Source organism: Salinivibrio sp. AR647, assembly GCF_001995415.1.
GTDB lineage: Bacteria > Pseudomonadota > Gammaproteobacteria > Enterobacterales > Vibrionaceae > Salinivibrio > Salinivibrio costicola.
Map to the genome: position 1 here is coordinate 1 of NZ_MUFE01000016.1, position 57,671 is coordinate 57,671.

General features: G+C 50.7%; 52 protein-coding genes and 1 rRNA gene (1 of these 53 running past the window's edge). 24 read left to right on the forward strand and 29 right to left on the reverse strand.

What is annotated here, in order from left to right; genetic code table 11:
* The 9 genes from BZG76_RS14540 to rpoC form a co-directional block, all read left to right on the forward strand.
* Window positions 1-415, forward strand: a 415-nt coding sequence (locus BZG76_RS14540) for an EF-Tu/IF-2/RF-3 family GTPase (RefSeq protein WP_338013086.1), incomplete at its 5' end; no start/stop codon positions are given.
* A gap of 222 nt (window positions 416-637) precedes the next feature.
* Window positions 638-1,009: a preprotein translocase subunit SecE gene (gene secE, locus BZG76_RS14545; protein WP_025744448.1), complete on the forward strand. Its 372-nt coding sequence runs from the start codon at window positions 638-640 to the stop codon at window positions 1,007-1,009.
* A gap of 11 nt (window positions 1,010-1,020) precedes the next feature.
* Window positions 1,021-1,566 (forward strand): transcription termination/antitermination protein NusG, encoded by a 546-nt coding sequence (gene nusG / locus BZG76_RS14550; RefSeq protein WP_025744447.1) that lies wholly within the window; start codon window positions 1,021-1,023, stop codon window positions 1,564-1,566.
* Window positions 1,567-1,688: 122 nt separating this feature from the next.
* Window positions 1,689-2,117, forward strand: a complete 429-nt coding sequence (gene rplK, locus BZG76_RS14555) for a 50S ribosomal protein L11 (protein WP_025674743.1) — start codon at window positions 1,689-1,691, stop codon at window positions 2,115-2,117.
* Between the two features lie 4 nt (window positions 2,118-2,121).
* Window positions 2,122-2,826: a 50S ribosomal protein L1 gene (gene rplA / locus BZG76_RS14560; protein WP_025744446.1), complete on the forward strand. Its 705-nt coding sequence runs from the start codon at window positions 2,122-2,124 to the stop codon at window positions 2,824-2,826.
* A gap of 227 nt (window positions 2,827-3,053) precedes the next feature.
* A complete protein-coding gene (rplJ, locus tag BZG76_RS14565) occupies window positions 3,054-3,542 on the forward strand; it encodes a 50S ribosomal protein L10 (protein ID WP_025744445.1) in 489 nt (162 codons plus the stop codon).
* Window positions 3,543-3,599: 57 nt separating this feature from the next.
* Window positions 3,600-3,968 (forward strand): 50S ribosomal protein L7/L12, encoded by a 369-nt coding sequence (gene rplL / locus BZG76_RS14570; protein WP_025744444.1) that lies wholly within the window; start codon window positions 3,600-3,602, stop codon window positions 3,966-3,968.
* A 231-nt stretch (window positions 3,969-4,199) separates the two neighbouring features.
* Window positions 4,200-8,225, forward strand: a complete 4,026-nt coding sequence (gene rpoB / locus BZG76_RS14575; RefSeq protein WP_025744443.1) for a DNA-directed RNA polymerase subunit beta — start codon at window positions 4,200-4,202, stop codon at window positions 8,223-8,225.
* A gap of 83 nt (window positions 8,226-8,308) precedes the next feature.
* The gene (rpoC, locus tag BZG76_RS14580) at window positions 8,309-12,523 is read left to right on the forward strand and encodes a DNA-directed RNA polymerase subunit beta' (protein ID WP_077461881.1); all 4,215 of its coding nucleotides are present in this window, start codon (window positions 8,309-8,311) and stop codon (window positions 12,521-12,523) included.
* 143 nt (window positions 12,524-12,666) lie between these two features.
* On the opposite strand, the gene BZG76_RS14585 is transcribed toward rpoC, so the two are convergent.
* The gene (locus BZG76_RS14585) at window positions 12,667-13,152 is read right to left on the reverse strand and encodes an Rsd/AlgQ family anti-sigma factor (RefSeq protein ID WP_025744442.1); all 486 of its coding nucleotides are present in this window, start codon (window positions 13,150-13,152) and stop codon (window positions 12,667-12,669) included.
* Between the two features lie 144 nt (window positions 13,153-13,296).
* On the opposite strand from BZG76_RS14585, the gene nudC reads away from it, so the two are divergent.
* Both nudC and hemE read left to right on the forward strand, forming a co-directional pair.
* Window positions 13,297-14,067, forward strand: a complete 771-nt coding sequence (gene nudC / locus BZG76_RS14590; protein ID WP_077461882.1) for an NAD(+) diphosphatase — start codon at window positions 13,297-13,299, stop codon at window positions 14,065-14,067.
* A 253-nt stretch (window positions 14,068-14,320) separates the two neighbouring features.
* Window positions 14,321-15,385 (forward strand): uroporphyrinogen decarboxylase, encoded by a 1,065-nt coding sequence (hemE, locus tag BZG76_RS14595; protein ID WP_025744440.1) that lies wholly within the window; start codon window positions 14,321-14,323, stop codon window positions 15,383-15,385.
* 31 nt (window positions 15,386-15,416) lie between these two features.
* Here hemE and BZG76_RS14600 read toward each other — a convergent pair whose 3' ends face one another.
* Window positions 15,417-16,322, reverse strand: coding sequence for a D-2-hydroxyacid dehydrogenase (locus BZG76_RS14600; RefSeq protein ID WP_077461883.1), 906 nt, complete (start codon window positions 16,320-16,322; stop codon window positions 15,417-15,419).
* A gap of 91 nt (window positions 16,323-16,413) precedes the next feature.
* On the opposite strand from BZG76_RS14600, the gene BZG76_RS14605 reads away from it, so the two are divergent.
* Window positions 16,414-17,004, forward strand: coding sequence for a YjaG family protein (locus BZG76_RS14605; RefSeq protein ID WP_077461884.1), 591 nt, complete (start codon window positions 16,414-16,416; stop codon window positions 17,002-17,004).
* A gap of 58 nt (window positions 17,005-17,062) precedes the next feature.
* Here BZG76_RS14605 and BZG76_RS14610 read toward each other — a convergent pair whose 3' ends face one another.
* Window positions 17,063-18,151, reverse strand: a complete 1,089-nt coding sequence (locus BZG76_RS14610; RefSeq protein WP_077461885.1) for a CNNM domain-containing protein — start codon at window positions 18,149-18,151, stop codon at window positions 17,063-17,065.
* Window positions 18,152-18,374: 223 nt separating this feature from the next.
* On the opposite strand from BZG76_RS14610, the gene hupA reads away from it, so the two are divergent.
* Window positions 18,375-18,647, forward strand: a complete 273-nt coding sequence (hupA, locus tag BZG76_RS14615) for a nucleoid-associated protein HU-alpha (protein WP_021024119.1) — start codon at window positions 18,375-18,377, stop codon at window positions 18,645-18,647.
* 60 nt (window positions 18,648-18,707) lie between these two features.
* Window positions 18,708-19,382, forward strand: a complete 675-nt coding sequence (locus BZG76_RS14620; protein WP_077461886.1) for a DUF1481 domain-containing protein — start codon at window positions 18,708-18,710, stop codon at window positions 19,380-19,382.
* Between the two features lie 147 nt (window positions 19,383-19,529).
* On the opposite strand, the gene purD is transcribed toward BZG76_RS14620, so the two are convergent.
* The gene (gene purD / locus BZG76_RS14625; protein ID WP_077461887.1) at window positions 19,530-20,825 is read right to left on the reverse strand and encodes a phosphoribosylamine--glycine ligase; all 1,296 of its coding nucleotides are present in this window, start codon (window positions 20,823-20,825) and stop codon (window positions 19,530-19,532) included.
* Between the two features lie 21 nt (window positions 20,826-20,846).
* Window positions 20,847-22,436 carry a bifunctional phosphoribosylaminoimidazolecarboxamide formyltransferase/IMP cyclohydrolase gene (purH, locus tag BZG76_RS14630; RefSeq protein ID WP_077461888.1) on the reverse strand — a complete coding sequence of 530 codons (1,590 nt, stop codon included), beginning with the start codon at window positions 22,434-22,436 and terminating at the stop codon, window positions 20,847-20,849.
* A 270-nt stretch (window positions 22,437-22,706) separates the two neighbouring features.
* Here purH and zntR point away from each other — a divergent pair, with 270 nt between their 5' ends.
* Window positions 22,707-23,132 (forward strand): Zn(2+)-responsive transcriptional regulator, encoded by a 426-nt coding sequence (zntR, locus tag BZG76_RS14635; RefSeq protein ID WP_394329759.1) that lies wholly within the window; start codon window positions 22,707-22,709, stop codon window positions 23,130-23,132.
* Window positions 23,133-23,221: 89 nt separating this feature from the next.
* Here the strand turns inward: zntR and fis are convergent, their stop codons facing one another.
* The 9 genes from fis to BZG76_RS14680 all read right to left on the reverse strand — a co-directional run bounded on the left by fis (window position 23,222) and on the right by BZG76_RS14680 (window position 32,925).
* Window positions 23,222-23,518 carry a DNA-binding transcriptional regulator Fis gene (gene fis, locus BZG76_RS14640; RefSeq protein ID WP_021024113.1) on the reverse strand — a complete coding sequence of 99 codons (297 nt, stop codon included), beginning with the start codon at window positions 23,516-23,518 and terminating at the stop codon, window positions 23,222-23,224.
* A 22-nt stretch (window positions 23,519-23,540) separates the two neighbouring features.
* Window positions 23,541-24,506 carry a tRNA dihydrouridine synthase DusB gene (dusB, locus tag BZG76_RS14645; protein WP_021024112.1) on the reverse strand — a complete coding sequence of 322 codons (966 nt, stop codon included), beginning with the start codon at window positions 24,504-24,506 and terminating at the stop codon, window positions 23,541-23,543.
* 229 nt (window positions 24,507-24,735) lie between these two features.
* Window positions 24,736-25,623, reverse strand: a complete 888-nt coding sequence (prmA, locus tag BZG76_RS14650; RefSeq protein WP_077461889.1) for a 50S ribosomal protein L11 methyltransferase — start codon at window positions 25,621-25,623, stop codon at window positions 24,736-24,738.
* Between the two features lie 127 nt (window positions 25,624-25,750).
* Complete coding sequence (accC, locus tag BZG76_RS14655) at window positions 25,751-27,094, reverse strand: acetyl-CoA carboxylase biotin carboxylase subunit (protein WP_077461890.1); 1,344 nt, start codon at window positions 27,092-27,094, stop codon at window positions 25,751-25,753.
* 10 nt (window positions 27,095-27,104) lie between these two features.
* A complete protein-coding gene (gene accB / locus BZG76_RS14660; protein WP_077461891.1) occupies window positions 27,105-27,572 on the reverse strand; it encodes an acetyl-CoA carboxylase biotin carboxyl carrier protein in 468 nt (155 codons plus the stop codon).
* A gap of 25 nt (window positions 27,573-27,597) precedes the next feature.
* Window positions 27,598-28,053 (reverse strand): type II 3-dehydroquinate dehydratase, encoded by a 456-nt coding sequence (gene aroQ, locus BZG76_RS14665; RefSeq protein ID WP_077461892.1) that lies wholly within the window; start codon window positions 28,051-28,053, stop codon window positions 27,598-27,600.
* A 271-nt stretch (window positions 28,054-28,324) separates the two neighbouring features.
* Window positions 28,325-30,274 (reverse strand): acetate--CoA ligase, encoded by a 1,950-nt coding sequence (gene acs / locus BZG76_RS14670; RefSeq protein WP_077461893.1) that lies wholly within the window; start codon window positions 30,272-30,274, stop codon window positions 28,325-28,327.
* A 229-nt stretch (window positions 30,275-30,503) separates the two neighbouring features.
* Window positions 30,504-31,127, reverse strand: a complete 624-nt coding sequence (locus tag BZG76_RS14675; protein ID WP_077461894.1) for a 3'-5' exonuclease — start codon at window positions 31,125-31,127, stop codon at window positions 30,504-30,506.
* Window position 31,128: 1 nt separating this feature from the next.
* Entirely contained in the window at window positions 31,129-32,925 is a 1,797-nt protein-coding gene (locus BZG76_RS14680; RefSeq protein ID WP_077461895.1) for a DUF294 nucleotidyltransferase-like domain-containing protein, read from the reverse strand.
* Between the two features lie 197 nt (window positions 32,926-33,122).
* Between BZG76_RS14680 and BZG76_RS14685 the strand changes: the two genes are divergently transcribed.
* The 3 genes from BZG76_RS14685 (at window position 33,123) to BZG76_RS14695 (ending at window position 38,102) form a co-directional block, all read left to right on the forward strand.
* Entirely contained in the window at window positions 33,123-34,298 is a 1,176-nt protein-coding gene (locus tag BZG76_RS14685; protein ID WP_021024103.1) for a 3-phenylpropionate MFS transporter, read from the forward strand.
* Window positions 34,299-34,428: 130 nt separating this feature from the next.
* A complete protein-coding gene (locus BZG76_RS14690; protein ID WP_077461896.1) occupies window positions 34,429-37,878 on the forward strand; it encodes a PAS domain-containing hybrid sensor histidine kinase/response regulator in 3,450 nt (1,149 codons plus the stop codon).
* Complete coding sequence (locus tag BZG76_RS14695; protein ID WP_077461897.1) at window positions 37,878-38,102, forward strand: hypothetical protein; 225 nt, start codon at window positions 37,878-37,880, stop codon at window positions 38,100-38,102. Before BZG76_RS14690 ends, BZG76_RS14695 begins: the two co-directional genes overlap by 1 nt.
* Before the next feature lie 58 nt (window positions 38,103-38,160).
* On the opposite strand, the gene BZG76_RS14700 is transcribed toward BZG76_RS14695, so the two are convergent.
* The 8 genes from BZG76_RS14700 to BZG76_RS14735 form a co-directional block, all read right to left on the reverse strand.
* A complete protein-coding gene (locus BZG76_RS14700) occupies window positions 38,161-38,673 on the reverse strand; it encodes a hypothetical protein (RefSeq protein ID WP_241824103.1) in 513 nt (170 codons plus the stop codon).
* Between the two features lie 70 nt (window positions 38,674-38,743).
* Entirely contained in the window at window positions 38,744-40,471 is a 1,728-nt protein-coding gene (locus tag BZG76_RS14705) for a sodium:solute symporter family protein (RefSeq protein ID WP_077461899.1), read from the reverse strand.
* A gap of 12 nt (window positions 40,472-40,483) precedes the next feature.
* A complete protein-coding gene (locus BZG76_RS14710; protein ID WP_021024098.1) occupies window positions 40,484-40,750 on the reverse strand; it encodes a DUF4212 domain-containing protein in 267 nt (88 codons plus the stop codon).
* Between the two features lie 180 nt (window positions 40,751-40,930).
* Complete coding sequence (locus BZG76_RS14715) at window positions 40,931-41,563, reverse strand: MarC family protein (protein ID WP_077461900.1); 633 nt, start codon at window positions 41,561-41,563, stop codon at window positions 40,931-40,933.
* A gap of 35 nt (window positions 41,564-41,598) precedes the next feature.
* Window positions 41,599-42,231 (reverse strand): response regulator, encoded by a 633-nt coding sequence (locus BZG76_RS14720; protein ID WP_077461901.1) that lies wholly within the window; start codon window positions 42,229-42,231, stop codon window positions 41,599-41,601.
* 88 nt (window positions 42,232-42,319) lie between these two features.
* Complete coding sequence (locus BZG76_RS14725) at window positions 42,320-42,835, reverse strand: thioredoxin fold domain-containing protein (RefSeq protein WP_077461902.1); 516 nt, start codon at window positions 42,833-42,835, stop codon at window positions 42,320-42,322.
* Window positions 42,836-42,968: 133 nt separating this feature from the next.
* Entirely contained in the window at window positions 42,969-43,112 is a 144-nt protein-coding gene (gene ykgO / locus BZG76_RS14730) for a type B 50S ribosomal protein L36 (protein ID WP_077461903.1), read from the reverse strand.
* Complete coding sequence (locus BZG76_RS14735; RefSeq protein ID WP_077461904.1) at window positions 43,109-43,378, reverse strand: type B 50S ribosomal protein L31; 270 nt, start codon at window positions 43,376-43,378, stop codon at window positions 43,109-43,111. The genes ykgO and BZG76_RS14735 overlap by 4 nt, the downstream gene beginning before the upstream one ends.
* Window positions 43,379-43,632: 254 nt before the next feature.
* On the opposite strand from BZG76_RS14735, the gene BZG76_RS14740 reads away from it, so the two are divergent.
* Window positions 43,633-44,943, forward strand: a complete 1,311-nt coding sequence (locus tag BZG76_RS14740) for an anaerobic C4-dicarboxylate transporter family protein (protein WP_077461905.1) — start codon at window positions 43,633-43,635, stop codon at window positions 44,941-44,943.
* Between the two features lie 75 nt (window positions 44,944-45,018).
* Here BZG76_RS14740 and aspA read toward each other — a convergent pair whose 3' ends face one another.
* Complete coding sequence (aspA, locus tag BZG76_RS14745) at window positions 45,019-46,470, reverse strand: aspartate ammonia-lyase (RefSeq protein WP_394329758.1); 1,452 nt, start codon at window positions 46,468-46,470, stop codon at window positions 45,019-45,021.
* Window positions 46,471-46,776: 306 nt separating this feature from the next.
* On the opposite strand from aspA, the gene BZG76_RS14750 reads away from it, so the two are divergent.
* Complete coding sequence (locus tag BZG76_RS14750) at window positions 46,777-47,298, forward strand: FxsA family protein (protein ID WP_021024090.1); 522 nt, start codon at window positions 46,777-46,779, stop codon at window positions 47,296-47,298.
* A 131-nt stretch (window positions 47,299-47,429) separates the two neighbouring features.
* On the opposite strand, the gene BZG76_RS14755 is transcribed toward BZG76_RS14750, so the two are convergent.
* The 4 genes from BZG76_RS14755 to BZG76_RS14770 are packed head-to-tail and all read right to left on the reverse strand — an operon-like array spanning window position 47,430 to window position 52,219.
* Complete coding sequence (locus BZG76_RS14755) at window positions 47,430-49,388, reverse strand: acetoacetate--CoA ligase (RefSeq protein ID WP_077461906.1); 1,959 nt, start codon at window positions 49,386-49,388, stop codon at window positions 47,430-47,432.
* Window positions 49,389-49,397: 9 nt separating this feature from the next.
* Window positions 49,398-50,018 carry a maleylacetoacetate isomerase gene (gene maiA, locus BZG76_RS14760; protein ID WP_077461907.1) on the reverse strand — a complete coding sequence of 207 codons (621 nt, stop codon included), beginning with the start codon at window positions 50,016-50,018 and terminating at the stop codon, window positions 49,398-49,400.
* A gap of 60 nt (window positions 50,019-50,078) precedes the next feature.
* Entirely contained in the window at window positions 50,079-51,065 is a 987-nt protein-coding gene (locus BZG76_RS14765) for a fumarylacetoacetate hydrolase family protein (protein ID WP_077461908.1), read from the reverse strand.
* A gap of 14 nt (window positions 51,066-51,079) precedes the next feature.
* Window positions 51,080-52,219, reverse strand: a complete 1,140-nt coding sequence (locus BZG76_RS14770; protein WP_074214047.1) for a homogentisate 1,2-dioxygenase — start codon at window positions 52,217-52,219, stop codon at window positions 51,080-51,082.
* Window positions 52,220-52,466: 247 nt separating this feature from the next.
* Between BZG76_RS14770 and BZG76_RS14775 the strand changes: the two genes are divergently transcribed.
* Window positions 52,467-52,940 (forward strand): MarR family winged helix-turn-helix transcriptional regulator, encoded by a 474-nt coding sequence (locus tag BZG76_RS14775; RefSeq protein WP_077461909.1) that lies wholly within the window; start codon window positions 52,467-52,469, stop codon window positions 52,938-52,940.
* Here the strand turns inward: BZG76_RS14775 and BZG76_RS14780 are convergent.
* Complete coding sequence (locus tag BZG76_RS14780; protein WP_077461910.1) at window positions 52,910-54,259, reverse strand: MATE family efflux transporter; 1,350 nt, start codon at window positions 54,257-54,259, stop codon at window positions 52,910-52,912. The genes BZG76_RS14775 and BZG76_RS14780 overlap by 31 nt on opposite strands.
* 219 nt (window positions 54,260-54,478) lie before the next feature.
* On the opposite strand from BZG76_RS14780, the gene BZG76_RS14785 reads away from it, so the two are divergent.
* Window positions 54,479-54,769, forward strand: a complete 291-nt coding sequence (locus BZG76_RS14785) for a co-chaperone GroES (RefSeq protein ID WP_021024083.1) — start codon at window positions 54,479-54,481, stop codon at window positions 54,767-54,769.
* A gap of 43 nt (window positions 54,770-54,812) precedes the next feature.
* Complete coding sequence (gene groL, locus BZG76_RS14790) at window positions 54,813-56,459, forward strand: chaperonin GroEL (RefSeq protein WP_021024082.1); 1,647 nt, start codon at window positions 54,813-54,815, stop codon at window positions 56,457-56,459.
* Between the two features lie 77 nt (window positions 56,460-56,536).
* On the opposite strand, the gene BZG76_RS14795 is transcribed toward groL, so the two are convergent.
* Complete coding sequence (locus tag BZG76_RS14795; RefSeq protein ID WP_077461911.1) at window positions 56,537-56,869, reverse strand: SMR family transporter; 333 nt, start codon at window positions 56,867-56,869, stop codon at window positions 56,537-56,539.
* Window positions 56,870-57,406: 537 nt separating this feature from the next.
* Here BZG76_RS14795 and BZG76_RS14800 point away from each other — a divergent pair.
* Window positions 57,407-57,671, forward strand: a 16S ribosomal RNA gene (locus BZG76_RS14800); its annotated part runs 26 nt beyond the window's last position; the annotation flags it as partial.

Here is a 57,671-nt window from a genome sequence, read left to right on the forward strand (position 1 = left end):
TGGTGTTGAAATGTTCCGTAAGCTTCTAGACGAAGGCCGTGCGGGTGAGAACGTTGGTGTTCTTCTGCGTGGTACTAAGCGTGACGAAGTTGAGCGTGGTCAAGTACTGGCGAAGCCTGGTTCAATCACTCCGCACACCAAGTTCGAATCAGAAGTATACGTACTAGGTAAAGACGAAGGCGGCCGTCATACGCCGTTTTTCAAAGGTTATCGTCCACAGTTCTACTTCCGTACAACTGACGTGACCGGTACTATCGAACTGCCAGAAGGCGTTGAGATGGTTATGCCTGGTGACAACATTAAGATGGTTGTAACGCTTATCGCCCCAATCGCGATGGACGAAGGCCTACGTTTCGCTATCCGTGAAGGTGGCCGTACTGTAGGCGCTGGTGTTGTTGCCAACATCGTTGAATAATGATTTGACGAAACACTAGTAAAAAGGGCATCATTTGATGCCCTTTTTCTGCGTTTGACACTCCTATTGGCGTGATTTTCGCCACTAGTGGTCGGTCAGCGCGGACTTTAGTGATCGTATCACCCTCTAACGAGAGATAAGATCACCACGTGCCTTGCAGAATACTGACCGTATGCTGTTATAGGCACTGCCGTCTATGTAGACTTGTTACAGGTAGAATGTATGAAAGCGAACGCTGAGACCCAATCCGGTTCGATGGACATCCTCAAGTGGGGTGTTGTTTTTGTCCTATTGGCCGCAGCCGTGGTAGGGAATAGCCTGTACAGTGATGTGTCTGTAGTAGTGCGAGCTGCTGCTGTAGTGGTGTTGGTTGCCGCTGCTGGCGGTGTGGCTGCACTCACGATGAAAGGAAAAGCTGCGATCACGTTTGCACGCGAATCGCGTATGGAAGTGCGTAAAGTCATTTGGCCTACGCGCCAAGAGACTTTGCAAACCTCTCTCATCGTTCTGGCTGTTACTGTCGTTATGGCGCTCATCTTGTGGGGCGTTGACGGAATCATGGTCCGTCTAGTCCGCCTAATCACTGGCGTGTGAGGTAAAAGTACATGAGCGAAGCTCCCAAAAAACGTTGGTATGTGGTTCAGGCTTTCTCTGGTTTTGAAAGCCGTGTGGCGCAATCATTGCGCGAACATATCAAGATGCACGAAATGGAAGACTATTTCGGGGAAGTATTGGTGCCAACCGAAGAAGTGGTTGAAATGCGCCAAGGTCAACGTCGTAAAAGCGAACGTAAATTCTTCCCAGGTTATGTGCTCGTCCAAATGGTGATGAACGATGAGTCGTGGCACCTAGTACGTGGTGTGCCACGTGTGATGGGCTTTATCGGCGGCACCTCTGATCGCCCAGCTCCAATTTCTGATAAAGAAGCGGACTCTATCCTCAATCGCCTTGAAAAAGCGAGCGAGTCTCCGGTGCATAAAACTGTATTTGAAGCAGGTGAAGTGGTACGCGTTACTGAAGGCCCATTTGCAGACTTTAACGGCGTGGTTGAACAAGTCGACTACGATAAAAACCGCCTTAAAGTTTCAGTGTCTATCTTCGGCCGTGCAACACCGGTAGAGCTTGAATTTGGCCAGGTAGAAAAAACCTGATCAAAAAAGCACCGCTAACGGTTGGCAAGGGCGCGAAATTTGACTATAATTTCGCGCCCTTTTGTTAAACGGGAAGTCTGTCGCAAGATAGACGTTAGTACCCAAAATTAGGTAATTGAATAATGGCTAAGAAAGTACAAGCTTACATCAAGCTGCAGGTTGCAGCGGGTGCAGCTAACCCATCGCCACCGGTTGGTCCTGCTCTAGGTCAACACGGTGTGAACATCATGGAGTTCTGTAAAGCGTTTAACGCGAAGACTGAATCTATCGAGAAAGGTCTACCAACTCCTGTTGTTATCACTGTATATAGTGACCGTTCTTTCACCTTCGTAACCAAGACCCCACCAGCGGCGATTCTGCTTAAGAAAGCAGCCGGTGTTAAGTCTGGTTCAGGTCGTCCGAACACTGAAAAAGTGGGTACCGTTACTGACGCTCAGATCCAAGAGATCGCAGAAACCAAAGCGGCAGACATGACGGGTGCGGACGTCGAAGCGATGAAACGCTCCATTGCGGGTACTGCCCGTTCAATGGGCCTGAACGTAGAGGGTTAAGACAATGGCTAAAATGACTAAGCGCATGCGCGTAATCCGCGAAAAAGTTGATGTGACCAAAGAGTACGACATCAACGAAGCCGTTGCTCTACTTAAGGAACTGGCGACTGCAAAATTTGTTGAAAGTGTTGATGTTTCTGTCAACCTTGGCATCGATGCACGTAAATCAGACCAAAACGTTCGTGGTGCAACTGTACTGCCGAACGGTACTGGCCGTGATATCCGTGTTGCAGTATTCACCCAAGGTGCGAATGCAGACGCTGCGAAAGAAGCGGGTGCAGATATCGTGGGTATGGAAGATCTTGCTGAGCAAGTGAAGAAAGGCGAAATGAACTTTGACGTTGTCGTCGCTTCACCAGACGCAATGCGCGTTGTTGGCCAGCTAGGTACTATCCTAGGTCCACGCGGCCTGATGCCAAACCCGAAAGTAGGTACTGTAACGCCTAACGTTGCTGAAGCGGTTAAGAACGCGAAAGCAGGTCAGGTTCGTTATCGTAACGATAAGAACGGTATCGTTCATACTACTATCGGTAAAGTAGACTTTGACGCTGACAGCCTAAAAGAGAACCTTGAAGCGCTGTTGGTTGCACTGAAGAAGGCGAAGCCAACTTCAGCAAAAGGTACTTTCATTAAGAAAGTTAGCCTGTCGACCACTATGGGTGCTGGTGTTTCATTAGACCAGAACTCTTTGGACGCAAGCGTTAACTAATTGCGACAAGCGAGCGAGTAGTTTATACTCTCTCGCTTGGCAATTTTATGGCTGAGTTTGCTGCGGCAAACTTCGTCCAAGACCGTAGGTGTTCATAGCGAACTTAATCTCTCCTACGTAGACGGTGCCAGAACATGATAGATTTTCGTCTTTCTTGGATCTGCACCGTAAAAGCTCTCTCTACGCTATGTGGGGAGTGGTGTTAAACAATCCAGGAGCAAATCCAAATGGCTTTAAACCTTCAAGACAAAAAAGCAATTGTTGCTGAAGTCAACGAAGCTGCCAGTGGTGCCCTGTCTGCAGTAGTTGCTGATTCTCGCGGTGTAACCGTGGATGCGATGACTTCTCTACGTAAACAAGCGCGTGAAGCGGGCGTTTTCATGAAAGTTGTTCGTAATACACTGGCTCGCCGTGCAGTTGAAGGCACAGACTACGAGTGTCTGAAAGACACTTTTGTTGGCCCAACTCTGATTGCGTTTTCTAACGAGCACCCAGGTGCTGCTGCGCGTCTTTTTAAAGACTTCGCTAAAGAAAACAACGAGTTTGAGGTTAAATCTGCTGCATTCGAAGGCGTGATCACTGACCCAGAGGTATTGGCGACACTGCCAACGTACGACGAAGCAATTGCACGCCTAATGATGGGCTTGAAAGAAGCTTCTGCCGGCAAGCTGGTTCGTACTATCGCCGCTGTTCGCGACCAAAAAGACGCGGCCTAATTGCCCGCTTAATCTGGTTGCTTAATCCTTTTATTGTTGACTTTAAAGAGAATTGTTATGTCTATCACTAACGAGCAAATCCTAGACGCAATTGCAGATATGTCTGTAATGCAAGTTGTTGAGCTTATCGAAGCTATGGAAGAAAAATTCGGCGTATCAGCTGCAGCAGCAGTTGTTGCTGGTGGTGCTGGCGAAGGCGCTGCTGTTGAAGAGCAAACCGAATTTGACGTTATCCTAACTGAAGCTGGTGCGAACAAAGTATCAGTAATCAAAGCGGTACGTGGCGCAACTGGTCTAGGCCTGAAAGAAGCGAAAGCGCTTGTTGACGGCGCGCCAGCACCTCTGAAAGAAGGTGTTGAGAAAGAAGAAGCTGAAGCGCTTAAAGCTCAGCTAGAAGAAGCTGGTGCTTCTGTTGAAGTTAAGTAATTTATACTTAATTTCCTAGCCTGAAAGGGCATTGGCTGGTGGCTAGAAAGCCACCGGCCTTTTTGCGCTGTAGGGCAGTAGTGAAATTTCCACCCCGTTTTATCACTGCTGACCATGCAAAAAAGATCAAAGCACGCGCTTTGATTTTCCTACACTAAACGGTGGTTGTTTAGTCACTGTCCTTGTTTTATCGGACAGTTTGGGTCACTTATCAGCGAGCTGAGGAACCCTATGGTTTACTCTTATACCGAGAAAAAGCGTATCCGTAAGGATTTTGGTAAGCGTCCTCAAGTTCTGGACGTGCCATACTTGCTGTCGATCCAGCTTGAATCTTTTAAGAACTTTATCGAGCAGGATCCAGAAGGGCAATACGGTCTTGAAGCTGCCTTTCGCTCTGTTTTTCCAATTCAGAGCTACAACGGCAATTCCGAGCTGCAATACGTTAGCTATCGTCTCGGTGAGCCAGTTTTCGATGTCAAAGAATGCCAAATTCGTGGCGTAACCTATTCGGCCCCACTGCGCGTGAAACTGCGCTTGGTGATGTTTGATAAGGAAGCCCCGGCTGGTACCGTAAAAGACATCAAAGAACAAGAAGTCTATATGGGCGAAATTCCGCTCATGACTGAAAATGGTACCTTTGTCATCAATGGTACTGAGAGGGTTATCGTATCCCAGCTGCACCGTAGTCCGGGCGTCTTTTTCGACAGCGATAAGGGTAAAACCCACTCCTCAGGAAAAGTGCTATATAACGCACGCGTGATCCCATACCGTGGTTCATGGTTGGATTTCGAATTTGATCCTAAGGATATCGTATACGTTCGTATCGATCGTCGTCGTAAGCTGCCGGCTTCTATTATTCTGCGTGCGCTGGAATACACAACTGAAGAGATCTTGGATCTATTCTTCGAAAAAGTCGTTTTCGAAGTGAAGGGCAAATCTCTGGTGATGGAGTTGGTGCCTGATCGTCTACGTGGCGAAACGGCAAATTTCGACATTGAAGCCGACGGTAAAGTTTACGTTGAGCAAGGCCGTCGAATTACCGCGCGTCATATCCGTCAGTTGACGAAAGATAACGTTGATCACATCGAAGTGCCGGTGGAGTATATTGCGGGCAAGATTTCTGCACGTGAATATATCAACCAGGAAACTGGCGAAGTGATTGTCTCGGCTAACCAAGAGTTAAGTCTGGAGACACTGGCGCAGTTGTCGCAAGCAGGTCACAAACGTATCGAAACCCTGTTCACTAATGACCTGGATCACGGCCCGTACATGTCAGATACCCTGCGTATCGACAATACAACGGATCGCTTGACGGCGTTAGTTGAAATTTACCGCATGATGCGTCCTGGTGAGCCACCAACGCGTGAAGCGGCAGAGCAACTGTTCGAAAGTCTGTTCTTCTCAGACGATCGCTACGACCTATCATCTGTGGGTCGTATGAAGTTTAACAGCTCTCTGGGTCGTGATGATCTGACTGGCCCAGGCGTTCTGAGCAAAGAAGACATTATCGAGGTGATGCGTAAACTCATCCATATCCGAAATGGTATTGGTGAAGTTGATGACATTGATCACCTGGGTAACCGCCGTATTCGCTCTGTGGGCGAAATGGCAGAAAACCAGTTCCGTGTAGGTCTAGTACGTGTAGAGCGTGCAGTAAAAGAGCGTTTGAGCTTGGGCGATCTCGACAGTGTGATGCCACAAGACTTAATTAACGCTAAGCCTATCTCTGCGGCAGTTAAAGAGTTCTTTGGCTCTTCACAGCTGTCACAGTTTATGGACCAAAATAACCCGTTGTCAGAAGTGACGCACAAACGTCGTATTTCTGCATTGGGTCCAGGCGGTCTGACGCGTGAGCGTGCAGGTTTCGAAGTGCGTGACGTTCATGCCACCCACTACGGTCGTCTGTGTCCGATTGAAACACCGGAAGGACCGAACATCGGTCTGATTAACTCACTGTCTGCCTTTGCACGTTGTAATGGCTACGGCTTCCTAGAAACACCTTACCGTAAAGTCGTTGACGGTAAAGTGACCGATCAAATTGATTATTTGTCAGCGATCGAAGAAGGTCACTACGTGATTGCGCAGGCGAACGCTGCGTTGAACGAAGATGGCTCCTTCACTGATGAACTGATCACCGCGCGTGAAACCGGTGAGTCAGGCTTGCACCCACGTGATCATGTCCAGTACATGGACGTTGCGACCAACCAGGTCGTATCGGTGGCAGCCTCACTGATCCCGTTCCTTGAGCATGATGATGCTAACCGTGCCTTGATGGGCGCGAACATGCAACGTCAGGCGGTGCCGACACTGCGCGCGCAAAAGCCGCTCGTGGGAACAGGTATCGAGCGTAATGTGGCGGTTGACTCGGGTGTGACAGCGGTAGCGAAACGCGGTGGTACCATTCAGTCGGTCGACGCATCACGTATCGTGGTGAAAGTGAATGAAGATGAGTTGGTATCAGGCGAAGCGGGTATCGATATCTACAGCTTGGTGAAATACACACGTTCAAACCAGAACACCTGTATTAATCAGCGTCCAACTGTGATGCCAGGCCATGAAGTCGCCAAAGGTGACGTCTTGGCTGATGGACCATCAACCGATTTGGGTGAACTGGCACTCGGCCAGAACATGCGCATCGCGTTTATGCCGTGGAATGGTTATAACTTTGAGGATTCCATCCTTATTTCTGAGCGTGTGGCTCAGGAAGATCGTTTAACCACTATTCACATTCAAGAGCTTTCTTGTGTGGCGCGTGATACCAAGCTGGGCAGTGAAGAAATTACCGCGGATATTCCAAACGTGGGTGAAGCGGCACTGTCTAAGCTGGATGAATCTGGGGTTGTGTATATCGGGGCCGAAGTCAAAGGCGGCGATATCATGGTCGGTAAAGTGACGCCAAAAGGCGAAACACAACTGACGCCAGAGGAGAAGCTACTACGAGCAATCTTTGGCGAAAAAGCCTCTGACGTAAAAGATTCATCATTGCGTGTTCCTAATGGTGTATCTGGTACGGTTATCGATGTGCAAGTCTTTACTCGCGATGGCGTTGAAAAAGACAAACGTGCACTCGAAATCGAAGAAATGCAGCTGAAAGAAGCCAAAAAAGACCTAACCGAGGAGTTCTCTATCCTTGAAGGTGGTCTGATGGCACGTGTTCGCACACTGCTTTCTCAAGCCGGTTACACTGATAGTCAATTAGCCAGCATGGATCGTCAGACCATGTTGACGCAGACACTAGACGACGAAGCACAGCAAACGCAGCTAGAGCAGCTTGCCGAGCAGTACGACGAAATCAAAGCTGACTTTGACAAGAAATTTGACACCAAACGTCGCAAGATCACCCAAGGTGATGACCTTGCGCCAGGCGTGTTGAAGATCGTTAAAGTGTACCTTGCGGTTAAACGTCGCATCCAGCCAGGTGATAAAATGGCTGGTCGTCACGGTAACAAAGGTGTTATCTCGAAGATCAACCCGATCGAAGATATGCCTTACGACGAATCTGGTGAACCCGTCGACTTAGTGCTGAACCCGTTGGGTGTACCTTCGCGTATGAACATCGGTCAGATCCTAGAAACACACTTGGGTCTGGCAGCGAAAGGGATTGGTGACAAGATCAACCGCATGCTCAAAGAGCAGCAAGAACTAGCGAAATTCCGTGAGTTCTTGCAGAAGGTTTACGATCTCGGTGATACCCGTCAGAAAGTGGACATTAGCCAACTGACTGACGAAGAAGTACGCACCTTAATCGGAAACCTGCGTGATGGTCTGCCGACAGCGTCTCCTGTCTTTGACGGTGCGCCTGAACCAATTGTTAAAGAACTACTGAAATTGGGCGATCTGCCTGAGTCTGGTCAGCTTGACTTGTACGATGGCCGCACTGGTGAGAAGTTTGAGCGTCCGGTAACCGTGGGTTACATGTACATGCTGAAACTGAACCACTTGGTTGACGACAAGATGCACGCCCGTTCAACCGGTTCTTACAGCTTGGTGACGCAGCAACCGTTGGGTGGTAAGGCACAGTTCGGTGGTCAGCGCTTCGGTGAGATGGAAGTTTGGGCTCTGGAAGCATACGGTGCTGCCTATACCCTACAAGAAATGCTCACCGTGAAGTCGGATGACGTTAATGGCCGTACTAAGATGTATAAAAACATCGTAGATGGCGACCATCGTATGGAGCCGGGCATGCCGGAATCTTTCAACGTATTGCTGAAAGAAATCCGCTCGTTGGGTATCAACATCGAGCTGGAAGACGAGTAAGCCTCGAGCTACTCTCTCCGGTAAGAATATGAAGGCGCTGCCTGTCAGCGCCTTTATGGGTCAACTCCTCACAGGAGCCGATTGTGAAAGACTTACTTAAGTTTCTGAAAGCACAACATAAGACCGAAGAATTTGACTCGATCAAAATCGGTCTTGCCTCACCGGACATGATTCGTTCATGGTCGTTTGGTGAAGTGAAAAAGCCAGAAACCATCAACTACCGTACCTTTAAGCCTGAACGTGACGGTTTGTTCTGTGCACGTATCTTTGGCCCGGTCAAAGACTATGAGTGTCTTTGTGGTAAGTATAAGCGCCTCAAGCACCGCGGCGTCATTTGTGAAAAATGTGGCGTTGAAGTCACTCAGACCAAAGTGCGCCGTGAGCGCATGGGTCACATTGAGCTTGCTTCTCCTGTTGCCCACATTTGGTTCCTGAAGTCGCTGCCATCGCGCATCGGCTTGTTGATGGACATGCCACTGCGTGACATCGAACGTGTGCTTTACTTTGAGTCGTATATTGTTATTGAACCAGGCATGACCAGCCTAGAGCGCGGTCAGATGATGTCTGAAGAACAATATTTAGACGCACTCGAAGAGTGGGGCGACGAATTTGACGCGCGCATGGGCGCAGAAGCAGTCAAAGCACTGCTCGCGAACATGGATCTGTCGGTTGAGACAGAGCAAATGCGTGAACAGCTCGAAGAGACGAACTCTGAGACCAAGCGTAAGAAGATCACCAAGCGTTTGAAGCTGGTTGAGTCCTTCTTACAATCAGGTAACAACCCTGAGTGGATGATTTTGACCGTGCTGCCTGTGTTGCCGCCCGATCTGCGTCCATTGGTCCCGTTGGATGGTGGTCGTTTTGCGACCTCGGATCTCAACGACCTGTACCGCCGTGTGATTAACCGTAACAACCGCTTGAAGCGTCTACTTGATCTTGCTGCGCCAGATATCATCGTGCGTAACGAAAAGCGTATGCTGCAAGAGTCTGTCGATGCCATGCTGGATAACGGCCGTCGTGGTCGTGCCATTACCGGCTCGAACAAGCGTCCGCTGAAATCACTGGCCGACATGATCAAAGGTAAGCAGGGGCGTTTCCGTCAGAACCTGCTGGGTAAACGTGTTGATTACTCTGGCCGTTCGGTGATTACCGTGGGTCCATACTTGCGTCTGCATCAGTGTGGCCTGCCAAAGAAAATGGCACTAGAGCTGTTTAAACCGTTTATCTACGGCAAGCTTGAGACTCGTGGTCTAGCGACTACTATCAAAGCCGCTAAGAAGATGGTTGAGCGCGAAGAAGCGGTCGTATGGGATATCTTGGATGATGTCATCCGTGAACACCCAGTGATGCTTAACCGTGCACCAACACTTCACCGTTTGGGTATCCAAGCGTTTGAACCTGTGCTTATCGAAGGTAAAGCGATCCAGCTGCACCCGTTGGTGTGTGCGGCGTATAACGCTGACTTCGATGGTGACCAAATGGCTGTTCACGTGCCGCTAACGCTGGAAGCTCAGCTGGAAGCGCGTGCGTTGATGATGTCAACCAACAACATTCTGTCGCCAGCGTCTGGTGACCCTATCATCGTTCCGTCGCAGGACGTGGTATTGGGTCTCTATTATATGACCCGTGAAAAGGTCAACGGCAAAGGCGAAGGCATGTACCTGGCTGGTCCAGGTGAAGCAGAAAAAGTATACCGTACCGGTCATGCTGAACTGCACAGCCGTGTAAAAGTACGTATCAAGCAAATCGACATCGATGAGATGGGTACACGCACGGAAAAAGTGTCCTTGGTGGATACCACCGTGGGCCGTGCCATGCTGTGGACCATTGTTCCTAACGGCTTGCCGTATGACTTGGTGAACCAGCCATTAGGTAAAAAGCAAATTTCTAACTTGCTAAACACCTGCTACCGCAAGCTGGGTCTGAAAGATACCGTTATCTTCGCTGACCAAATTATGTACACAGGTTTTGCGTATTCAGCGCTGTCGGGCACGTCTGTCGGTATCGACGACATGGTGATCCCACAAGCGAAGTACGACTTGATCGAAGCTGCTGAAGCTGAAGTCGCGGAAATTCAAGAGCAGTTCCAGTCAGGCCTAGTGACGGCCGGCGAGCGCTATAACAAAGTGATCGATATCTGGGCGGCCGCGAACGAACAAGTTGCCAAAGCGATGATGGATAACCTGTCTACCGAGACAGTGATTAACCGTGATGGCGAAGAAGAAACGCAAACATCGTTTAACAGCGTCTACATGATGGCTGACTCAGGTGCACGTGGTTCTGCCGCGCAGATCCGTCAGCTAGCGGGTATGCGTGGTCTGATGGCGAAGCCGGATGGCTCCATCATCGAAACGCCAATCACGGCGAACTTCCGTGAAGGTCTGAACGTACTTCAGTACTTTATTTCAACGCACGGTGCCCGTAAGGGTCTGGCGGATACGGCACTGAAGACCGCGAACTCAGGTTATCTGACGCGTCGCCTGGTCGATGTCGCGCAAGACGTGGTTGTGACCGAAACCGATTGTGGTACCCAAGGCGGTATCCACATGATGGCGGTTATCGAAGGTGGTGACGTTAAAGAAGCCCTGCGTGAGCGTGTTCTAGGCCGTGTTGTGGCAGAAGATGTGCTCAAGCCTGGCTCGGAAGAAGTCCTGGCACCACGCAACACGCTGTTGGACGAAAAATGGTGTGACATTCTTGAGCATCATTCCGTCGATAAAGTGAAAGTGCGTTCTGTTGTAACCTGTGAAACCGACTTTGGTTGTTGTGCCAACTGTTATGGTCGTGACCTGGCACGTGGTCACCTGGTTAATCACGGTGAGTCTGTCGGTGTTATCGCAGCACAGTCTATCGGTGAGCCTGGTACACAGCTGACCATGCGTACGTTCCACATCGGTGGTGCAGCATCGCGTGCAGCGGCAGAAAACAACATCCAGGTGAAGAACAAAGGTTCTATGCACCTGCACAATGCTAAATCTGTTACCAACAGCGACGGTAAGCTCGTGATTACCTCGCGTGCGACAGAAATGACCATTGTTGATGAGTTTGGCCGTACCAAAGAAAGCTACAAAGTGCCTTATGGTGCAATCCTTGGCAAGCAAGACGGCGAAGCCGTGGTAGCCGGTGACGTAGTCGCTAACTGGGACCCACACACCATGCCAATCATCACTGAGGTAGAAGGTAGCCTTCGCTTCGTTGATATGATTGATGGCGCGACCATGCAACGTCAAACTGACGAGCTAACGGGTCTGTCTTCTATCGTGGTCATGGATGCCTCGGAGCGTCCAACATCCGGTAAAGACAAGCGTCCTGCGGTGAAGCTGGTGGATGCGCAAGGTAATGATGTGATGGTACCGGGTACTGATATGCCGGTTCAATACTTCTTGCCAGGTAAAGCCATCGTGCAACTGGATGACGGTGCGAGTGTTGGCATTGGTGACACCCTAGCGCGTATCCCGCAAGAAAGCGGCGGTACCAAGGATATCACCGGTGGTTTGCCTCGCGTTGCTGACCTGTTTGAAGCGCGTAAGCCGAAAGAGCCAGCGATTCTGGCAGAGATCACCGGTACGGTGTCCTTTGGTAAAGAAACCAAAGGCAAGCGTCGTCTGGTTATCACACCAGAAGAAGGTAAAGCGTACGAAGAGATGATTCCAAAGTGGCGTCAGCTCAACGTCTTCGAAGGTGAAAAAGTCGAGAAAGGTGATGTGATCGCAGATGGTCCAGAATCACCACACGACATCCTACGTCTGCGTGGTATCCATGCGGTGGCGGAATACATCACCAACGAAGTACAAGACGTTTACCGTCTGCAAGGCGTTAAGATCAACGATAAGCACATTGAGACGATTGTTCGTCAGATGCTGCGTAAGGTGACGATTAAGTCTGCAGGTGATACTGAGTTCTTGGAAGGCGAGCAGGTTGAATACTCTCGTGTCATGATTGCTAACCGTGATCTTGAAATCGACGGTAAGCAGCCGGCTACATTTGGCCGTGATCTCTTGGGTATTACCAAAGCATCGTTGGCGACTGAGTCCTTTATCTCAGCGGCTTCGTTCCAAGAAACCACGCGTGTGCTGACAGAAGCCGCGGTGGCAGGTAAGCGTGATGACTTGCGCGGTCTGAAAGAAAACGTGATCGTGGGTCGTCTGATCCCAGCCGGTACTGGCTTCGCGTATCACAAAGACCGTCAAGCTAAGCGTGCAGAGCCAGAACAGCCAGTCGCTCCTCAGGTCGATGCAGAGCAAGCATCACAAGACCTAGCGGCGTTGCTTAATGCGGGCTTGAACGACGACAGCTAAGCGAGTGAAATAATTAGCGCGATAAGCTAAGTCGAATAAAAAGGCATCTCTTCGGAGATGCCTTTTGTTTTTGTGTTCATTCAGCGCACAAAAAACGCCGCATCTCAAGAGGCGGCGTTTCTATTGATATTAGGTGATGCGTTTTAGGCGCCCGGCGGGTGAGCCAGACTGTCAGCAATCAATCGAATTAAAGTATCTTCCAACTCAAAACGTTGCTCAAGCCACTCACCAATCGCAGACATATCTTGGTCAAAATCGGTGGCGTCATAATCTTCGTCGTCCAAGTCTACCGCACTGAATTTATCATTAAAGTCTAACAGAGGGTCTGTCGTATCAACGATGCGATAATAAAGGTTATCGGTCTCTTTCGTCGCCGCGAACCCTGTTGACTGCCAACGCTCCATGACCATGTTGTAGATCTTGAAGTGGCCGGTCGAGATATAGTCGACAAGATGATCACAGAAATTATCGAGTTCTGCTTTTGTTGGCAGCGATTGTTTTTTTTTGGCGGCCACGCCAGCCACATTGTAATACTCCACCAATAATTGGCGGCGTAACTCAAGCCAGTAATCAATAACCTCGTCGTAACCGCTCCATTGGGCTTTGGTACGTTCAAGTTTTCTCAGCATGATCGGTGTCCTCGTGATCGATCAGCGAATGAATGGCACTATATAAGGCCGGCTGAAAATTAACGGGCTGCTCAATCCTTTGCATCACGTTATGAAACTAGATTGCCAGTATTCAAGTGTAGCTGCAAGGCTAAGGAAGTGACCATGTCTCAGAATCAAAAAGCCGTCTATGTATGTGTAGTTAGCAAGAGCAAACTTTGGCTGCCAGGTGGTCAATTGCCATGTATGCCCTTGTCGCAGCTGCCGTTTGCTGGTGGTGATACAGTGACTGTCGGTGACTATCAGCAGACACCGGTGGTGGGGGTATTTAATTGTAACGCCATGCTTCCCGATGACGAGATGGCAGGCTTTCGGGACTTACTCCCCTATCTGTCAGCGGACTTATTTGCGTTAGTCGGGCGGGTCATCCAGCTCGATCATATGCGCCATCAGCAAGCATTTTGTGGTTGCTGTGGTCAGCGTACGGAATTTAACGCGCAGGCGGTAGCGATGTGGTGCTCAAGCTGCCAGCGTCATGATTATCCACGCGTATCGCCGTGTGTGATTGTTGCCGTGCGCGATGGTAAACGTTTGTTGCTTGCTCAGCACCCTCGTCATAAAACGGGCATGTATACCGTGATTGCGGGGTTTGTTGAGCCTGGCGAAACGCTCGAGCAATGTGTGGCGCGTGAGGTGAAAGAAGAAACGGGCCTATCGATAACCAATATTCGTTACATGGAAAGCCAGCCCTGGGCGTTTCCTTCTAATGTGATGATGGGGTTTCTCGCCGATTATGCCGGAGGGGATCTAAACCCCGACTATGAGGAGCTCACCGATGCACAATGGTTTGATATGGACCAGTTACCGTTAGTCGCACCAACAGGAACGATTGCTCGACGCTTGATTGAGGCCAGCTGCACCTTGACGCAGGCATAAAAAAACCCGGCCGTAGGGGAGCCGGGGTAAGATGCGAACATGTTGTCTTTTGTAGACCTATGTCTTTTGTAGATCTATTGTCTTTTGTAGATCTATTGTCGTTATAGGATGGTTTTACCATGCGGTTAAATCACCAGCAATCGTTCGTGGTCCTTGGGTGGCCGTTTTATGATCCTGTTAACAAAGCTTCGCTTTTGTTGCCATTTTACAGTGATACAATGACGGCCACTTTTCGCACACAGGTTTAAACACAATGACCGAATTGAAAAACGATCGTTATTTACGCGCCCTTTATAAGCAACCGGTAGATTGCACGCCCGTGTGGATGATGCGCCAAGCGGGTCGCTACCTTCCTGAATATCGAGAATTACGTGCGCAGGCGGGTGACTTTTTGTCGTTGTGTAAAAATGCGGAATTGGCCTGTGAAGTGACCATGCAGCCGTTGCGTCGCTTTGATTTGGATGCCGCTATCTTATTTTCAGATATTCTCACTATTCCTGATGCAATGGGATTAGGGCTGTACTTTGAAACGGGAGAAGGCCCCAAGTTTTCTCGTCCCATCACCTGTAAAGCGGATGTCGATAAAATCGGTATGCCCGATCCCGAAGGGGAATTGCAATACGTGATGAATGCGGTGCGCACTATCCGCAAAGAATTGGCGGGTGAAGTTCCCTTGATTGGCTTCTCTGGCAGTCCATGGACACTGGCAACTTACATGGTAGAAGGTGGCACCTCTAAAGCCTTTACCAAGATCAAAAAGATGATGTATGCCGAGCCGCAGACGTTACACGCCTTACTCGACAAGCTCGCCGACAGTGTGATTAGTTATCTAAACGCGCAGATTAAGGCGGGTGCGCAGTCTGTCATGGTCTTTGATACCTGGGGTGGCGTGCTAACGCCGCGCGATTACAATGACTTCTCTTTGCAGTATATGCAGAAAATTGTCGACGGTCTGATCCGAGAGCATGACGGGCGCCGCGTGCCAGTGACCTTGTTTACTAAAAATGCGGGTATGTGGTTGGAACGCATTGCCGCGACCGGGTGTGATGGTGTTGGGCTTGATTGGACCATTAACATGGCTGATGCCAAAGCACGGATTGGCGACAATGTTGCTCTACAAGGTAATATGGATCCGTCGATGTTATATGCCAGCCCTGAGCGCATTCGCCAAGAAGTCTCGACGATTTTGGAAGGTTTCGGTGAAGGGACTGGCCATGTGTTTAACCTCGGCCATGGCATTCACTTGGATGTCCCACCTGAGAATGCAGGCGTCTTTATTGATGCGGTACATGAATTATCTAAGCCTTATCACCGCTAACGATCACGCTCGCCAATCGGCGAGCGTTTGTTTAATACCCTTTGTTAAAATCGACCTGATGAGCCAGCGGCTTACCGGCATGCCAACGGCGATAATTATCTGCAAAAAGCTCAAAAACTTGTTCGGGAAAACTAACGGCAGCAATATGTGGGGTAATGTGAACACGAGGATGCGCCCAAAAAGGATGCGCTTGAGGTAACGGCTCTTGCTGCATCACGTCCAATACGGCTAAGCGCAGTTTTTTCTCGTCCAGGGCCTTAATGAGCGCAGATTCATCGACCGTTGCGCCGCGACCGACATTAATAAACAAGAGGTCTTGTGCGTATTGCCAAAAATCAGCATTCACGTATTGGGCCGTTTCCGCTGTTGCGGGCAGTGTACTGACTAACACATCGACCTCGCCTAGCCGCTGACGCAGCACAGTCAGCGTCATGGTGTGCTCAAACCCCTCGACAGCACGCCCATCTTGGTTGGTGCCCAGCACGTGCATCCCAAACGCATGAGCCACGGTGGCAATATGCTGACCAATGGCGCCCGTCCCCAGAATAGCCAGTGTTTTTCCACGTAACGACGTGTAGTCGTGCGGTTGCCAAAGACGTTGCGCTTGCTGGTCTGCATATTGAGTAATATGTCGTGTTTCGTTGAGCAAATAGCCGAAGACGTATTCGGCCATTAAGTCACCAAAAATGCCTCTCACATTGGTTAATTGATAGCGTCGATAAGGTGCGTTGATCAGGGCGTCGATACCGGCGAATGTTGATTGTAACCAGCGGAGCTGATCGCCATAGCATAATTGAGGCGCCGCCAGTGGCGGATCGGCGAGCCAGATAGTGGCTTGATCGGGGCGATCCACGACGGTGAGTTTAGGTAGTGTGGCGTTATGCAGTAACCGGAGATAGGTCTCGGCATGCTCGCTGATAACGTAAACTTTATCCACAAAGGCTCCTTTTTATGCTGGGGGGAATCGAGTACACTGCCCTCATTGACCGAGGACGTTTGTCCTTCCCGCTATTAAAGATCAATTAGCTATGTTACGAAACCCTTTACAACTGCGTTTGGAAAAATGTGAGAATTGGCAACATATTAGTTTTATGGCTGCGCTGGTGGAGCGTATGGTGCCAAACTACGCGCTTTTCTGTGCGCAAACAGAATTTGCCGACCCGCAAGCGTTTCGCAATATTCTCGATGCGGTTTGGGAATCGCAAACGGTCAAAACGGCTAAAATTGACTTTGAGCGTCAATTAGAAAAGCTCGAGCCATTGATCCCTGTGGCTGATGACGATGCCATCTATCTGACGTATCCGGCGATTGATGCCTGTATTGCCTTGTCTCAGCTTCTTCACGCTTTGTTAGATCGTGATGAAATCTTGCCCATTACATTAAAAGTTTCTCAGCAGTCGGTCCTCAGTGTTGCCCAGCTTGAAGAAGCACAAACCGGTGAAACGGTAACCGATGACAATCAAAAGGCGTTTGAGGCGGTTTGTGAGGAATGGGATGCCCAGTGGGCAATCTTCCGTGTGCTGAAAAGTGCCGAAAGTCGTGATGTGGAGATGCTCAAAGGCATCCGGCAAGAGCTTCGAGAAGCTGGCGTGAGTAATCTAGGGTTGCGCGCTGAGTAAGCGTAAATTGCCAAAACGTTAGTAAGAACAGAAAGGCGGCCTAGGCCGCCTTTTCGAGTTATGACTCATCGGTATGTCGTTGTACCGGTGGCTCGTCATCGTCTTGGCTTTCAATCATATTATGCTGCTTCTTCCAGGCGTCCCAGCGCTGATAAGCCAGTTGCTGCATGTCCGTCACGGTGTCCGCCTCATCAATGATTTCTCTTCCGGTGAGATACTCAAAAATGTCTTCGAGCGTGATAATCCCTTGTACCGTGCCGTATTCGTCGACAATCATCGCCAATTGAGCGCGGCGAATCATTAAAATATCAAATGCTTGTAAGACCGTATTACCGGGTAAGATCACCGCGAGTGGACGCATCAAGTTGCCTAACCGTGTTTGTCCTGCCCCTTCGGTTTTGACTTCATAGATATTGGATTTGTGGACAAACCCCAAAATATCGTCGCGCTGCTCACCGTAGACAAGAGGACGTGAGAAGGGGCAATCGCCATGTTCCTCGAGAAAGGTGTTAACATCCATGTCGGCGGGGACACGAAATAATACGGGGCGTGGCGTCATAAGCTGAGTGGCAGGAAGATCGCGTAATTTAAGCATGTTATTGAGCATTTGCGTTTCATCTTCGCCCATTTCGCCACTTTCAGATGCCAGCATTGCCATCGCTGAAATTTCGTCACGCAGTTTGACATGCGTGGTATCCGCGCTCAGCCGCTTGGTGATTTGTTCGGACAGCCAAACAAACGGCGTTAATGCCCAGACCATCCACTTTAGAATGACGGCGGCACTGGGTGCCAGTTGAGGCCAGAAATTGGCGCCAATGGTTTTAGGAATGATTTCTGATAAAAGAAGAATCGCCAGTGTAAGAACGGCGGAGAATACCCCGACCCAAGCATCACCAAATACATGGGCAGCTTGCGCGCCTGCACCGGCGGCTCCAACGGTATGCGCAATGGTATTCAGTGTCAGAATGGATGCGAGTGGCCGATCAATATCTTTTTTAAGCGCGTTGAGCCGCTCTGCGGCTGGATGACCTTGGTTTCTTAGATTGGCAATATAGCTCGGTGTGATACTCAGCAAAATAGCTTCCAGTACTGAGCAGATGAAAGACACACCAATTGAAAGCGAGATAAAAAGGATCAGAATGAGCATAAATTTCCGAAGTTAAAAGTCAGTCAACACTCTAAAGATCAGGCCATTGGCGGGCGTTTACAACCTTTCAACTGAGAAAAAACGCAACAAATTGTGAGTTCGCGCTCAGTTTGTGGTTAAAGAGCCTCCATACAGCCACACAGAGCGCCACAAACCTTTGCCAGCCGGGCTTCTTTTGAATTAGAGTGACTTCGTCTCTAAAAAACCTAGAAGGGAAGACATAATGAACAAGACCCAACTGATCGACCTGATCGCAGAAAAAGCAGAACTTTCAAAAGCACAAGCGAAAACCGCTTTGGAAGCGACTTTAGGCGGTATTGAAGGCGCTTTGAAAGAAGGCGAGCAGGTACAACTGATTGGCTTCGGTACGTTTAAATTGAACCACCGTGCAGCACGCACAGGTCGCAACCCACAAACGGGTCAAGAAATTCAAATTGCGGCAGCAAACGTACCTGCGTTTGTCGCGGGTAAAGCGTTAAAAGACGCGGTTAAATAAGCGTTACTGCTCATGTCGCCATAGCCTTCTCGCTATGGCGTTTTTGTATGTGGACTCGTGATGCGTTCTAAATTTTGGATAGTCGCGTTGATGGCCATCCTGGTTGGGTGCTCAAGTGGGCAGCCTTCCAAGCCGGTTACGCATATGACCGCCGCTTCCGCCGGCGATTATCGCGCTGTTTACTGGTTGGATAGTCAGCAAGGGCAGGTAATTGGTTTAGCCGAGCAGGTGTGGCAGGGCGATTATGGTCGTTATCGTAGCGAGTATGTCTGGCGAGACGGCAGCTTGCGTGCAATCAAACGAGAGGGCACACAGCTGGCGGGCGCCGCATTAGCTCCCTTCTCTATCTATGTTCGATTTGATGCCAGTGGTGAGCCTGTCTTTCAGCGCTATCAGCAAGATGAAACCTTACTCCCCTTGAGTAGCGCGACACTGACCCGCCTTTATCAAGAAGCCAATCAAGTACAGCAGCAAGCAAAGACGCAGTTGTCACGTGATGTATCAGTGTGGCAAGCGCAGCGTCAGGGCGACCGTTGGGTCGATTGTCGTGGCGATACCCAACGTTGGACATTTTCTGACACGATTGATCCCAGCGTGGTTTCGCAGATAAGTCAGCCCGGCACCTTTGTGGTAGCAGGTGGCGATTCAGGTATCCTACGCGATAACATCGACTTTCTTGTATATGTCGATAATAACAAAGCCTGTTTGCAGCGCCCTCGCTTACTTGACGAATAAAAGCTCGATGCATAGACGCTCGATGAACAAAACCCTATCGAAGCAAAAAAGCTCGTCGACACGTAAAAACCGCGGATATAAAAAATGCGCCTTGGTGGCGCATTTATCGGGTCTGGCTTGCTGGATGCGGCATGCCGCGATGTAACATTAAGTCGATAAATCGGCCTTTTCGCGAGATACCGCGCGGTGGGCGATGTCACTGCGATAAAAGCAGCCTGGCCAGTAAATCATAGCGGCAAGCGCGTCAGCGCCTTGTTTGGCGGCTGTTACCGTCTCTCCCAGTGCCGTTGCACAGAGTACACGCCCGCCAGATGTGACAATGTCGCCGTTGTTGAGCGCAGTACCGGCATGAAACACTTTGGCGGTATCGCTATCGGTAGGCAGCCCAGTAATACGATCGCCCTTACGATAGTCTCCTGGATAGCCACCTGCGGCTAAAACCACGCCGACGGCTGCACGTGGATCCCACTGAGAATCGACTTTATTGAGGCGTCCTTGCGTGCCAGCCAGGCAAAGCTCCACCAAGTCAGATTGCAAACGCATCATAATCGGTTGAGTTTCCGGATCGCCAAAGCGACAGTTAAACTCAATGACTTTTGGCGTCCCATCGGCGGCGATCATCAATCCTGCGTATAAAAAGCCGGTATAGGGCGCACCATCCGCATACATCCCTTTGACGGTGGGCATAATCACCTCGTCCATCACGCGTTGGTGAATGGCGTCGGTGACCACAGGGGCGGGCGAGTATGCACCCATACCGCCGGTGTTGAGGCCGGTATCGCCTTCACCTGCGCGTTTATGGTCTTGGCTGGTGGCCATTGGCAACACATGCTCACCATCCACCATGACGATAAAGCTTGCTTCTTCGCCTTGCAGAAATTCTTCGATGACCACGCGGTGGCCCGCTTCACCAAAGGCATTGCCCGAGAGCATATCGCGCACGGCCTCAGTCGCTTCTTGCTCGGTCATCGCCACAATGACCCCTTTGCCAGCGGCAAGGCCGTCGGCTTTGACCACAATGGGCGCGCCTTTTTCCGCGATGTAGGCCAGTGCAGGCTCCACCTTGGCAAAGGTTTGGTAGTCAGCGGTGGGAATGCCGTGGCGCGCTAAAAAGTCTTTGCTGAACGCTTTAGACCCCTCAAGTTGCGCGGCCGCTTGGGTAGGACCAAAGATGGCTAAGCCGTGCTCACGGAAGGCATCGACCACGCCCAACACCAAGGGCGCTTCAGGACCGACGATGGTTAAATCAATCTGTTGCTCGCGGGCAAAAGCCAGCAACCCTTCAACGTCATCAGCTGCGATCGCAATGTTACTCAACTTGTTTTCATGCGCGGTACCGGCGTTTCCCGGCGCGCAATATACGATCTCAACGTTGGATGATTGCGCGGCTTTCCACGCTAGCGCATGCTCGCGGCCACCGCCACCAATTACTAATACCTTCATGTGTTCTCCTTCATCGCCCACTTAGTGGCGGAAATGGCGCATACCGGTAAAGACCATCGCCATGCCATGCTCATTGGCGGCGGCAATCACTTCGTCATCACGCATCGAACCACCCGGCTGGATCACGCAGGTGATCCCAGCTTTTGCCGCAGCATCAATGCCGTCACGGAAAGGGAAGAAGGCATCAGAGGCCATCACACTACCGGCCACTTCGAGCTGCTCATCGCCCGCTTTAATGCCGGCTATTTTCGCCGAGTAGACGCGGCTCATTTGGCCGGCGCCGACGCCGATGGTCATGCTGTCTTTGGCATACACAATCGCGTTCGATTTTACGTATTTTGCCACTTTCCAGCAAAATAGGGCATCGCTTAGCTCTTTGTCTGTGGGCTGACGCTCAGTGACAATGCGCAAATCGTCTAAACCGACCATGCCTTGGTCGCGTGCTTGAACTAACAAGCCGCCATTGACGCGCTTGCTATCCCACCCTGTGGTGCGCGCTTGCCATTGGCCACACTCGAGAAGACGGACGTTTTTCTTTGCCGCAACCGCTGCTTTGGCAGCCTCACTGACGCGCGGTGCGATGATCACTTCGACAAATTGACGCTCAACAATGGCGTGTGCCGTGTTGCCGTCCAGCTCACGGTTAAAGGCAATAATGCCACCAAATGCTGAGGTCGGATCGGTTTGATAAGCGCGCTGATAGGCACTGAGTAAGTCTTCACCGATAGCAACGCCACAAGGGTTGGCGTGTTTTACAATCACGCAGGCAGGCTGTTCAAATTCTTTCACGCACTCTAATGCCGCATCGGTGTCAGCGATATTGTTATAAGACAGCGCCTTGCCCTGCAGTTGGGTCGCCGTGGCCACCGAGGCTTCTTGCGGGTGGGCTTCAGTATAAAAGGCGCCCGCCTGATGGCTGTTCTCGCCATAGCGCATGTCTTGCTTTTTAACCCAATGTTGGGTCAGGGTGCGTGGGAATGGCGACTCTTGGCTGTCTTCTGCGTGATGATAGGCAGGCACTTGGGTACCAAAGTAATTCGCAATCATGGCATCGTAGGCCGCGGTGTGCTCAAACGCGGCAATCGCTAAATCAAAGCGCGTGGCATGTGTCAAAGACTGCTGGTGCTGATCCATCTCGGTGAGCACGCGATCATAGTCTTGGCTGTTTACCACAATGGTGACATCAGCATGGTTTTTCGCCGCTGAGCGCACCATGGTTGGGCCGCCGATATCGATATTCTCGATGGCTTGATCACGTGTGCAATCTGGGTTGGCAACGGTTTGTGCGAACGGGTAGAGGTTCACTACTACCATATCAATCGGTGCGATCTGATGCTGTTCCATCACCGCATCGTCTTGACCGCGTCGGCCCAGAATACCACCGTGAATTTTCGGGTGGAGGGTTTTCACGCGGCCATCCATCATTTCTGGGAAGCCGGTATGCTCGGAGACTTCGGTGACCGCAAGGCCGTTTTCTGCGAGCAAACGGGCCGTGCCGCCGGTCGATAGCAGTTCGACACCGCGTTGGGCGAGTGCTTGGGCAAACTCGACCACACCGGTTTTATCAGACACGCTGAGTAACGCGCGACGAATAGGACGCAGATTTTCCATGGCTTAGTTCTCTTCACTGACAGATTGAATGCTTATCAAAGCCCACCATGGCTAACCACATAGGTAAACTTTATTAAACTGCCAATTGTCAAAGCGGCGCCATTCTATCTGATTTTATTTGCGCAATCGATTGCTATTTGCTGATGGCGACATTTTTATTGTTTTTATCGGGCTGTTGTTGCTTGCCTTGATGCAACGCTGGTCATAAGGGCCCGCCTTTGTTACAAAAAGAGAGTTCATCCAACATGAAAAGGAGCGGTGATGACCAAGTTGCTGCAAATAGGTGAGCTAGCCAAGCACTGTGGTGTCTCCACCGATACGCTGCGTTTTTATGAAAAGTCCGGTCTACTGGCCCCGAGTGCGCGTACAGAGGGGGGATACCGGCTTTATGCCGATGATGCCATTAGCCAAGTCATGTTCATTTTGCGCGGCAAAGAAATGGGATTATCGCTTGATGAAATTCACGAGCTGTCTGACATTCGCGAAGAAGCGACGTTACACACCTGTGCAGAAGTGAAAGGGATCACCCAGCGGCGCCTGAATGAGGTCTCAGAGAAGATAGCCGCGCTAGAGCGGGTCAAGCATGCCCTGACACGTTTAAATGCCGCCTGCTGCGGTATGGACGACGATGACGCGACCCATTGCTCAATATTGGAAACCCTAGCGGACAGTGAAGATTCCAACTCATGCTGTTAAGGAAAGGTGCGTTGCACCATCAGAGAAAACAAAAACGGGCTAACCGATTAACGGCTAGCCCGTTTTATCACAGCTAAACTAATGATTGATTAGTTCATGCCATACTTTTTCAGTTTCTTACGCAATGTACCGCGGTTGATGCCCATCATGGTGGCTGCGCGGGTTTGGTTACCGCGGGTGTATTGCATGATGGTATCCAGCAGTGGCTGCTCAACTTCTGCGAGGACAAGCTCATACAGATCGTTGACTTCCTGGCCATTCAATTGCGCGAGGTAGTTCTTCAAGGACGCTTTTACAGAGTCACGAAGTGGCTTTTGCGTAATTTGATCTTGTGAAGTTACAGTTGTTACTGTCAATGTTTCGGAAGTCAGGTTTTGTTCGAACATATTCTGTCAGCTCTTCTCGTATTTATGCAACGTTGTCGAAGTAGCCTTGCAGCGCATCGATCTGCTGTTGTGCATCTTCGATTGCGTTGAAGGTGCGGCGAAAGTCGCCAATTTGATCATGCTCTTTGAGGTACCAGCCCACGTGCTTTCGGGCAATACGTAATCCTTTGAGCTCCCCATAAAATTGATGAAGCTCTTGAACATGACCCAACAAAATCGTCCTAACCTCTTCTAATGAAGGGGCAGGCAAGTGCTCACCTGTGGTGAGATAGTGGTGGATTTCGCGAAAAATCCACGGGCGTCCCTGAGCAGGGCGACCAATCATTACGGCATCTGCCCCTGTATAGTCGAGAACATACTGGGCCTTTTCTGGTGAATCAATGTCGCCATTGGCTATCACCGGAATCGATACCGCTGCTTTCGCAGCTTTAATGCTGTCGTACTCTGCCTCACCTTTGTACATGCAAGCACGCGTGCGGCCATGCAGTGCAAGGGCTTGGATACCACAATCTTCCGCCATCCGGGCGATCGTTACACAGTTCTTATTGTCCGGATCCCAGCCTGTACGCGTTTTAAGCGTCACGGGAACATCCACCGCGTTTACCGTGGCTGTTAGGATTTGCTCAATCAGATCGGGTCGAGTTAGCAATGCAGAGCCTGCTAGCTTTTTATTGACCTTTTTCATTGGGCAACCCATGTTGATGTCAATCACTTGCGCCCCGTTCTCGACACAAAATCGCGCCGCCTCAGCCATAAGCTCGGGTTCAGCCCCCGCGATTTGCACTGAGCGTAGACCGGATTCGTCAATATGAACCATGCGCTTTTGCGATTTGTTCGTCCGCCACAATGCTGGATTGGATGACATCATTTCACTGATAGCCATACCGGCACCATGCGCAAGGCATAGCTCACGAAATGGTCGGTCCGTCACGCCGGCCATTGGGGCGACGATCAAAGGGACATCCAGGGTGTAAGGTCCGATACGCAAAAGCTCTAAATCCTCTTCAGCCGCTCTGAGTCAGCAAGGGCGCGCATTTTACGCATTTTTGCTGCGTCTGAAAAGGACAATATTTGAGCATTGATGGCTTGATTTTTCTCGCACTTTTTGTATCAGCCGCGTTTCGCTGATTAATCAAGCATTTCAAGTAGCACGTCAACCATGGCTTACCGACAAAAGTTACTTGTGCGGCAAGCTCATAGCGCGACGATCTGACCGATTAAGTGAGCAACTGGCCGCTTATCCGGCACCACTCTTCACGTTCGACGATCGGGTTAATATCGAGACGATCGCGATAGTGATTAGCAACGTCTTCGGCTTGAGAATCGAGAACGCCAGACATCGCTAGTTGACCATTTGGTTTGATCAGCCCTTTGATCACGCCAGAAAGCTCACGGAGTGGGCCAGCGAGAATATTGGCCACGACCACATCTGCTTTCAGATCGGCTGGTTGGTCTTTCGGGAGATACAGGTGCAGTTGATCGGCAACACCATTACGCTCAGCGTTGTCCTTGGAGGCGAGCAGGGCTTGGGGATCGATATCAATGCCAATGACCCGCTCAGCGCCCAGCTTGATAGCCGCAATGGCTAGAATGCCTGAGCCACAGCCAAAATCAATCACGGTTTTTCCGTTTAGATCCAAGCTATCAAGCCACTCCAAACAAAGAGCCGTGGTTGGGTGAGAGCCGGTGCCAAAGGCGAGTCCAGGATCCAGCATCACGTTGACTGCCGTGTCATCGGGGGCCTCACACCAGGTCGGACAGATCCACAGCCGCTCGCCAAATTGAATCGGCTTAAAGTTATCCATCCATGCCCGTTCCCAGTCTTTGTCTTCGAGCTGCTCGATCTTGTGGGCAAAGTTGTCAGCCAGCAATGGGCTCGCGTTTAGTACCGCTAATACGGTATCCATATCGGCTTGTGCATCATACAACGCCATGATGTCAGTTTCGCCCCACAAGCGGGTTTCGCCGGGTAAAGGCTCAAAAACCGGGGTGTCTTTGGCATCAAGGAAGGTCACAGACAACGCGCCGGCTTCTTCCATCAGTAGATCGCCAAGTGCTTCAGCATTGTCGGCATTGGCGTTCAGTTTTAATTGGATCCAAGGCATGGTGAATCTCGTGTCAGGATAAGGAATACTGAAGATTTTATCAGATCAACACTGTGCATGCTGCAAACAAAAAGCGGCCTACAAATATGCAGGCCGCTTTGCGTCTATTTATCGTTCTACGCTCTGGTCATGACAAGCCGAGCTTCTTCTCGAGGTAATGAATGTTGGCACCACCGCGTTGGAAGTGCTCGTCATTCATAATGTCGATCTGGAGTGGGATATTGGTTTTTATGCCGTCGATCACCGTTTCAGCGAGCGCATTTCTCATGCGAGCAATCGCAACGTCGCGGTTTTCCCCATAACAAATAAGCTTGCCGACCATGGAGTCGTAATGGGGAGGCACGTGATAGCCCGTATAGACATGGGACTCCCAGCGTACACCCATGCCACCTGGCGAATGAAAGCGTTGGATTTGTCCCGGGCTGGGGATAAAGCGCTCTGGATCTTCGGCGTTGATCCGGCACTCGACCGCATGACCACGAATCTGAATATCGTCTTGCGTAAACGACAGCGGCTGACCGGCAGCGATACGTAGTTGCTCTTTAACCAAATCGATACCCGTGACCATTTCTGTCACAGGGTGCTCAACTTGAATACGTGTATTCATCTCGATAAAGAAGAACTCGCCGTTTTCATACAAAAATTCAAAGGTACCGGCGCCGCGATAGCCAATTTCAACACACGCGCGGCAGCAACGTTCACCAATAAACTTACGCATTTCTGCAGTGATCCCTGGTGCAGGGGCTTCTTCGACCACTTTTTGATGGCGGCGTTGCATTGAGCAATCGCGTTCACCGAGATGAATGGCACCACCTTGACCGTCTGCGAGTACCTGCACTTCAACATGACGTGGGTTTTCAAGGAATTTTTCCATGTAAACCATGTCGTTGCTGAACGCGGATTTTGCTTCAGAACGCGTCATGGCAATGGCGTCAATCAGTTCCGATTCGGCACGAACCACACGCATACCACGGCCACCGCCGCCGCCAGACGCTTTGATAATGACGGGATACCCGATACGCTTGGCGATCGCTTTGTTTTTTTCTTGATCGCTACCTAGAGGGCCATCTGAACCTGGCACACAGGGTACGCCCGCTTTTTTCATCGATTCGATGGCGGAGACTTTGTCCCCCATCAGACGAATGGTTTCTGCTCTTGGGCCAACAAACACAAACCCTGAGCGTTCGACTTGCTCGGCGAAATCGGCATTTTCTGATAAGAAGCCGTAGCCAGGATGAATGGCAACAGCACCGGTGATTTCAGCGGCACTGATAATGCGAGGAATGTTCAAGTAGCTTTGATTGCTTGGCGCGGGGCCAATACAGACGGTTTCGTCGGCTAACAAGACATGCTTAAGATCGCGATCTGCGGTGGAATGCACCGCCACGGTTTTAATGCCGAGCTCTTTACAAGCACGCAAAATCCGCWGTGCAATTTCACCACGGTTAGCAATTACAATTTTATCTAACATGCGCCCTCGCTTATTCGATGATCACGAGTGGTTCGTCGAATTCAATGGGCTGGCCGTCTTCACACAGAATCGCTTTCACCACCCCGCTCTTATCGGCTTGGATTTGGTTCATCATTTTCATGGCTTCAACGATACACAAGGCGTCGCCTTCTTTCACTTGGCTGCCGACTTCGACAAATGCTGCCGACTCTGGGCTCGGTGCACGGTAGAAGGTGCCAACCATGGGTGACAGAACCTGATGGCCAGTCGGTTTAGGTGCGCTTGCTGGCTCTGCGGCAGAAGCCTCGGGGGCAGGCGCGGGTGCTGGCGCAGCCGGTGCTGCGTATTGTGGTGCGTACTGTGGCGCAGCCATTTGGGCTGGCGCTGCGGGTGCTGAGCGACTGATTCGTACGGACTCTTCACCTTCGGCAATCTCGAGTTCGGAGATGCCCGACTCTTCGACAAGTTCGATCAGTTTTTTAATCTTGCGGATATCCATGATACGTCTCTTCTTATGTTTTGTTTTACTGGGCCGCAAACGCGAGGTGGCGTGCGGCAGCTGTTAAGGCGAATTCGTAACCATCAGCCCCTAGGCCACTGATCACGCCGACCGCTTTATCCGACAAATAGGAATGATGTCGGAAGGGTTCGCGGGCGTGAACATTAGATAAATGCACTTCAATAAAGGGAATGTTGACCCCGAGCAGTGCATCGCGCAATGCAACCGAGGTGTGCGTCAAAGCGGCTGGGTTAATAATAATAAAATCCACGCTTTCCATCGCTTGGTGGATTTTATCAATGAGGCTAGCTTCACTGTTGGATTGAAAGTGCTCAAGAGTCAATGCCAAACCTGTGGCTTGAGCCTCTAACGCGGCCATGATTTGCGCGAGGGTCTGAGAGCCATAGTGTTCAGGCTCACGGCGTCCGAGCAAGTTAAGGTTCGGGCCGTTTAAGACTAAAATGTGGTTTCTTGTCGGCATCTTGAGGCTTACTTCTCCTATTCGCTAACATCGTGTCAGCTTAGTGTGAATTCCTGCTGGTACGCATGCTGTGATGGTACGCCACATGCGATTTTATCCTTTGTGATAGCAATTATAGAGAATTCACCGCAAATCGCAGCAAAATACTGGTCTAATCAGCACACTTCGTCCTGTTGGTGTTGAAAAAATGCGCGCTAAAGCAGGTTTAGCGCGCAAGAATAAAAAAGCCGCCCGTGGGCGGCAAAGGTTGCTAAGCAATCTTTCGTTAGGGTTACACCACACTCTCTTTTTCTGCAATAAGCTTATCCACCACACTCGGGTCGGCAAGGGTAGACGTATCTCCCAAGCTTCCGGTTTCGCCTGTGGCAATTTTACGCAGAATTCGGCGCATGATTTTACCGGAACGTGTTTTAGGGAGCGCATCGGTCCAATGAATGAAATCTGGCGTGGCGATCGGTCCGATTTCTTTTCGCACCCATTCTTTCACTTCTTTATGCAGCTCGGCGCTTGGTACTTCACCGGCGTTGAGGGTGATATAGGCATAAATGGCTTGGCCTTTGATATCATGAGGTACCCCAACAATTGCGGCTTCGGCAATTTTATCGAATGCGACGAGCGCGGATTCGACTTCGGCGGTGCCCATTCGGTGCCCCGAGATATTGAGGACATCATCGACGCGCCCGGTGATCCAGTAATAGCCGTCTTCATCACGACGCGCCCCGTCACCGGTAAAGTACATGCCTTTAAAGGTGGAGAAGTAAGTTTGCTCGAAGCGGTCGTGATCGCCAAAGACGGTCCGCATCTGTCCTGGCCACGAGTCGAGCATGACGAGGTTACCCTCTGTCGCGCCATCAAGAAGGTTGCCCATGTTGTCGACCAGCGCTGGCTGAACACCAAAGAAAGGACGCGTTGCTGAGCCCGGTTTAAGTGGCGTGGCGCCAGGGAGGGGCGTAATCAAAATCCCGCCCGTCTCTGTTTGCCACCAAGTATCGACAATTGGACAGGCTTGATTACCGATGGTGCTGTGATACCACTCCCAGGCCTCGGGGTTAATAGGCTCGCCGACCGATCCCATGATCCGTAGCGAATTACGTTGGGTGCCGGCAACGGCTTCATTGCCTTTGGCCATCAGTGCGCGAATCGCGGTGGGGGCGGTGTAGAGGATATTGACCTGGTGCTTATCGACCACTTCACTCATTCGCGCCGTGGTCGGGTAGGTGGGGACACCTTCGAATAAAAGGGTTTTTGCCCCGTTCGCGAGCGGGCCATACACCAGATAGCTGTGACCGGTAATCCAGCCGACATCGGCCGTACACCAGAACACCTCGCCGTCTTGATAATCGAAAACATATTTAAAGGTCATTGCGGCGTAAACCAAGTATCCGCCTGTGGTGTGGAGAACGCCTTTGGGGGTGCCGGTGGAGCCGGAGGTGTAGAGAATGAAAAGGGGATCTTCAGCCTGCATTTCTTCTGCGGGGCAATCCACCGATGCGTTTTCCGTGACCTCATGCCACCAGACATCGCGGTGATGATGCCAATCAATGTCGCCACCTGTGCGCTGGTAGACCACCACTTTTTCGATTGATTTCACATCGGGGTGGGTTAGCGCTTCATCGACATTCTGCTTTAACGGGACGGCACGGCCACCGCGTACCCCTTCATCCGCAGTTACCACCACTTTCGCGTTCGAGTCAATGATGCGGCCTGCAAGCGCTTCAGGGGAGAAGCCACCGAATACGACGGTATGCACCGCCCCAATGCGCGCACAAGCGAGCATCGCGATGGCCGCTTCCATGACCATCGGCATATACAAGCAAACCACATCGCCTTTTTTAACCCCTTGCGCTTTTAGGGCGTTAGCAAAGCGACCCACGTGCTCGTAAAGGGCTTGGTAAGTCAGGGTCGCATCGTCGTTGGGATCATCGCCTTCCCAAATCAACGCGATTTGATCGCCTTTGTCTTTTAGGTGGCGATCAATACAGTTAGCCGCCACGTTGAGTGTGCCATCTTCAAACCAGCGAATATCGACATGCCCCGTATCAAAGGACGTGTGCTTGACGTTGCTGTAAGGTTTTATCCAATCAATTATCTGGCCTTGTTTTCGCCAAAACCCCTCAGGGTCGGTAATTGACTGCTGATAGAGAGCTTGATATTTGGCCTCATCAGCGTGTGCCTTTTGTGCAATTGAAGGCATGACGGGATATACGTGACTATCGCTCATCCTGTTTCTCCTCGTGTCCGCGATGCTCCGCGCGGCGCTTCCATGTCGTGAGATGTCAGGCGTTACCGCGGCCTGGCAAACGTAAACCATGCAGTAAAGGTGTGACAGATAAGGCTATCCGGCAATTAGACTTTAGGATGAGCCCCTTGATTTTTAAGTGGATTGTGGTGTTGTCGGGCCAGTTACTGGGCGCTGGATCGCACTTTTATTGCGATTCAAGGGCGCTGGATTACCGAGATTGAGGGATTGGCATCTCGCCTTGCGTCAGGCGAACATAAATCAGGGCCGCTGCTAAGGCATCGTCTAAAGCATCATGGCGAGCAGGAAGGGGAAGCTCTAGATGGCGACTGATCGCTTCCATGCTGATGTCATGATAAGCATTAGGGAGTAGGCGCTCTAATTTGCGTTGATAAATGTCGCTGACTTCAATCAGTGGGTTGGGCAGCGGGAAACCAAGATATTGACGGGCATAGCGATCCAAAATGCTTTTGTCGTAGCGGATATGGTAGCCAACCAAAGGATGATTACCGATGAAGTGGATCAGTGAGGTCATGGCCTGCTTGGCACTGACACCATGGACAAGATCTTGATGACGCAATTGATGAATGCGCACGGAGCCGGCGCTTAAACTTTCGGGTGCGGCAAGGGTGAGTGTCAGCGATTGACTGGTCAGAATACGGTTGCCTTTGATCGGTGTCGCCGCAATCGTGACTAACTCGGCATGAGCTGGGTCAAGGCTGGTGGTTTCACAATCCAGTGATATCAGGGTACGTTTATCTGGCGGTAAAAAGAGCGCGCGATAAGGAGAGTGGCGCAACCGATAGCGATACCAATAGCGAGCTAGCTGGTTCACGTTAATCCCTCACATGATAGTGGAATGCGAGGGATTGTTTAAACTTTTTCACCACGTGCAACCCGTGGCGCAACAGATCGCGTTCACTCGACGGTAAGTCGGCCACATCCAGACGGTTACTTTGCTGCTCACCACGAAGTTGTTGGCGTAGACGAAGACGAATAAACAGTTTTAGCGCCTCTGACAGGTTTTCTGCCGTCTCGTCGGCCAGTGTGCCTAACTGGGCCAGTTGCGCGAGCCTCTCAAAGGTATTGGTCTCGGTGATCCCTTTTTCTAAGCTCATGGTGCGAACACCGTGGACGATCGGGAAAATGCCGCCTTTTTTAATATCTAGCCCTTCTTTACTGCTTTTAAGCGAGCCAAACACGGTCAAAGGAACCCGGAAGGCCAGCGCGGGACGCACAAAGGTATTAAGCGCCAACATATTGTCACTTAACGCCTCGTGAAGTGGTGTTTGGATCGCATTAATCAAGCTGAGATCCCCAGCAATCGCTTGGCTATCGGCTAAGATGGCCAGATCCATCACGCTTTTTTCATTGGCACTTTGGACGAGGTTGCGCACGGTTTGTTGCCATTGCGAGGCGGTTTTTACCCATTTGGGGTTGCTGACCATCACATTGCCGGGACAGGGCGGGTAGCCCAGTTGATAAAGCGTGTGTGAAAAGGTCGCCATGACTTGCTGACAATCCGGCCAGTCCAGGTCATCGGCGAGAATAAGCGCATTATCCTGATCGGTTTTAAGTACTTGCTCGCCCCGTCCTTCTGAGCCCATCACCACCATGCAGCACTGGTTTTGATAGTTCTCGGGCACCAACAAGCGAAAGGCTTTTTCCATGATTTGTTCATTCACGGTAGCGATGAGTTGCATCACAAAGCGGGTATGGATGCCGTTATTAAATAGGGTATGCACCAGTTTGCTCTGGCTATTGGCGGCGATAACTAACTCATCAATGGTTTGGGCGCGCGCAATTTGCAAGTTGAGCACGTGTGAGTGGGTTGAAAATAGGCTCAGCACTTGCGGCAGGTCAAGCATCCCCGCGGTTTGCCCTTGCTGGTCGACCACACGCACACGCTTCACGCGCTGGCGCGTCATACTGATCATGGCGTGAAAAAGAAAGTCACCGCGCTCAACACTGACCACAGGGCGCGTGGCCACCTCGCCAACGTGGGCGGATTGATCATAGTCATCGAGTACCAAAGCGTGTAATAAGTTCGTCCGGGTAATAATCCCGCAGTCTCCATCATCAAACGTTACCAAAGCACAGTCACAGCGTTCGGCTTTCATTTGCGCGGTCGCGGCTTTTATCGTCAGCGTTGGGGAAATACATAACGCAGGTTGAATATTACTATCATCAATCCTGGTGAGCATAAATTCGGCGAGGTTTTGTTGCTGACGTGCCTGGACCATTAACGCTTGTCGGCGTTGTAAGTTGGTCTCAAAGTAATCGCGGAAGTCTTGATTACTATGGTATATCGCAAGAAACACCTCGGCCGGTAGTAGGTGACAAAGCGTATCTTCTAGGGCGCGGTATTGATGTTTGGCGGTGCCGTGCACGAGCGTGGGGACGTCAAATAAATCTTCAGACGTATAGTGAGAAAACACTTCTTGGCCGTCTTCTGAGACTTCTTCGACACTGCCTTTAATAATAATAAACAGCTGCTCACCCGTATCGCCTGCATGGATCAGGCTGTCACCACGCCGAAAATAGCCAACATCCAGCGCTTGTCGACATTGTTTGGCTTGTGCGGGCGTTAGGCAATCAAACGGTGGCTGCGAGGTGTCAAAAGGTTCAGGCATAATCGCACTCCTCACTATGATAGCCTCAGTGTGTCTTAGCCCTCGCGATCCTGCTAGCCGACTTTAGTCTAGCCAGTTACGACGGTTTCATCGACGAGATCAATGTTTTGCCATCAATAAGCGCCGCTTGTGTCTTTTTTTCCCGTCCTATTACTGCGACACTTAGCGCCGTATGTCTCTTAATATGAAGTAATGATATGGCATTAACCCAATGTTCCCCCTTTCGTTGGTTGTCAGAATATTTTGGCGGCTTCTTTTTTTCGTATGGCGTGTATTTGCCGTTTTGGGCGATATGGTTTGAGTCTCTAGGCCTTAATTCGGGCGTGATCGGGACCTTGATTGGGCTTGGTTTTGCTACCCGGTGTGTCGCCAACTTAGTGTTTACTCCGCGCGTGCAACAGGTTGAGGCTTTGTTGCCGGCTCTGCGGGCGTTGACCTTGATGGCGTTAGTGACCTGTGCCTTGCATCCTATGATGGGCGCCAATGTGTGGTGGCTGGCTTTCGTCACTGTGTTGTTTAATTTAGCCATTGGTCCAGCGGTGCCCTTGTCTGATGCGTTAGCGAACTATTACGCGCGTCATCGGTATATCGACTATGGTCGTACGCGTCTTTGGGGGTCGATTGCCTTTATTGTCGGTTCGAGCTTAACGGGCTGGTTGGTGACCGAGCAATCGGCGGCAATTATTCCTTGGGTGGCAATCGGTGGCTTATCGGCATGTTTACTGCTGACCTTGCGTCGTCCGACCATCATGCCGCAAAGCGAGCATGATATGACAGGCAGCAAAGTGTCGATGCGTCAGCTATTCCGTGATCGTCAGGTCATTGTATTTTTGCTGATCGCCTCTTTGTTGCAGGGCAGTCATGCCGCCTATTACAGCTTTAGTGCGATTTATTGGAAGCAGGCCGGTTACAGCGAGAGTATCGTCGGCTATTTATGGAGCTTGGGCGTCGTATCAGAAGTGGCCGTATTTGCTCTCGGCGCCCGGCTTTTTAGCGGTTGGTCGTCCAAGTCGCTATTCCAATTGGCTGCGTTAGGCGTATTGATCCGTTGGGGGATAACAGGCACCACCACCGCAGCCATTCCCGTTGTGTTGGTTCAGTTACTCCATGGCGTCACCTTTGCCGGTGCGCACTTGGGTGCCATGCAGTATATTCAGCGTGAATGCGGAACGCGGTTGGTCGCTGCACAAGCTGCTTATAACGCGTTGCCGATGGGCGCGGTGGTCGCGGCTCTTACTACTACAAGTGGGTGGATTTATGCGGTTTCGCCATCGGGAACCTTTTACGCAATGGCGCTGCTTGCGTTGCCTGTTTTTGTGCTCCCCTTGCGTGAGCCCGAATTTCGACGCGCCAAGCATGCCAGTGTGCAATAAACGGCTTACCGGCTTGCAATAAAGTTAGCTAGAGCGCCCACAAAGCCAGCATTGCATGATTGAGTGGGCGCCGTTGCCGTGGTACACCCAGCCAAAGGATTTGGCACATTATGGCGTCAGGAAGGGAGTCATGACACAAGGCTGGGTAATTGTCTCTGTTTCACTGCTCTATATGGGGGCATTATTTGCCATTGCCTGGTATGGCGATCGCCAGCCGCGCTGGCTTCACAAATGGCGGCCTTGGATTTATAGCCTTTCCATTGCCGTTTATTGCACCTCTTGGACCTTTTTTGGCACCGTCGGCCAAGCGTCCAGCTCTCCATGGTCCTTTTTGCCGATTTATCTGGCGCCGATGTTGGTGTTTACCCTAGGATGGCGCTTTCTCGCTCGTCTCATTCTGATTGCCAAACGCGAACATATCACTTCGATCGCTGACTTTATTGCGGCGCGATATGGCAAGTCTCAGGGACTGGCTGTGATGGTGACGCTGATCGCTGTGGTGGGGGTGCTCCCTTATATTGCGTTGCAACTACGCGGCATTGCCATGGGCCTTGACGTGCTCTCGCCGGAAATGGGGCGGAGTGTTGGCTTAGAACAAACGCAAATTGCGTGGTTGGTGTGTGTCGTTCTCGCCGTTTTTACGGTGTTATTTGGTACTCGACACATTGATAGCACCGAACATCATCGCGGTATGATGATGGCAGTGGCGTTTGAATCTGTCATTAAGCTGGTGGCTTTTCTCGGGGTTGGCGTGTTTGTTGTTGCGCTGTTATTCCAAGCGCCGACGTTGCCAATAACGCTTGAAGCATCAGGCGTTATCGGTGAGCCCGATGTCGGTAGTTTAATCATTCACACCTTTTTAACGGGCGCTGCGATTATTTGTCTGCCGCGCCAGTTTCATACCATGGTGGTGGAAAACACGCGTGCAAGCGATTTGAACATGGCACGTAAAGTCTTCCCAACCTATCTACTCCTGATGCTAATTTTTGTCCTTCCCATGGCTTATGCCGGGCAAGCGTTATTGCCCGGTACACCGGCGGATGCCTATGTGATCCGCTTGCCCTTATCTGTGGGCGCGGAAGGCATGGCATTACTGGCGTTTATGGGCGGTGCTTCGGCAGCCAGTGGCATGGTGATTGTTTCTACCATTGCGCTGGCCATTATGGTCTCCAATGATCTTGTTATGCCGCTGCTGTTACGGCGTATGAAAATGGCCTCTCGCAATTTCGCGCAATTTTCTGGTTTATTACTCAACGTCCGTCGCGCGCTGATTTTCTTGATTTTGATTGCCGCCTGGGGCTTCTATCATTTGATTTTAACCGTCCCAACCTTGTCAGAAATTGGCTTTCTGTCTTTTGCTGCCATCGCGCAATTTGCACCTGCCATGGTTGGCGCCTTGTATTGGCGGCAAGGAAATAAAAAAGGGGTGTACGCTGGGCTGACGGTCGGATTTTCGCTTTGGTTGGTGACCATGATGGTCCAAACCGGGATGCTGGCAGGGGATGGGCAATCCAATATGCTTATCTGGCTGATTACGCCACCATCATTACCTCCACTCGCCGGGCTTAATATTATTGATTGGGGGTTGGCCTTTAGCGTATTGATGAATGCCGCCAGCTTTATCCTTGTGTCTTTATTAACACGACCGTCACTGAGTGAGCGCTTGCAAGCCGCCGCATTTGTCGGCATGCCATTACCCGAAAACGATGGTGCGCGCTTGTATCAAAGCCGAGTCACGGTCGCAGAGCTTGAGATGCTGGCGTCACGCTTCGTGGGGCGTCGACGCATGCGCCAGGCTTTTAGCCAATTTGCTGAGCAGCGCGGTGAGGAGTTAATGCCACAGCAACAGGCCAGCGCCCCTTTAATTCGTCATACCGAGCGGGTGCTGGCGGGCGTGTTTGGATCGTCATCCGCTCGGCTGGTGCTGTCTTCTGCACTACAAGGACGAAATATGCAGCTGGAGGAAATTGCCACCATCGTGGATGAAGCCTCTGAGTTGTTTGATTTTTCTCGCGGTCTTTTGCAAGGCGCCATTGAGCATATCAATCAAGGGATATCGGTGGTGGATAAACAATTACGGCTAGTGGCGTGGAATCAGCGTTATATCGATATGTTCCAATTCCCACCTGGGCTTATTCAAGTCGGACGACCGGTCGCAGACCTAATCCGGTTCAATGCTCAGCGGGGATTGTGTGGGCCGGGCGATCCGGAGGATCATGTGAGCAAACGAGTGATGCACTTAACGCGGCGAAAGCCGCATACGTCCTCGCGTGTTCATCCCGACGGGCGCGTGATTGAATTGCAAGGTAATCCGATGCCGGGCGGGGGCTTTGTCATGACCTTTACCGATATCACCGCGTTCCGCGATGCCGAAGCCGCGCTCAAACAGTCAAACGAAACCTTGGAAGCGCGTGTGACTGAGCGAACCCAGGAATTGGAGCGCTTGAATAGCCGTTTAATCGACGCCACCCGTAAAGCGGAATCTGCCTCGCAGTCAAAAAGCCGTTTTTTAGCCGCAGTGAGTCACGACTTAATGCAACCGCTCAATGCGGCGCGCTTGTTTGCCTCATCACTGAGTGAAATGGCGGTCAACCGCGAAACAGGAACCGCCGCGCAGCATATCGAAAGTGCGCTCGAAAGCGCTGAGGTATTGATTGGAGACTTATTGGATATTTCTCGTCTTGAATCGGGCAAGATGAAAGCCCGGATTGAATCCTTTCCATTGAGTGAAGTCTTTGATGCGCTTGAAGCGGAATTTGGAGTGTTAGCACACCGACAAGGCCTCGATTTTCATGTCTGCCGCAGCCGGGCCATTGTGCGCTCGGATAAAACCCTCCTTAGGCGAGTATTGCAAAACTTCTTAACCAATGCCTTTCGCTACAACCCAGACGGACGGGTGTTATTGGGCGTGCGCCGTACCGGCCATGATTATCGAATCGAGGTTTGGGATGATGGGGATGGGATCCCGTTGGCTCGCCAGCAAGATATTTTTCAAGAGTTCACTCGGATTGAGCGCCAAGGTGCAGAGCAGGGGCTGGGACTGGGGTTGGCTATCGCGAAAGGCATTAGCCAAATCTTGTCTCAACCGTTGGGACTGCAGTCATGGCCAGGCAAGGGGACTGTTTTTTCCGTCACTGTTGATGGCAGTGATATCCGCCAAGTGAATGCTATTCCGAAAGGCGCCACACCAACGCTGCACAGCGCCCAGGTGTTGGAAGGGTGCCGAGTATTATGCGTTGATAATGAACAAGATATTTTGACCGGAATGACCCAGCTTTTATCACGTTGGGGCTGTGATGTGCGGTGCGCGCAAGATGTTGGCGAGGCAATGCAGCAAATCAGTGAACAATGGCAACCTGAATTTGTGCTGAGTGACTATCATTTAGCCAACCAACAAACGGGCCTACAAGTATTACAGCAATGCCAGCTAAAGTTGGGCGCTTGTTTTCATGGCGTAATGATCAGCGCTGACCGCAGTACTGAAACACAACAGGCGGTAACTGGGCTAGGCTTTACGTATCTGTCTAAGCCCGTGAAGCCGCTGAAGCTACGGACCCTATTACAACAGCGAGGAAAATAATGACGCCGTTTGCATTCGCGCGCCTTGAAACCGATATCGGTACCGTCAAGGTCGAAGGACGATTTGATCCTATTGATGGTCATATTGAAGTCGATGAACTTGCTCACTTGGATGGCGACGGATGGGCCGATGTGAACCACTGGCTTGCTGAACAAGCTTATGAACACAAAATCGCTGTGATTATTGCCGCGATTCGACCTGCCGTGATGTCGCTGAATAGCTAGTGGAGCCCTTCGCTGGGGCCATCATCGTATCATCAATTATGACGCATTTTGTCGTCGACTATGATGCGTCTTGGGCTTGCTGGTGTTCGGTGTAAAAGGTCTTGTGCTCGATAAACGTAGCAGGCGTTTGCGCAAAATAATGGCTACCCGCCATGCTCACTGCGACGCGGATTTGTGCATCATTACTCTTTGGTGCTGGCAGTGATACGAGCCAGTGGGTACCTTTATCACCGGTGGCTTGCATTGCTTGGGGCGAGGTCTGTGCCAGGCCAATACGAACACCTTCTAAAGGCAACTCACTGACTAGCTGCAACGTAAGCTGATTATCCTCGATCCCTTGTGACTCCAGTTTGAGTTTCATATCACCATTTTCGAGCTGACAAAATCCGCTGGTATAGCGACAGTTGGAGCGGACAGCAAGCGGGTAGCTTTTCCCCGGTTGGGCCGCCTTGGGCGCTTCAGACACACTGGCATCGACCGCAAAATAGGCTATCACTGCGAGCACTGGCGCGACTAGCATCGCGATAACTACATGCTTGTTGGTTAATAAACGCGTTATCGTTGACATCATGCCTCTCCTTGGCTGGACATAATCGGTCGTTTAAAAGCCCCCGAAGGGGCTTGGATAGTTTAACACTGTATCAGTGTGATTGCGCATCACCCGCACCCGATGGCATGCGAACGTGTTCGACTAAGTCTTGCACCTCTTGCGGTGTTTCCTTCGTCATGCGTGACACAATGATAGCGACAACAAAGTTGCAGACTGCCCCGACTGCACCAAAGGCATTGGGTTCAATCCCTAAGATCCAGTTGCTGCCTAAGCCTTCTAAGTAGGTCCAATCAGCGACAAACAGAATCCCTTTATGTTGGAAGACATAGAACAGGGTGACACTGATCCCCGCTACCATACCCGCAATTGCGCCCTCTTTATTGATGGTTTTGGTGAAGATCCCCATCATCAGTACCGGGAATATCGATGACGCGGCCAAACCAAAGGCAAGTGCCACTGTCCCGGCCGCAAAGCCTGGTGGATTGAGCCCCAAGTATCCAGCGCCGGCAATCGCTAATGCCATGGATATCCGGCTCGCCATCAGCTCGCCTTTTTCACTGATATTCGGATTGACGACCCCTTTAATCAGATCATGAGATATCGCGGACGATATAGCCAATAATAACCCGGCTGCGGTCGATAAAGCGGCCGCCAGGCCACCGGCGGCAATCAAGGCGATCACCCAGTTAGGCAGTTTGGCGATTTCGGGGTTGGCCAGGACAATAATATCGCGGTCAACGCGTAATTCGTTGGTTGCCGGATCCGACGTGTACTGAATTTTTTGATCGCCGTTTTTATCATCAAAACCAAGTAGCCCGGTTTTTTCCCAGTTTTTGAACCAGTCTGGACGCTCGTCATAGACAAGATTGTCGCCATTAGGCAGATTCACAGTGTCCATTAAGTTCAAGCGCGCCATTGCCGCAACCGCAGGTGCTGAGGTGTACAAAATCGCGATAAAGAACAGCGCCCAACCCGCAGAAGCCCGAGCATCACGTACCTTAGGCACGGTAAAGAAACGGATAATGACGTGGGGTAAGCCAGCAGTACCAATCATCAGTGACATGGTGTAGGCAAACATATTGAGCGTACTGCCACGCACTGCGGTGGTGTACTCCACAAAGCCAAGTTCGGTGACCACCTGATCCAGTCGATCGAGCAGATACTGATCGGTGCCTGCCATGGTGCTACCGAGACCCAGTTGTGGGAACGGATTACCAGTCAAGTTAAGGGAAATAAAGATTGCGGGAATGGTGTAAGCTAAAATGAGTACGCAATATTGAGCAATTTGGGTATAAGTAATGCCTTTCATCCCGCCCATCACGGAATACATAAAGACGATCACCATACCGATTAATAGCCCGGTGGAGTAATCCACTTCTAAAAAGCGACCAAAAGCCACCCCAACCCCTTTCATCTGACCGATAACATACGTCACCGAGGCGATGATTAAGCAGATGACAGCGACGATACGTGCGGTTTTTGAATAAAAGCGCTCACCGACAAACTCTGGCACGGTAAATTTGCCAAACTTACGGAGATAAGGCGCGAGCAGCAATGCAAGAAGCACGAAGCCGCCAGTCCAACCCATTAAAAACACCGAACCGCCATAACCCATAAAGGCAATTAAACCGGCCATTGAAATAAAGGAAGCGGCTGACATCCAGTCTGCAGCGGTGGCCATCCCGTTTGCGATGGGGTTGACCCCGCCGCCCGCGACGTAAAACTCCTTGGTGGAGCCTGCGCGTGCCCAAATTGCAATCCCGATGTAGAGTGCGAATGTGAACCCGACAACAATATAAGTAATGGTTCTTAAATCCATGTGTTTATCCTCTTACTCGTCGTCAACACCGAACTCGCGATCGAGTTTGCGCATTTGTTTGGTATACACAAAAATGATGCCGAGGAAGGTATAAATCGATCCCTGCTGAGCAAACCAGAATCCTAATTTGTAGCCGCCAATTTGAATGGTATTGAGAGCATCAACGAATAAGATCCCGCAGCCAAATGAGACCACAAACCAGACAATCAGTAAGCTGATCATCAGTTTTACGTTTCTGTCCCAGTAGGCTTTTGCGTGTTCCTTGCTTTGAAACGCCATCGCCTTCTCCTTGTTTATTACGTTAATGGAATGTTACGTAATGACGATAGCAGGGGTTAGGCAAAGCGACATTGCAACTTTAGTCGAGCTTAGTTGTAGGCAATCGCAGGAAAAATCAGGTGTTTTGTGAGGTAGGTTGGGCTGGCTCCGTGTGAGCCAGCCAAGGCTTTCGCCAAAGGTCTAACTTAAGTGGTAAAACTTTTGGACCCCTTCGAGTAAATTAGCCACTGCCACCGAGGCGAGAATCAGCCCCATTACGCGACTGATAATAGAAGCGCCCACATTACCAATCACCTTGTGAATCACATTGGCCCCGAGGAGTAAAGCCAAGGTCGCGAGCAGAACTAAAAACATCACTCCCGCGGTGATCGCTTGTTCAGCAATGGCATAGCGGTTGTTATCGGTGAGCATCACAATGGCCATCATGGCGCCGGGGGAGGCAATGGAAGGCACAGCCAACGGATAAACGGCCGTTGCCGCTATCTCGGCTTTATCCACGTTTTCGCTCAGCATTTTGGCCTCTTGGCTGGGTTTGCCTTCGCCGAAAATCATGGTCAGAGCAAAAAGAAGGAGTACTAAACCGCCCGCGGCTTGAAATGCGGGCAGTGGAATTTGCATCGCTTCTAACAAAATCTGACCAATAATGAGAAAGAAAAGCAAAATAGCAAAGGAAATAGTGACGGCTTTAATCGCAACGCGGCGTTTTTGTTTCGCCGTCATATGGCTGGTTTGCGAGAGATAAATGGGCACGCTACCGACAGGATCGATCACGGCCCATAAGATCACGAATTGTGTAGCCAGAATACTTAGCATGGGCGCTCCATAATGGGGTCGAGGGCGCTAGCGTATCAAAGTTCTATATTGGATTGCTGCAATAAAATCACCGCTTGCGTACGATTTTTCACCCCAAGCTTGCGGAAAATAGCCGTCATATGCGCTTTGATGGTGGCTTCGGAAACGGCGAGATCGTAAGCGATTTGTTTATTGAGCAGACCGTCACAGAGCATCCGCAACACCTTATACTGCTGCGGTGTCAGCGCTGCGAGTTTGCTAGATAGGCTCTCGCTGTCATCCTCCTCGCCGAGATCATCAGGAAAACAAGGCGTTCCCTCGAGTACCTGGGTTAATGATTGTACCAAGGCGCGCATATCGCTGGACTTAGGGATAAAGCCAAACGCACCATGTGAATACACTTGACGGATCACATTGCGTTCTTCGCTGGCAGAGACGACGACAATGGGCAGGTTAGGATATTGGTTGCGCAGCTCAATCAGACCGGACATGCCGTTAGCGCCGGGCATTTTGAGGTCGAGTAAGACTAAATCGACGTCAGCATCTCGTGCGAGTATTTTATGCAAGCTATCTAAGCTATCTGCTTCCAACAGGTTGGCACCGCTTATCGCCATATGCACAGATTGAAATAAGGCATTTCGAAATAGTGGATGATCATCAGCAATAACGATGGTGTGTTGCGCTTCCATAATGCGGCTATCTTTCCCTTCAGTTTCTTTCAACCTATCACCCGATGCAGGGCTTATCAATTTTGTAACAAGAGAACTAAGAGATTGATCATTCCTTGCTTTTTACTGACGGCATAAGTGCATGTTCATTGAGGTGAGCGAGAAATGCCTCAGGAGGTAAAAAGCCGGTTATACGCGCCGCTTGATTTCGTTCCCCCGTTGGAAGCCAAAAATCGAGAGTCGGTAAGCCTGCCACCGCTTGGCTACGCATCAAGGCAAAATCTTCCGGACGGTTTTCACTCAGGTTCACTTTAATTCGGTGCATAGTACTAAGTGGCTTAGCCACTGCCGGATCAGTGAATGTCTTTTGCGCAAACTGTTTGCATGGAATGCACCAGTCGGCGTAATAGTCGACAAAGGCGACTTGTTGATTGGTAGCGGCTTTGGCAAGTTCAGCCTCAAGCGCGGCTTGGCTATTAACGGTCACAAACGTTGGCGCCGTGACGGTATGCGATGTTGTCGCAGGGACGGTAGCTTGTTGCGAGCGAACAATATAAAGCGCACTGGCGCCTAATGCGGCAACCAACAATCCAGCAGTCAATGCGACACGGCGACCCTGTCTCATATGTTTTCCTTTTCATGTTAATAGGATGAGTATACACACATACCATGACTTGCTTAGAAAAAGGAAATGACGGCATCAAGATGTTTGCCCGCATAGACGCACTGCCCCATCAGTGGCAGTGCGTCGCCGACGCTTAGGCGCGTTTTTTCGCGCGCCCTTGTACGGCTTTAAAACGCGGATTCGTTTTGCAAATGACAAACATGCGTCCGCGGCGACGGATAACCTGGCAATCAGGGTGACGCTGGCGGGCGCTTTTCAGTGAGTTCAATACCTTCATGACGACGCCTTTTGACTGCGACCAATTTGGCCAAACTTGCGCGCAAAGTTGGCGGCGCGCCCCTCTTTATTGGCAGCGCGTTGTTTACCTGTGTACACCGGATGTGAAGCGTTCGAGATATCCAACGGGTAGTAAGGATAGGTTTTGCCATCTTGCCACTCAATGGTGCGTGATGTTTGCAAGGTTGATCCGATTATAAAATAGGCGTCAACGCTGGTGTCATGAAAAACGACAGGGCGGTACTCGGGATGGATATTGGCTTGCATAATGACTCCTTATTAATTGTTATGATATAACATAACAATTAAAGACAGGAAAGAAAAGCCTGCCTAGTGTCTAGGTTAAAGATCTCAATTTCCGAACTTTTTGTTGTCAGTTCGCGAAAAGTGTTACTTTTTCTTACTTGAATCAACATACGCGTTACGGGGCCTGGTTAGACTTTGGCCATGGTGCTGGGCGCGTTTGCTCTCGTGTGTGAACGCGACGTAGTGGGAAAGTCTATCCAAAGTAGGAGAAAATTATGTTTTTGGTTGAGTTATTAGTGGTACTCAGCTGCATCTTAGTGGGTGCCCGTATCGGCGGCATCGGTTTAGGTGTGATGGGCGGGCTTGGACTTTTAGTGTTGAGCTTTGTGTTCGGGTTGCAACCGACGCATCCTCCGATTGATGTTTTATTAATGATCATGGCGGTAGTTGCCGCCGCCGCGACCATGCAAGCGGCAGGGGGCCTCGATTTTTTAATTAAAATTGCCAGTGGCATTCTGCGCAAAAATCCACGTCATATTACTTTTGTTGCGCCTTTAGTGACGTATGTCTTTACCATGATGGCAGGGACGGGACACGTGGCGTACTCGGTATTGCCAGTTATTGCCGAAGTGAGCCGCAAAAGCGGGATTCGTCCTGCCCGCCCTCTCGGTATGGCGGTGATTGCCTCACAGTTTGCGATTGTGGCCAGCCCGATTGCCGCTGCTGTGGTTGCATGTGTCGCCTTTTTAGAGCCGCAAGGCATCACACTGACAGATGTTCTATCAGTGACCATTCCTAGCACCTTTATCGGTTTGGCGCTGGCGTGTGTGATCGTGAATAAACTGGGCAAAGAGCTTAAAGACGATCCTGAATATCAACGTCGCCTGCAAGATCCCGACTTTCGTCGAGAAATGGAAGCCGATTTGGCCGTTGAAGATATCGAAGTCACGTCGGAGGCGAAAAAATCGGTCGCATTGTTCTTATTCGGTGCGTTAGCCGTGGTCATTATGGGGGCTTTCCCTGCTTTGCGTCCGGCATTTGATGGTGAGCCAATGGGCATGGCCCACACCATTGAAATCGTCATGTTGTCGGTTGCTGCGTTAATTATTCTGACTTGTAAACCAGACGGTAATGCGATTAGCCAAGGCTCAGTATTCCATGCTGGGATGCGTGCCATCGTTGCTATCTTTGGTATTGCTTGGTTAGGGGATACCTTGGTTGCCGGCCATCTAGATATGGTCAAAGACGCGGTATCTGGCTTGGTTGAAGTGGCGCCCTGGACATTTGCTTTTGCCTTATTTGCCCTATCAGTGATGGTGAATAGTCAAGGTGCAACGACGGCGGTGCTTGTTCCAGTAGCGATTTCGCTTGGCTTACCTCCTTCGATGATCATTGCCACCTTTGTTGCGGTAAATGGTTATTTCTTCGTCCCGAATTATGGTCCGATTATCGCTTCAATTGATTTTGACCGCACCGGTACCACGCGGATTGGTAAGTATGTGTTCAACCATAGCTTTATGTTGCCAGGCTTACTGAGCATGGTCTTTAGTATTGCATGTGGTTTGTTGATTACCCAGGTGTTGTAGCGGCTGTTTCACCGGCATGAAAAAGGGCGCTATAAGCGCCCTTTGTTGTTTTATGGTTGTTGTGATTTTGACCGACTAAGCGTTAAAGCGTTTACCGCGGTATTTGGGGTGCATGAGGTTCTCAACGGAGAAAATCTCATCAAGCTCAGACTCTGTCATCAAACCACGCTCGAGTATCACCTCTTTAACACTTTTACCGGTTTCCGCACAAATCTTGCCGACAATATCGCCTTCGTGATGACCGATAAAGGGGTTGAGATAGGTGATAATCCCAATCGAGTTATGCACGTAGTGCTCGCACACTTCTTGGTTAACCGTAATCCCGCTTACACACTTCTCACCCAAGTTCCGGCAGCCATTCGCCAGGATGGAAATAGACTCAAACAGTGCCTGCCCAATTACGGGCTCCATCACGTTAAGCTGAAGTTGGCCGGCTTCGGCAGCAAAGGTGATGGTAGTGTCGTTCCCCATGACTCGATAACAAACCTGATTGACTACTTCAGGGATCACCGGGTTGACCTTGGCAGGCATGATGGATGAACCGGCTTGCATTTCAGGCAAGTTAATTTCATTCAGTCCTGCACGAGGGCCAGAAGAAAGTAGGCGTAAATCATTACAGATCTTCGATAGTTTCACCGCCAGGCGTTTTAGCGCGCCATGCACCATGACATAGGACCCACAGTCTGAGGTGGCTTCAATCAAATCTTCTGCCGGGATACAAGGTAAACCAGTAATCTCTGCAAGACGTTTCACCGCCAGTTGCTGGTAACCTTCTGCAGCATTCAACTTCGTCCCGATCGCGGTGGCGCCTAAGTTCACTTCTAAAAGCAGGGCCGCCGTATATTTGATGTTTTTAATCTCTTCACGCAGCAGCACAGAGAAGGCTTTGAACTCTTGTCCCACTGTCATCGGCACCGCATCTTGCAGCTGGGTACGGCCCATTTTTATGACATGAGCGTACGTGTCTGCTTTGACATCGAATTCTTTTTGTAAGTAATCAATCGCATCCATCAGTTTGAGAATGCTGTTATATACCGCAATTCGAAATCCGGTTGGATACGCACAGTTAGTGGATTGGCTCTTGTTGACGTGATCGTTAGGGTTAATCACATCATAATCGCCTTTCTCGTGCCCCATCAGTTCAAGCGCAAGGTTGGCAATTACCTCGTTGGCGTTCATGTTTACCGAGGTGCCTGCGCCGCCTTGAAAGACATCCGAGGGGAACTGATCCATGCATTTGCCGGTTTCCAACATCTGGTCACAGGCTTTGATGATGTAATCACCGACGTCAGCAGGGATCACGCCAAGTTCTTGGTTGGCCATTGCGGCGGCCTTTTTGGTGTAAACCATGCCGCGTACGAAATCTGGGATATCAGAAATACGGGTGCTTGAAATAGTGAAGTTCTCAATCGCGCGCAAGGTATGAATGCCATAATACGCATCTGCAGGCACCGCTCGTTGGCCGAGTAAGTCCTCTTCCAAGCGGGTGGCAGTGGTTTGCGTAGGGGTATCATTGGGGGTAATAATCGTCTGAGACATGCGTTGGCCTTAACATCAAGTTATTATAATGATTAAAACGTCGCCACAAATATTGCTGTAGAATCCATTCCTCAGAGATTTTGGCTGGATGTATCGTCTATTACATCGTTTCAACCCATATTACAGCACATGATGCGGTTGAAATGGCTGACTTCCGTCACAGCTGTAACATGATGACTAAACAAAATGCGCTTTCTTGCGCTGGGATTCAAGCAGTAAATACAGGATCCCGGTTCGGCTTTTGCCTTATTTTGATGTTAGGATGAAACGTCAATTTTTAGCGCGAGGTGAACCGTGTTTCCAGTCTTACTACTGCTATTTATTCTGGTCCCAGTGATCGAAATTGGCCTATTTATTCAGGTCGGCGGCTGGCTGGGCTTGTGGCCGACCTTGGCGTTGGTTCTGATCACGGCATTTGTCGGTGCGTCTTTGGTCCGTAATCAGGGGTTGATGACGCTGGCCTCGGTGCAGGACAGACTCAATCGCGGTGAGTTACCGGCGCAGCAAATCCTTGAAGGCGTGATGCTTGCGGTAGCAGGTGTCTTGCTGTTGACGCCAGGCTTTATGACCGATGCGATGGGGATGTTGGTGCTGCTACCAGCACCGCGTGCGGCGCTCGCCAAACAAGTGATGAAACGGGTCACTGTGTCTCAAGCGGGCTTTGGCCAAGGCGGCTTCCACCAAGGAGGTAATACGCAAGGCCCCTTTGGTGACGATCCTTTTCGTCGTGGCGGGCGCGATGACGATGGCAACACCTTTGAAGGTGAGTACGAGCGTAAAGACGATGACGACGATGACAATCATCGCCTAAGATAACGTTTACGTTGTAAAAAACATCGACAAAAATGGCCGCACACTGCGGCCATTTTCAGTTTTTTGCGGACCTTATGGGCCTATTGCACTATTGTCGTTTATTCAGCGAGTGTCGTTTATTCAGCGAGTGTCGTTTATTTAGCGAGCTCAGGGCGTTGGCGATATTGGTCGAGTGATGCTGGGTTATCCAGTGCGCTTAACTGTGCCACGTCTTGGCCATGGACCACATCGCGCACCGCCAACTCAGCCAGTTTGCCTGACTTGGTGCGCGGAATATCGCTCACCTCGGCAATCACCGTGGGAACATGACGCGGTGTACACTGGGTGCGGATGGTTTTTTTGATGGCTTGCTTGATTGGCTCATCCAGTGTCACTCCGGCGGCGAGTTTGACGAATAGCACCACGCGGACATCATTTTGCCATTGCTGACCAATGACCACTGAATCGATGATCTCGCTAAGCTGATTTACATGGCGATAGATTTCCGCCGTACCAATTCGCACCCCGCCTGGGTTTAATACCGCATCAGACCGACCATAAAACACCATGCCACCTTGTTCGGTCAGGCGCACATAGTCACCATGGAACCAGATGTCATCAATCTTGTTCCAGTAGGCATTGTGATAGCGACTGCCATCGGTATCGTGCCAAAAGCCAACCGGCTGGTTGGGGAAGCTATTACAACACACCAGCTCACCTTTTTGCTCTTCAACCGCTTGGTCTTGGGCGTTAAACACTTGTACATCGAGCGCCAAGCCCCGCTTTTGGCTTTCACCGCGATAAACCGGTGATAGTGGGCTGCCAAGAACAAAACAGCCACAAATGTCGGTGCCACCCGCAATCGAGCTTAATTGCAGATCAGACTTTATTTTTTGATAGACATAATCAAACTGCTCGGGCGCAAGTACCGAGCCGGTCGAACATAGGACGCGTAGCGACGCCAGCGAGTAATCATCTTTCGGCGCTACGCCTTGTTTTTCCAATGCCTCTAAGTATTTGGCTGCGGTGCCAAAAAGGGTGAGCCGGTGCCGCTCGGCCAGTCGCCAAAGTACCCCCGCATCCGGATAAAACGGCGAGCCATCATAGAGCACCAAGGTCGCGCCGCTTGCTAAAGCACTGACCTGCCAATTCCACATCATCCAGCCGCAGGTGGTGAAGTAGAAAAAGCGATCGCCGGGGCGCACATCCGAATGGAGCTGATGCTCTTTCAAATGATTGAGCAATATCCCCCCTACCGAATGAATAATGCACTTGGGCTTACCCGTGGTGCCGGAAGAGTAAAGCACAAAGAGTGGGGCATTGAACGCCACGCGGGTAAAGCGAAGCGGCGGCACGTCCTTGACTAATAAGTCCTGCCAGTTATCCACGCCAGCAGGTAAAGAAGGTCGATCGCCATCAAAGGGGATCACCACGAGGCGCTTAATGGCCGGTACGTTACCCACCACCTGCTGTGCTTTATTCAGGTAGTCATAGGTTTTGCCGTTATAGTGGTAATGATCGGTGGTAAACAGCACTTTGGGCTCGGTTTGGCCAAAACGGTCTAACACACTGTCGACGCCAAAGTCCGGTGAGGTTGAGGTCCAAATCGCGCCCAGAGCCGCGGTGGCAAGCATTGCAATCACGGTTTCAGGCAGATTAGGTAAATAGCCAGCAACCACATCGCCCGGCTGAACACCTTGCATATCTAGGTAGTGACGGATGGCCGCGWCCTGATCGACGAGCTCACGCCAAGTGAGAGTTCGTGCTACCTCATGCTCACCGCTAAAAATCATCGCCGGTTGGTCGGCATATTGCTCTGCGTGCTTGAGCAGGTTTTCGGCATAGTTCAGACGTGCGGTGGGAAACCAGTGGCTATCTCGATTGGGGTGCTCGGGATCGATATCGCATACTCTCTCGCCCGGATCGCCGATCACGCCGGCAAATTGCCATAACTGTTGCCAAAAATCGCCGCTTTGACGTACTGACCATGCATAAAGATCGTCATAACCACTCAGTTGGGTGTCGTGAGTCTGATTCACGGCACGGATAAACGCAGCGAGTAACGTGTGGGTTTGACGTTCCTTATCCGGCGCCCACAACAATCCGTCTTTCATGTCCTCTCCTTAGCCCTTATCAGGGTGTGCCTGTATAAATGCATCCAGCGTTTGGCATCGTGATTCAATGCGTGTCAGGGTTGGGTAGGCCGTTAAATCAAACGCAAATCGGCGTGCATTAAACAGCTGCGCAACCAAACAAATATCGGCCAAATTGGGCGCTTCTCCGCCGATAAAGGGGCTGTCTAGTCCTTGTAGTTTGGCTTCCAATCCATCGAACCCTTGGTTTAGCCAATGGTGATACCAAGTGATTTTGTCATCATCACTGTGGCCAAAGGGGCCGGTTAAGTATTGCAGAACCCGCAAGTTATTGAGTGGATGCACATCACAGGCAATATCGAGTGCCAGTGAGCGGCACTGGGCCTTTTGCACTGGATCATCGGGGAGTAGTTTGACCTGCGGATAGCGCTCATCGAGGTATTCGATAATGGCCAGTGATTGGCTCAAGGTGACATCGCCATCGACCAAGGTAGGCACTAAACCGGCGGGATTGAGTGAACGATAGGCGTCACTGTGCTGGTGTTTATCCAGCAGAGAAACGGTTTCTCGTTGGTAGCTTAGGCCTTTAAGGCCAAGGGCGATGCGGACGCGGTAGGCCGCGGTCGACTTACTGTAATCATAAAGCAGCATACAAGCTCCTAGACGGCGTCAACGTCAAGCGCGCCTAGAGGTACTAGGCGCGCATCAAGGTTACTCTGCGATGTAACGGGTCACAGTTTGCTCAATGGCGCCGAAAATAGACGCATCTTGGCTGTCGCGCATATCGATAGTGACGCTATCGCCAAAGGTCATAAACGGAGTTTTTGCCTCGCCTTGGTCGATAATTTCCAGCATGCGCTTTTCGGCTAAGCAGCATGAACCTTTACTGCGATCGGTATTGGACACCGTGCCGGAGCCAATAATGGTCCCGGCACTGACATGACGGCTTTTCGCTACATGGGCGACCAGTTCGGCAAAATCAAAGGTCATATCGACACCCGCATCGGGTGACCCGAACCAGTCGCCGTTGAGGGTGACATGCATCGGCAAGTGGACTTTATGGTCGCGCCAGTGATCGCCAAGCTCATCGGGGGTAACCGCCACCGGCGAAAAAGCAGAGGCGGGCTTGGATTGGAAAAAACCGAACCCTTTGGCAAGCTCGCCGGGGATCAGGTTGCGCAGAGAAACATCGTTGACCAGCATCAGCAATTTAATGTGTTGGCCGGCTTTGTCAGCGCCTAGGTGCATGGGCACATCATCGGTGACGACGGCTAGCTCGGCTTCAAAGTCACAGCCCCACGCATCATCGACCAATTCAATCTCATCACGCGGACCAAGAAAGCCATCAGACATGCCTTGATACATCAAAGGATCGGTCCAAAAACTCTCAGGCATTTTTGCACCGCGTGCTTTGCGCACCAGTTCAACGTGGTTAACGTAGGCGCTACCATCCGCCCACTGAAAGGCGCGGGGCAGCGGTGAGTCGCAGACACTTGGGTCAAAGGCAAAAGACTCACTGACTTGGTTGTCGTTAAGCGCGTCATAGCGCTGAGTCAGTTTGGGCGCAAGGGTCGTCCAATTATCGAGTGCCGCTTGTAGTGTGGGCGCAATATCGTCGGCGTGGACGGCGCGAGTAAGGTCGCGAGAGACCAAAATCAATTTGCCATCACGTCCGTGTTTGAGTGAAGCCAGTTTCATTGCTTTCTCCTTCGCTATTCTGCGTCACTTGGCGTGCGCCAAGAGTAGACATAATCGGTCAGTTCGGTGGCTTTCGCCGCGTCGCCCATATCAAGTGGCATGCGGGTATCGATCATCACCGCCACTTCATCGGTCTCTTTTTTCTGATGCTTTTTGCCCGCGGCAAAGGCTTTTGGGTGAGGTCCATGTGGGAAGCCACAAGGGTGTAAGGTCACCATACCGGCATCAATGTTATCGCGGCTGAAAAAGTCACCTTGGTGATAGAAAAGCACTTCATCATAGTCATCGTTATTGTGGTAAAAAGGCACCTTCAGTGCGCCAGGATCCGACTCGATCGGGCGGGGGACAAAGGTACAAATCACAAAACCTTGCGCGACAAAGGTGGTGTGCGCGGATGGCGGCAAGTGATAACGATGGCTCATTAGTGGGCGGATATCTCGCCAGTTAAGCCGGAATACGGTGAGGTTGCCCTTCCAGCCTACGGCATCGAGTGGGTTATAAGGATAAGTGACACGGTTGAGCTGTTGGCGCGATTTGATCATCACCTGCCAGCTTTCGCTATCGGATTGCTGGGCTTTAAAGCTATCGTCAATACGTGCATGTTCTAGCACCGCGGGGTCAAACACCGCATGCTCGCCGACAATGCCTCGTTCGGCGCTCATGTAGGAGCCATGTGTCGCTTCAATCATCAGCAAAGTAGTGGCCTCATCCGGCACCAGTCGCCAGCTGGTGGCACGAGGAATAATCAAGTAATCGCCTTTGCTGTAGCGCAAGTGGCCGTAATCGCAATACAGCGAGCCTTCGCCCTGATGGACGAATAAGCAATCGTCGCCATCGCTGTTGCGCACCAGATAAGACATGGCGGTATCGGTGCGCCATAAGCGAACCTGAACATTGGCATTGGATAACAGCACAGGGGCATCCATTGGCGACGTGCCTTGCGTTTCAACTCGGTTGGTGTCAAAAGCATGCGGTCGCAATGGGCCTTCCCACTCACTCCAGCCCGTCGGGGGATGGCGGTGATACATATGGCTGGCCGGGCCAAAAAAGCCTTCCTTGCCACATTCGCGCTCGTAGGTTCCTTCGGGAAAGTCGCAGTGGGCTTGACGTGAGGCGTCCCCTTCACGAATGGGGAATGAAAACCACTTTCGCATATCTCGCTCCTTGTGCTGGGCGGCCGTGGTCACCGGTACGGCCAAATAGTTTCAAAAGAAACAATCTATCCGTTTATACTAGCGAGCAGACAAGATAAAAAGCAACGTACTGTTAACAAATATTTTACCTTGTCTGTTCAGTATTTTTGCCGCCTAAAAACCGTAAGTGTAAACAAAGCACTACCTTTGCATCTTATCGACGCCTCTCGTAAAGTAAGGTATATGATTTCAATTGAAACTAACTGATATGACCGTTCCGCACCTAGCCCTTGACAGTTTTTTGCCCTACAAATTAGTTCACACCGCAGAGCTGGTTGCCGATAGTCTTGCGGCACGTTATGAAGCAGAGTTTGGATTGTCGCGTCCAGAATGGCGCGTGCTGGCCTCTTTGGGCGCACGGGATGGCGTGATGGCGAAAGATTTAGCCGCAGAAACGCGGTTGGATAAAGTGAGAGTGTCGCGCTTGCTTACCCGTTTAGAGCAGCATCAGTTGGTAGAGCGACGCGCGTGTCAAGGTGATCAGCGCGCCGCGTTAGTCCATTTGACCGACAAAGGCCGCACCCATTATCAGACCATTATTCCCAAGGTGTTGGAGTGGGAAAAAGCCATGCTTGAGGGACTCAGTGCGGCGCAGTATCAAGCCTTATATCAGGCATTAGATGCCTTGCAGCACCGAGTGTATCACTTGGATCAGACCGGCAGTGACGAAGCCAGTGTTTGACGGCGCAACACCACGGCATACAGGTACGCCATAATACCGGCCAGTAGATTGGCAACAGCGATTCCCGCAAACAGGCCATGGGTGCCGTTGACCATGCCGCCCAGCCACGCACAGGGCACTAAGAAAACAAACAAACGCACTAGGTTGCAGGTGAACGAATGCAGCGAACGCTTCATGGCATTCAGGCCACCGACCAATAACATCAAGGTGCCTTGTAAGCCGTAACTGGCCGGGACCACCATCAAATAGTGGGCAATTTCTTGTTGAACCCGCACATCGTCACTGAACACATCCGCAATCAGATCGATAAAAGGCCACAGCGATAAGTACAAGGCAAATTGGAACAAGATAGCAAAGCGCATCGCACTGAACAGCGCCTGAAAGGCCCGCTGATGGTATTGGGCGCCAAAGTTTTGCGACATTAAGGGCGTAAGCGAAGACGTCATTGCCATCATCACTATCAATAAAATCGCTTCAATCCGTTGCGCGGCGCCATAGGCGGCAACGCTTTCTGTGCCTTGTGAGGCGAGCATCATCATTAATATGGCAGCTGCGGCGGGGTTGAGCGCATTGGTCATTCCAGCAGGCATGCCAATTTTAAGAATTTGGCTCACATCGGTGCCAATCTGTTGCCATTGCGGCGCAATCAGTAACTGCTCTCGTCGAGTGAGTACGATAAGTGCAGCGAGCATGGCACCGGCCCAGCTCAAGGCACTGGCGATAGCGGCACCTTGCACGCCTAGTTCAGGGAAAGGGCCTAAACCAAAAATTAGCAAGGGGTCGAGAACGCCATTAATCAGCCCAGAGACCATCATGATTTTGGCTGGGGTTTTGGTATCACCTGTGGCACGAATGGCGGCATTACCTGCCATCGGTACCACCAATAAAGGAATCGTGAGGTACCATATCTGCATATATTCATGGATCAGTGGAAGTAAATCTTTACTGGCGCCTAATGCAGAAAAAACGGGAACAATGGTGGCAGCACCCAACCAGCCAACCAACATCACGAGCAACAAGGCCAATAATAATCCGTGGGTTGATACGCGCGCCGCATCTTGGTGATCTCCTTGGCCGAGTAAACGTCCGACAAGTGCTGCAATACCGACTCCTAACCCGAGAGTGATGGAGTTCACCGCAAAGGTGATAGGAAAGGTAAAACTCACCGCTGCCAACGCCTCTGTCCCTAGTTGCGAGATAAAAAAGGTATCGACCACGTTGAACATGATGATCGCAAACAGGCCGAACACCATTGGAATCGTCATTTTGCGCAAGGTTTGATTAATTGGAGCAGAAAGCAACCCGTGTTTATCGTTCATAGTCTCTGATCGCTGAGTTGGGACGGCTTACCCTAGCGGATCCGCATAAGGTGAGAAAGTTACGTGTCTAAAAAAAACAAAAAAATTGCTGTAAAGCCCTTGGGAAAGAAAAAGTCCGTCCCCACATAGGGAGAGACATCAGGTACCGGACGCATGTACGGCCTGTGTGCATACTTACTTCATCAAACGGAACATCATTACTAATTCAGGAGACGACCGATGAACATTCGTCCACTACATGATCGCGTTATCGTTGAGCGCCAAGAAGCTGAGTCTAAATCAGCGGGCGGCATCGTGTTAACTGGTTCTGCTGCAGAAAAATCTACCCGCGGTAAAGTACTGGCGGTAGGTAAAGGCCGTATTCTTGAAAACGGCAGTGTGCAGCCGTTGGACGTTCAAGTGGGTGACACTGTTATCTTCTCTGAAGGCTTTGGTACCAAAACCGAAAAGATCGAGGGTCAAGAGGTTTTGATCTTGTCTGAAAGCGACATTATGGCAATCGTTGAGTAATTCATTTCACCTCCAATCAATAACGTAAGAAAGGAATAAAAACATGGCTGCTAAAGACGTTAAATTTAGTGACGACGCACGTGCGAAAATGCTCGAAGGTGTGAATGTTCTGGCGGATGCCGTTCGCGTCACCCTGGGCCCTAAAGGCCGTAACGTAGTGCTCGACAAATCATTCGGTGCACCAACCATCACTAAAGATGGTGTTTCTGTTGCGCGTGAAATTGAGCTGGAAGACAAATTCCAGAACATGGGCGCGCAAATGGTGAAAGAAGTCGCTTCACAAGCCAATGATGCGGCGGGTGACGGCACGACCACAGCGACCGTATTGGCGCAGTCTATTATTAGCGAAGGCCTAAAAGCAGTTGCTGCGGGCATGAACCCAATGGATCTGAAACGTGGTATCGACAAAGCTGTCGTTGCCGCGGTGGAAGAGCTGAAAAATCTGTCTGCACCTTGCACCAGCAACAATGCTATTGAGCAAGTGGGAACTATCTCGGCAAACTCTGACCACACCGTTGGTAAGCTTATCGCACAAGCAATGGACAAAGTGGGCCGTGACGGTGTGATCACTGTTGAAGAAGGGCAGTCACTGCAAGACGAACTGAGCGTTGTGGAAGGCATGCAGTTCGACCGTGGTTACTTGTCTCCGTACTTCATTAACAACCAAGAAGCCGGTAATGTTGAACTGGATAACCCATTTATCCTACTGATCGACAAAAAAGTCTCTAACATTCGCGAACTACTGCCAACCCTTGAAGCGGTTTCTAAAGCGTCTCGTCCGCTGCTGATCATTGCAGAAGATCTTGAAGGTGAAGCGCTGGCCACCTTGGTGGTAAACAATATGCGCGGCATTGTCAAAGTGGCAGCAGTGAAAGCACCTGGTTTTGGTGATCGTCGTAAGGCGATGCTACAAGACATCGCGACCCTGACTGCAGGTACTGTCGTGTCTGAAGAGATCGGTATGGATCTTGAGAAAGTGACACTAGAAGACCTTGGCCAAGCCAAGCGTGTCACCATTACTAAAGACAACACCACAATTGTTGATGGTATTGGTGAAGAAGCGGCGATCGAAGGTCGTGTTGCTCAAATTCGTCAACAAATCGAAGACGCGACGTCTGACTACGACAAAGAAAAACTGCAAGAGCGCGTTGCCAAACTGGCTGGCGGTGTTGCGGTGATTAAAGTCGGTGCAGCGACCGAAGTTGAAATGAAAGAGAAGAAAGATCGCGTTGAAGACGCATTGCACGCAACCCGTGCTGCGGTTGAAGAAGGCGTGGTTGCCGGTGGTGGCGTTGCGCTTATTCGTGCTGCAAGCAAAGTCGGTGAGCTAAAAGGCGATAACGAAGAGCAAAATGTCGGTATCCGTGTGGCGCTACGTGCGATGGAATCACCACTGCGTCAAATCGCCACTAACGCAGGTGACGAAGATTCAGTGGTTGCGAACAACGTGAAAGCGGGTGAAAACCACTTTGGCTACAACGCATCAACTGGTGAATACGGTGACATGATTGAAATGGGTATCCTGGATCCAACCAAAGTGACGCGTAGTGCGCTTCAGTTTGCGGCATCCGTGGCTGGCCTGATGATCACCACCGAAGCCATGATTACTGATCTGCCACAAAAAGATGGCGGCGCTGATATGGGTGCTGCTGGAATGGGCGGTATGGGAGGAATGGGCGGCATGATGTAATCTGCCTCTCCTCCTTAAAGAAAAAACCCAGCTTCGGCTGGGTTTTTTCGTTCTCGGGCTGACGCCAATAACGCGACTCAGTGCGGAGACGCAGATGAAAAAATATTCATCACTGCTACACCCGAGACAATCAGTACCATGCCGATAATCGCCGCTGTATCGAGTTTTTGGTCAAAGACAAGCCAGCCAATTAAAGCAATCAATGTTACGCCAGCACCTGCCCAAATTGCATAAGCGATACCAACCGGTATAGCGCGTAGTGTCAGCGCGAGTAAATAGAAAGAAAAACTGTACCCCACTACGACTAACACCGAAGGGACGAGCTTTGAAAAGCCGTCGCTATTTTTGAGTGACGCCGTTGCAATTACTTCTGCCACAATCGCAAACCCCAGAAAAAGCCAGTGCTTCATATCGATGACTCCCAAGTGAGAAACAGGCCGACTATGCTACCAGCCCCTTTTCATGATGTATGCCTCATTTTTTCTAGAGAAAGGTGAAAATTTCGACTATGTTAATAAATCCAAACAAAAACAAGCCTTGCCTGAATGTTAAAATAGACAAAAAAAACGACTTAGTATGTTTTTTGTGCGGGTGAGTTTTTTTTTGCAAAAAGGGGTTGCGGTAAAAACTGAGATCTCTATACTGCGCTTCCTGTCGACGGGGCAACGAGACGTAAGTCACGAAATGCAAACCACTAAGTCGACACGCTCTTTAACAATTTGACCTATGCAATCTGTGTGGGCACTCGTTGAGAATAGACAAAAAGATTTATTCGATGAACTGAGTGACCAATTCATGTTGGTACAGCCTTGAGCTGTTTTGATTTCACTTTTTTAAAAGTGGATGCCAACAAGAGCACAGTCAATTCGTTTGTCTCGCAAGAGACGAACAAAACAGTATTTATCGAGCCGTTTGTCTTTTCTTAGGAAAAGCAAACACCAAAACTTTAATTGAAGAGTTTGATCATGGCTCAGATTGAACGCTGGCGGCAGGCCTAACACATGCAAGTCGAGCGGAAACGGCRGTATTGAAGCTTCKGTGGATTTACTGGACGTCGAGCGGCGGACGGGTGAGTAACGGCTGGGAACCTGCCCTGACGAGGGGGATAACCGTTGGAAACGACGGCTAATACCGCATAATGTCTTAGTTCATTACGAGCTGGGACCAAAGGTGGCCTCTACATGTAAGCTATCGCGTTGGGATGGGCCCAGT

Coding starts and splice junctions, on each gene's coding strand:
- secE (WP_025744448.1), top strand. CDS start 638: ATGAAAGCGAACGCTGAGACCCAATCCGGTTCGATGGACATCCTCAAG.
- nusG (WP_025744447.1), top strand. CDS start 1,021: ATGAGCGAAGCTCCCAAAAAACGTTGGTATGTGGTTCAGGCTTTCTCT.
- rplK (WP_025674743.1), top strand. CDS start 1,689: ATGGCTAAGAAAGTACAAGCTTACATCAAGCTGCAGGTTGCAGCGGGT.
- rplA (WP_025744446.1), top strand. CDS start 2,122: ATGGCTAAAATGACTAAGCGCATGCGCGTAATCCGCGAAAAAGTTGAT.
- rplJ (WP_025744445.1), top strand. CDS start 3,054: ATGGCTTTAAACCTTCAAGACAAAAAAGCAATTGTTGCTGAAGTCAAC.
- rplL (WP_025744444.1), top strand. CDS start 3,600: ATGTCTATCACTAACGAGCAAATCCTAGACGCAATTGCAGATATGTCT.
- rpoB (WP_025744443.1), top strand. CDS start 4,200: ATGGTTTACTCTTATACCGAGAAAAAGCGTATCCGTAAGGATTTTGGT.
- BZG76_RS14585 (WP_025744442.1), bottom strand. CDS start 13,152: ATGCTGAGAAAACTTGAACGTACCAAAGCCCAATGGAGCGGTTACGAC.
- nudC (WP_077461882.1), top strand. CDS start 13,297: ATGTCTCAGAATCAAAAAGCCGTCTATGTATGTGTAGTTAGCAAGAGC.
- hemE (WP_025744440.1), top strand. CDS start 14,321: ATGACCGAATTGAAAAACGATCGTTATTTACGCGCCCTTTATAAGCAA.
- BZG76_RS14605 (WP_077461884.1), top strand. CDS start 16,414: ATGTTACGAAACCCTTTACAACTGCGTTTGGAAAAATGTGAGAATTGG.
- BZG76_RS14610 (WP_077461885.1), bottom strand. CDS start 18,151: ATGCTCATTCTGATCCTTTTTATCTCGCTTTCAATTGGTGTGTCTTTC.
- hupA (WP_021024119.1), top strand. CDS start 18,375: ATGAACAAGACCCAACTGATCGACCTGATCGCAGAAAAAGCAGAACTT.
- BZG76_RS14620 (WP_077461886.1), top strand. CDS start 18,708: ATGCGTTCTAAATTTTGGATAGTCGCGTTGATGGCCATCCTGGTTGGG.
- purD (WP_077461887.1), bottom strand. CDS start 20,825: ATGAAGGTATTAGTAATTGGTGGCGGTGGCCGCGAGCATGCGCTAGCG.
- purH (WP_077461888.1), bottom strand. CDS start 22,436: ATGGAAAATCTGCGTCCTATTCGTCGCGCGTTACTCAGCGTGTCTGAT.
- fis (WP_021024113.1), bottom strand. CDS start 23,518: ATGTTCGAACAAAACCTGACTTCCGAAACATTGACAGTAACAACTGTA.
- prmA (WP_077461889.1), bottom strand. CDS start 25,623: ATGCCTTGGATCCAATTAAAACTGAACGCCAATGCCGACAATGCTGAA.
- accB (WP_077461891.1), bottom strand. CDS start 27,572: ATGGATATCCGCAAGATTAAAAAACTGATCGAACTTGTCGAAGAGTCG.
- aroQ (WP_077461892.1), bottom strand. CDS start 28,053: ATGCCGACAAGAAACCACATTTTAGTCTTAAACGGCCCGAACCTTAAC.
- acs (WP_077461893.1), bottom strand. CDS start 30,274: ATGAGCGATAGTCACGTATATCCCGTCATGCCTTCAATTGCACAAAAG.
- BZG76_RS14680 (WP_077461895.1), bottom strand. CDS start 32,925: ATGCCTGAACCTTTTGACACCTCGCAGCCACCGTTTGATTGCCTAACG.
- BZG76_RS14685 (WP_021024103.1), top strand. CDS start 33,123: ATGGCATTAACCCAATGTTCCCCCTTTCGTTGGTTGTCAGAATATTTT.
- BZG76_RS14690 (WP_077461896.1), top strand. CDS start 34,429: ATGACACAAGGCTGGGTAATTGTCTCTGTTTCACTGCTCTATATGGGG.
- BZG76_RS14695 (WP_077461897.1), top strand. CDS start 37,878: ATGACGCCGTTTGCATTCGCGCGCCTTGAAACCGATATCGGTACCGTC.
- BZG76_RS14700 (WP_241824103.1), bottom strand. CDS start 38,673: ATGATGTCAACGATAACGCGTTTATTAACCAACAAGCATGTAGTTATC.
- BZG76_RS14705 (WP_077461899.1), bottom strand. CDS start 40,471: ATGGATTTAAGAACCATTACTTATATTGTTGTCGGGTTCACATTCGCA.
- BZG76_RS14710 (WP_021024098.1), bottom strand. CDS start 40,750: ATGGCGTTTCAAAGCAAGGAACACGCAAAAGCCTACTGGGACAGAAAC.
- BZG76_RS14715 (WP_077461900.1), bottom strand. CDS start 41,563: ATGCTAAGTATTCTGGCTACACAATTCGTGATCTTATGGGCCGTGATC.
- BZG76_RS14720 (WP_077461901.1), bottom strand. CDS start 42,231: ATGGAAGCGCAACACACCATCGTTATTGCTGATGATCATCCACTATTT.
- BZG76_RS14725 (WP_077461902.1), bottom strand. CDS start 42,835: ATGAGACAGGGTCGCCGTGTCGCATTGACTGCTGGATTGTTGGTTGCC.
- ykgO (WP_077461903.1), bottom strand. CDS start 43,112: ATGAAGGTATTGAACTCACTGAAAAGCGCCCGCCAGCGTCACCCTGAT.
- BZG76_RS14735 (WP_077461904.1), bottom strand. CDS start 43,378: ATGCAAGCCAATATCCATCCCGAGTACCGCCCTGTCGTTTTTCATGAC.
- BZG76_RS14740 (WP_077461905.1), top strand. CDS start 43,633: ATGTTTTTGGTTGAGTTATTAGTGGTACTCAGCTGCATCTTAGTGGGT.
- maiA (WP_077461907.1), bottom strand. CDS start 50,018: ATGCTGCTTTATGATTACAGTAAGTCGACCGCGGCCTACCGCGTCCGC.
- BZG76_RS14765 (WP_077461908.1), bottom strand. CDS start 51,065: ATGAAACTGGCTTCACTCAAACACGGACGTGATGGCAAATTGATTTTG.
- BZG76_RS14770 (WP_074214047.1), bottom strand. CDS start 52,219: ATGCGAAAGTGGTTTTCATTCCCCATTCGTGAAGGGGACGCCTCACGT.
- BZG76_RS14775 (WP_077461909.1), top strand. CDS start 52,467: ATGACCGTTCCGCACCTAGCCCTTGACAGTTTTTTGCCCTACAAATTA.
- BZG76_RS14780 (WP_077461910.1), bottom strand. CDS start 54,259: ATGAACGATAAACACGGGTTGCTTTCTGCTCCAATTAATCAAACCTTG.
- BZG76_RS14785 (WP_021024083.1), top strand. CDS start 54,479: ATGAACATTCGTCCACTACATGATCGCGTTATCGTTGAGCGCCAAGAA.
- groL (WP_021024082.1), top strand. CDS start 54,813: ATGGCTGCTAAAGACGTTAAATTTAGTGACGACGCACGTGCGAAAATG.
- BZG76_RS14795 (WP_077461911.1), bottom strand. CDS start 56,869: ATGAAGCACTGGCTTTTTCTGGGGTTTGCGATTGTGGCAGAAGTAATT.